The organism is Acetatifactor muris (assembly GCF_024623325.1).
GTDB classification, from domain to species: domain Bacteria; phylum Bacillota; class Clostridia; order Lachnospirales; family Lachnospiraceae; genus Acetatifactor; species Acetatifactor muris.
This window is the reverse complement of record NZ_JANJZD010000029.1, coordinates 1-56,924: the sequence shown is the minus strand read 5'-3', so window position 1 is coordinate 56,924 and position 56,924 is coordinate 1. Positions and strand designations below refer to the sequence as shown.

The 56,924-nt window shown below is 47.6% G+C and carries 60 protein-coding genes, 1 tRNA gene, 1 rRNA gene and 2 pseudogenes (1 of these 64 running past the window's edge); 49 read left to right on the top strand and 15 right to left on the bottom strand.

Translation table 11 applies throughout. The features are described from left to right. The 4 genes and pseudogenes from NSB25_RS22045 to NSB25_RS22030 all read right to left on the bottom strand — a co-directional run. Positions 1–118, bottom strand: a pseudogene (locus NSB25_RS22045) (VirD4-like conjugal transfer protein, CD1115 family); its annotated part reaches 179 nt to the left of the window's first position; the annotation flags it as partial. After that, positions 115–591, bottom strand: a complete 477-nt coding sequence (locus NSB25_RS22040) for a PcfB family protein (RefSeq protein WP_103241349.1) — start codon at positions 589–591, stop codon at positions 115–117. The pseudogene NSB25_RS22045 and the gene NSB25_RS22040, both read right to left, overlap by 4 nt. Positions 592–632: 41 nt before the next feature. Next, complete coding sequence (locus NSB25_RS22035) at positions 633–860, bottom strand: DUF5348 domain-containing protein (protein WP_103241348.1); 228 nt, start codon at positions 858–860, stop codon at positions 633–635. Positions 861–890: 30 nt separating this feature from the next. After that, positions 891–1,892 carry a DUF6017 domain-containing protein gene (locus NSB25_RS22030; RefSeq protein ID WP_103241347.1) on the bottom strand — a complete coding sequence of 334 codons (1,002 nt, stop codon included), beginning with the start codon at positions 1,890–1,892 and terminating at the stop codon, positions 891–893. A 469-nt stretch (positions 1,893–2,361) separates the two neighbouring features. Here NSB25_RS22030 and NSB25_RS22025 point away from each other — a divergent pair, with 469 nt between their 5' ends. Together NSB25_RS22025 and NSB25_RS22020 are read left to right on the top strand one after the other, a co-directional pair. Beyond that, the gene (locus tag NSB25_RS22025; RefSeq protein WP_103241346.1) at positions 2,362–3,084 is read left to right on the top strand and encodes an ABC transporter ATP-binding protein; all 723 of its coding nucleotides are present in this window, start codon (positions 2,362–2,364) and stop codon (positions 3,082–3,084) included. Beyond that, on the top strand, positions 3,068–4,639 hold the full coding sequence (locus NSB25_RS22020) for a hypothetical protein (protein ID WP_103241345.1): 1,572 nt from the start codon (positions 3,068–3,070) through the stop codon (positions 4,637–4,639). Before NSB25_RS22025 ends, NSB25_RS22020 begins: the two co-directional genes overlap by 17 nt. Before the next feature lie 175 nt (positions 4,640–4,814). On the opposite strand, the gene NSB25_RS22015 is transcribed toward NSB25_RS22020, so the two are convergent. Next, entirely contained in the window at positions 4,815–5,543 is a 729-nt protein-coding gene (locus NSB25_RS22015; RefSeq protein WP_103241375.1) for an NAD-dependent protein deacylase, read from the bottom strand. A gap of 606 nt (positions 5,544–6,149) precedes the next feature. Here NSB25_RS22015 and NSB25_RS22010 point away from each other — a divergent pair. Together NSB25_RS22010 and NSB25_RS22005 are read left to right on the top strand one after the other, a co-directional pair. After that, positions 6,150–6,989: a YdcF family protein gene (locus NSB25_RS22010; RefSeq protein WP_103241343.1), complete on the top strand. Its 840-nt coding sequence runs from the start codon at positions 6,150–6,152 to the stop codon at positions 6,987–6,989. Between the two features lie 146 nt (positions 6,990–7,135). Further along, entirely contained in the window at positions 7,136–7,309 is a 174-nt protein-coding gene (locus tag NSB25_RS22005) for a DUF951 domain-containing protein (RefSeq protein ID WP_103241342.1), read from the top strand. Here the strand turns inward: NSB25_RS22005 and NSB25_RS22000 are convergent. Together NSB25_RS22000 and NSB25_RS21995 are read right to left on the bottom strand one after the other, a co-directional pair. Next, the gene (locus NSB25_RS22000) at positions 7,293–8,159 is read right to left on the bottom strand and encodes a 4Fe-4S binding protein (protein WP_103241374.1); all 867 of its coding nucleotides are present in this window, start codon (positions 8,157–8,159) and stop codon (positions 7,293–7,295) included. The genes NSB25_RS22005 and NSB25_RS22000 overlap by 17 nt on opposite strands. After that, positions 8,152–8,304: a CD1871A family CXXC motif-containing protein gene (locus NSB25_RS21995; protein WP_172455224.1), complete on the bottom strand. Its 153-nt coding sequence runs from the start codon at positions 8,302–8,304 to the stop codon at positions 8,152–8,154. The genes NSB25_RS22000 and NSB25_RS21995 overlap by 8 nt, the downstream gene beginning before the upstream one ends. A 277-nt stretch (positions 8,305–8,581) precedes the next feature. Between NSB25_RS21995 and rpsF the strand changes: the two genes are divergently transcribed. From rpsF to NSB25_RS21960, 7 genes are all read left to right on the top strand, one after another. Further along, positions 8,582–8,872: a 30S ribosomal protein S6 gene (gene rpsF, locus NSB25_RS21990; RefSeq protein WP_103241340.1), complete on the top strand. Its 291-nt coding sequence runs from the start codon at positions 8,582–8,584 to the stop codon at positions 8,870–8,872. 21 nt (positions 8,873–8,893) lie between these two features. After that, positions 8,894–9,370 carry a single-stranded DNA-binding protein gene (locus NSB25_RS21985; protein ID WP_103241339.1) on the top strand — a complete coding sequence of 159 codons (477 nt, stop codon included), beginning with the start codon at positions 8,894–8,896 and terminating at the stop codon, positions 9,368–9,370. A 30-nt stretch (positions 9,371–9,400) separates the two neighbouring features. Further along, positions 9,401–9,664, top strand: a complete 264-nt coding sequence (gene rpsR / locus NSB25_RS21980) for a 30S ribosomal protein S18 (protein ID WP_103241338.1) — start codon at positions 9,401–9,403, stop codon at positions 9,662–9,664. A 155-nt stretch (positions 9,665–9,819) separates the two neighbouring features. Further along, complete coding sequence (locus NSB25_RS21975) at positions 9,820–11,877, top strand: DHH family phosphoesterase (RefSeq protein ID WP_103241337.1); 2,058 nt, start codon at positions 9,820–9,822, stop codon at positions 11,875–11,877. Positions 11,878–12,017: 140 nt separating this feature from the next. Further along, entirely contained in the window at positions 12,018–12,464 is a 447-nt protein-coding gene (gene rplI / locus NSB25_RS21970; RefSeq protein ID WP_103241336.1) for a 50S ribosomal protein L9, read from the top strand. Between the two features lie 43 nt (positions 12,465–12,507). After that, entirely contained in the window at positions 12,508–13,854 is a 1,347-nt protein-coding gene (gene dnaB / locus NSB25_RS21965; protein ID WP_103241335.1) for a replicative DNA helicase, read from the top strand. A 104-nt stretch (positions 13,855–13,958) separates the two neighbouring features. Next, on the top strand, positions 13,959–14,669 hold the full coding sequence (locus NSB25_RS21960; protein WP_103241334.1) for a helix-turn-helix domain-containing protein: 711 nt from the start codon (positions 13,959–13,961) through the stop codon (positions 14,667–14,669). A 52-nt stretch (positions 14,670–14,721) separates the two neighbouring features. On the opposite strand, the gene NSB25_RS21955 is transcribed toward NSB25_RS21960, so the two are convergent. From NSB25_RS21955 to pflB, 5 genes are all read right to left on the bottom strand, one after another. Further along, the gene (locus tag NSB25_RS21955; RefSeq protein ID WP_103241333.1) at positions 14,722–14,895 is read right to left on the bottom strand and encodes a DUF362 domain-containing protein; all 174 of its coding nucleotides are present in this window, start codon (positions 14,893–14,895) and stop codon (positions 14,722–14,724) included. A 39-nt stretch (positions 14,896–14,934) separates the two neighbouring features. Continuing rightward, on the bottom strand, positions 14,935–15,696 hold the full coding sequence (gene pflA / locus NSB25_RS21950) for a pyruvate formate-lyase-activating protein (RefSeq protein WP_103241332.1): 762 nt from the start codon (positions 15,694–15,696) through the stop codon (positions 14,935–14,937). 108 nt (positions 15,697–15,804) lie between these two features. Then, entirely contained in the window at positions 15,805–16,128 is a 324-nt protein-coding gene (gene grcA3 / locus NSB25_RS21945; RefSeq protein WP_257479312.1) for an autonomous glycyl radical cofactor GrcA3, read from the bottom strand. Positions 16,129–16,151: 23 nt separating this feature from the next. Then, the gene (locus NSB25_RS21940) at positions 16,152–16,355 is read right to left on the bottom strand and encodes a hypothetical protein (protein ID WP_103241331.1); all 204 of its coding nucleotides are present in this window, start codon (positions 16,353–16,355) and stop codon (positions 16,152–16,154) included. Positions 16,356–16,436: 81 nt separating this feature from the next. Then, positions 16,437–18,473, bottom strand: coding sequence for a formate C-acetyltransferase (pflB, locus tag NSB25_RS21935; RefSeq protein WP_103241330.1), 2,037 nt, complete (start codon positions 18,471–18,473; stop codon positions 16,437–16,439). A gap of 265 nt (positions 18,474–18,738) precedes the next feature. On the opposite strand from pflB, the gene NSB25_RS21930 reads away from it, so the two are divergent. Continuing rightward, positions 18,739–18,930 carry a DUF1858 domain-containing protein gene (locus NSB25_RS21930; protein WP_172455223.1) on the top strand — a complete coding sequence of 64 codons (192 nt, stop codon included), beginning with the start codon at positions 18,739–18,741 and terminating at the stop codon, positions 18,928–18,930. 76 nt (positions 18,931–19,006) lie between these two features. On the opposite strand, the gene NSB25_RS21925 is transcribed toward NSB25_RS21930, so the two are convergent. Further along, on the bottom strand, positions 19,007–19,756 hold the full coding sequence (locus tag NSB25_RS21925) for an adaptor protein MecA (protein WP_103241328.1): 750 nt from the start codon (positions 19,754–19,756) through the stop codon (positions 19,007–19,009). A gap of 560 nt (positions 19,757–20,316) precedes the next feature. Here NSB25_RS21925 and NSB25_RS21920 point away from each other — a divergent pair. Together NSB25_RS21920 and NSB25_RS21915 are read left to right on the top strand one after the other, a co-directional pair. Next, positions 20,317–20,553 carry a hypothetical protein gene (locus tag NSB25_RS21920; RefSeq protein ID WP_103241327.1) on the top strand — a complete coding sequence of 79 codons (237 nt, stop codon included), beginning with the start codon at positions 20,317–20,319 and terminating at the stop codon, positions 20,551–20,553. Positions 20,554–20,854: 301 nt separating this feature from the next. Next, the gene (locus NSB25_RS21915) at positions 20,855–22,561 is read left to right on the top strand and encodes a glycosyl hydrolase family 18 protein (RefSeq protein ID WP_103241326.1); all 1,707 of its coding nucleotides are present in this window, start codon (positions 20,855–20,857) and stop codon (positions 22,559–22,561) included. Between the two features lie 66 nt (positions 22,562–22,627). Here the strand turns inward: NSB25_RS21915 and NSB25_RS21910 are convergent, their stop codons facing one another. Both NSB25_RS21910 and NSB25_RS21905 read right to left on the bottom strand, forming a co-directional pair. Further along, positions 22,628–23,503: a hypothetical protein gene (locus NSB25_RS21910; RefSeq protein ID WP_146040135.1), complete on the bottom strand. Its 876-nt coding sequence runs from the start codon at positions 23,501–23,503 to the stop codon at positions 22,628–22,630. 31 nt (positions 23,504–23,534) lie between these two features. Then, the gene (locus NSB25_RS21905; RefSeq protein ID WP_103241324.1) at positions 23,535–24,437 is read right to left on the bottom strand and encodes a class B sortase; all 903 of its coding nucleotides are present in this window, start codon (positions 24,435–24,437) and stop codon (positions 23,535–23,537) included. Between the two features lie 133 nt (positions 24,438–24,570). On the opposite strand from NSB25_RS21905, the gene NSB25_RS21900 reads away from it, so the two are divergent. The 35 genes and pseudogenes from NSB25_RS21900 to NSB25_RS21730 all read left to right on the top strand — a co-directional run. Next, positions 24,571–25,269, top strand: a complete 699-nt coding sequence (locus NSB25_RS21900; RefSeq protein WP_416385576.1) for an N-acetylmuramoyl-L-alanine amidase — start codon at positions 24,571–24,573, stop codon at positions 25,267–25,269. A gap of 279 nt (positions 25,270–25,548) precedes the next feature. Beyond that, on the top strand, positions 25,549–28,122 hold the full coding sequence (locus tag NSB25_RS21895) for an ATP-binding response regulator (protein ID WP_103241323.1): 2,574 nt from the start codon (positions 25,549–25,551) through the stop codon (positions 28,120–28,122). A gap of 18 nt (positions 28,123–28,140) precedes the next feature. Further along, the gene (locus NSB25_RS21890) at positions 28,141–29,463 is read left to right on the top strand and encodes an ABC transporter substrate-binding protein (protein ID WP_103241322.1); all 1,323 of its coding nucleotides are present in this window, start codon (positions 28,141–28,143) and stop codon (positions 29,461–29,463) included. A gap of 135 nt (positions 29,464–29,598) precedes the next feature. Further along, on the top strand, positions 29,599–30,930 hold the full coding sequence (gene glnA / locus NSB25_RS21885) for a type I glutamate--ammonia ligase (RefSeq protein WP_103241321.1): 1,332 nt from the start codon (positions 29,599–29,601) through the stop codon (positions 30,928–30,930). 42 nt (positions 30,931–30,972) lie between these two features. Then, on the top strand, positions 30,973–31,521 hold the full coding sequence (locus NSB25_RS21880; protein ID WP_103241320.1) for an ANTAR domain-containing response regulator: 549 nt from the start codon (positions 30,973–30,975) through the stop codon (positions 31,519–31,521). Positions 31,522–31,540: 19 nt separating this feature from the next. Continuing rightward, entirely contained in the window at positions 31,541–32,428 is an 888-nt protein-coding gene (dapF, locus tag NSB25_RS21875) for a diaminopimelate epimerase (RefSeq protein WP_103241319.1), read from the top strand. After that, entirely contained in the window at positions 32,421–33,647 is a 1,227-nt protein-coding gene (locus tag NSB25_RS21870; RefSeq protein WP_257479311.1) for an LL-diaminopimelate aminotransferase, read from the top strand. Before dapF ends, NSB25_RS21870 begins: the two co-directional genes overlap by 8 nt. Positions 33,648–33,679: 32 nt before the next feature. Next, positions 33,680–34,909, top strand: a complete 1,230-nt coding sequence (locus NSB25_RS21865; RefSeq protein WP_146040134.1) for a DUF6056 family protein — start codon at positions 33,680–33,682, stop codon at positions 34,907–34,909. Between the two features lie 144 nt (positions 34,910–35,053). Then, positions 35,054–35,932 (top strand): YicC/YloC family endoribonuclease, encoded by an 879-nt coding sequence (locus NSB25_RS21860; protein ID WP_103241317.1) that lies wholly within the window; start codon positions 35,054–35,056, stop codon positions 35,930–35,932. Positions 35,933–35,938: 6 nt separating this feature from the next. Continuing rightward, complete coding sequence (locus NSB25_RS21855; RefSeq protein ID WP_103241315.1) at positions 35,939–36,199, top strand: DUF370 domain-containing protein; 261 nt, start codon at positions 35,939–35,941, stop codon at positions 36,197–36,199. Next, positions 36,200–36,838 (top strand): guanylate kinase, encoded by a 639-nt coding sequence (gene gmk, locus NSB25_RS21850; RefSeq protein ID WP_103241314.1) that lies wholly within the window; start codon positions 36,200–36,202, stop codon positions 36,836–36,838. Then, positions 36,838–37,068: a DNA-directed RNA polymerase subunit omega gene (rpoZ, locus tag NSB25_RS21845; RefSeq protein ID WP_103241313.1), complete on the top strand. Its 231-nt coding sequence runs from the start codon at positions 36,838–36,840 to the stop codon at positions 37,066–37,068. Before gmk ends, rpoZ begins: the two co-directional genes overlap by 1 nt. Positions 37,069–37,092: 24 nt before the next feature. Beyond that, positions 37,093–38,436 (top strand): 30S ribosomal protein S12 methylthiotransferase RimO, encoded by a 1,344-nt coding sequence (gene rimO / locus NSB25_RS21840; RefSeq protein WP_103241312.1) that lies wholly within the window; start codon positions 37,093–37,095, stop codon positions 38,434–38,436. A 5-nt stretch (positions 38,437–38,441) separates the two neighbouring features. Then, positions 38,442–39,014, top strand: coding sequence for a CDP-diacylglycerol--glycerol-3-phosphate 3-phosphatidyltransferase (gene pgsA, locus NSB25_RS21835; protein WP_103241371.1), 573 nt, complete (start codon positions 38,442–38,444; stop codon positions 39,012–39,014). A 165-nt stretch (positions 39,015–39,179) separates the two neighbouring features. Beyond that, the gene (locus tag NSB25_RS21830; RefSeq protein WP_103241370.1) at positions 39,180–40,451 is read left to right on the top strand and encodes a competence/damage-inducible protein A; all 1,272 of its coding nucleotides are present in this window, start codon (positions 39,180–39,182) and stop codon (positions 40,449–40,451) included. 590 nt (positions 40,452–41,041) lie between these two features. After that, complete coding sequence (locus NSB25_RS21825; RefSeq protein WP_172455221.1) at positions 41,042–41,236, top strand: pro-sigmaK processing inhibitor BofA family protein; 195 nt, start codon at positions 41,042–41,044, stop codon at positions 41,234–41,236. A gap of 180 nt (positions 41,237–41,416) precedes the next feature. Beyond that, entirely contained in the window at positions 41,417–41,917 is a 501-nt protein-coding gene (locus NSB25_RS21820; protein WP_172455220.1) for an A24 family peptidase, read from the top strand. Further along, positions 41,914–42,939, top strand: a complete 1,026-nt coding sequence (locus NSB25_RS21815) for a P-loop NTPase family protein (RefSeq protein ID WP_103241308.1) — start codon at positions 41,914–41,916, stop codon at positions 42,937–42,939. The genes NSB25_RS21820 and NSB25_RS21815 overlap by 4 nt, the downstream gene beginning before the upstream one ends. Further along, a complete protein-coding gene (locus NSB25_RS21810; RefSeq protein ID WP_330406178.1) occupies positions 42,936–44,177 on the top strand; it encodes a CpaF family protein in 1,242 nt (413 codons plus the stop codon). Before NSB25_RS21815 ends, NSB25_RS21810 begins: the two co-directional genes overlap by 4 nt. Then, complete coding sequence (locus NSB25_RS21805) at positions 44,143–44,913, top strand: type II secretion system F family protein (protein WP_103241307.1); 771 nt, start codon at positions 44,143–44,145, stop codon at positions 44,911–44,913. Before NSB25_RS21810 ends, NSB25_RS21805 begins: the two co-directional genes overlap by 35 nt. A 13-nt stretch (positions 44,914–44,926) precedes the next feature. Then, entirely contained in the window at positions 44,927–46,366 is a 1,440-nt protein-coding gene (locus NSB25_RS21800; RefSeq protein WP_146040133.1) for a type II secretion system F family protein, read from the top strand. Between the two features lie 187 nt (positions 46,367–46,553). Beyond that, positions 46,554–46,730 (top strand): Flp1 family type IVb pilin, encoded by a 177-nt coding sequence (locus NSB25_RS21795; protein WP_172455219.1) that lies wholly within the window; start codon positions 46,554–46,556, stop codon positions 46,728–46,730. A 37-nt stretch (positions 46,731–46,767) separates the two neighbouring features. Then, positions 46,768–48,216: a DUF5702 domain-containing protein gene (locus tag NSB25_RS21790; protein ID WP_103241305.1), complete on the top strand. Its 1,449-nt coding sequence runs from the start codon at positions 46,768–46,770 to the stop codon at positions 48,214–48,216. A gap of 305 nt (positions 48,217–48,521) precedes the next feature. Then, entirely contained in the window at positions 48,522–49,241 is a 720-nt protein-coding gene (locus NSB25_RS21785) for a hypothetical protein (protein WP_146040132.1), read from the top strand. Between the two features lie 130 nt (positions 49,242–49,371). Beyond that, positions 49,372–49,803, top strand: a complete 432-nt coding sequence (locus tag NSB25_RS21780; RefSeq protein ID WP_103241303.1) for a prepilin peptidase — start codon at positions 49,372–49,374, stop codon at positions 49,801–49,803. 65 nt (positions 49,804–49,868) lie between these two features. After that, a complete protein-coding gene (locus NSB25_RS21775) occupies positions 49,869–50,327 on the top strand; it encodes a TadE family protein (RefSeq protein WP_103241302.1) in 459 nt (152 codons plus the stop codon). Beyond that, positions 50,320–51,486 (top strand): DUF6382 domain-containing protein, encoded by a 1,167-nt coding sequence (locus NSB25_RS21770; protein ID WP_172455217.1) that lies wholly within the window; start codon positions 50,320–50,322, stop codon positions 51,484–51,486. The genes NSB25_RS21775 and NSB25_RS21770 overlap by 8 nt, the downstream gene beginning before the upstream one ends. Positions 51,487–51,626: 140 nt before the next feature. Further along, the gene (locus NSB25_RS21765) at positions 51,627–52,220 is read left to right on the top strand and encodes a rhomboid family intramembrane serine protease (protein WP_172455216.1); all 594 of its coding nucleotides are present in this window, start codon (positions 51,627–51,629) and stop codon (positions 52,218–52,220) included. A gap of 58 nt (positions 52,221–52,278) precedes the next feature. Then, positions 52,279–53,280, top strand: a complete 1,002-nt coding sequence (locus tag NSB25_RS21760; protein WP_103241299.1) for an SCP2 sterol-binding domain-containing protein — start codon at positions 52,279–52,281, stop codon at positions 53,278–53,280. A gap of 18 nt (positions 53,281–53,298) precedes the next feature. Beyond that, positions 53,299–53,710 (top strand): annotated as a pseudogene (locus tag NSB25_RS21755) (HIT family protein). 15 nt (positions 53,711–53,725) lie between these two features. Beyond that, positions 53,726–54,568 (top strand): fumarate hydratase, encoded by an 843-nt coding sequence (locus NSB25_RS21750; protein ID WP_103241298.1) that lies wholly within the window; start codon positions 53,726–53,728, stop codon positions 54,566–54,568. A gap of 91 nt (positions 54,569–54,659) precedes the next feature. Further along, positions 54,660–55,217, top strand: a complete 558-nt coding sequence (locus NSB25_RS21745; RefSeq protein ID WP_103241297.1) for a Fe-S-containing hydro-lyase — start codon at positions 54,660–54,662, stop codon at positions 55,215–55,217. A 32-nt stretch (positions 55,218–55,249) separates the two neighbouring features. Further along, positions 55,250–55,798 carry a phosphatase PAP2 family protein gene (locus tag NSB25_RS21740; protein ID WP_103241296.1) on the top strand — a complete coding sequence of 183 codons (549 nt, stop codon included), beginning with the start codon at positions 55,250–55,252 and terminating at the stop codon, positions 55,796–55,798. Between the two features lie 131 nt (positions 55,799–55,929). Beyond that, positions 55,930–56,017 (top strand) — tRNA-Ser (locus NSB25_RS21735). A gap of 565 nt (positions 56,018–56,582) precedes the next feature. Beyond that, positions 56,583–56,924: ribosomal RNA gene (locus tag NSB25_RS21730) — 16S ribosomal RNA — on the top strand; the annotation flags it as partial.

The following is a 56,924-nucleotide window of genomic DNA, read 5'->3' as shown; positions in this document are numbered from 1 at the left end:
TTGCGCCCATGTCTGCGCCGGGGGACAGCCGGACAGCCGCGCCTGCCTTGTCAATCAGGTACACAAAGAGCAGATAAGGGGCGTTTAGGATAAGCAGCTTCTTGATCTCCGGCTTCATAGCGATACCTCCCTGTCCTTGTGTTTGGTCTGCTGGCGGCTGGCGTTCAGCTCCTTTGCCTTTTCCCGGAAAGCAGCTAAAGCCTTTCGGATAGAGGGCTTTTTGTCCTGCGTCAGCTTCTTTGCGGAAAACTCCTTGAAAGCGGCGGTCAGCGCGTCCGCGTCCCTGCCCTTGAAGAATACAAGGTAGCGGGGCGGGGTTTCTGTCGCGTCCTTTTTCAGCGCAAAGTCGATACCGTACTTTTTCGCGGTACTCTGAAACGCCTTGATATTGTCCTTTGTGATCTCAATGTTGGAAACGCCTGTGTTCTGCTTCATAAGCTGCTTTAAGGTCTGTTTCCCGTGGGGCTGTTTGCCGATCTGCTTCTTTGTCTGCGCAAGTACGGATTTCATAGCCTTTTGCAGCACTTCGGCGGTCAGCTTCCCGGTCTTGATATACAGGGCAACGGTTTTTTCGTTGATCTCGTCCTGCATGGTGTCGCGTCCTCCTTTCGCGTCAGTCTATGGGGCGGCGGTCAGATACGCACCCGCAGCCCGTTAAGGTCGTCGGCTCTGATACCGACTAAATACCATTCCTGTTTCATGTTCATTTCAATGCGGGTGGGCTTCCACTTGCCGCGTGTGAACACGTCGAAACACTCCCCGCAATGCAGCCCGCCGTAGTAGCTGGCAAGGTCAAAACGAATGTCGTAGCGGTCTGTGCGCTCGTCAAATACCAATGCTCCCGTCATTTTCTGTGCCATAATAAAATCCTCCTTTTGTGGTTGTGGCAGTTAAAGGCTTTCGCCCTCGCTGCATGAATAATAGTCCGGGTCGCCGTACTGTGGCTTCTTCGGTGACAGTGCGCCGCTTGCCATGTCGTGCGCCACAAGGGACGTGTAATAGTTCCCAATCGTGGACGGGGCATTGAAAAGGGCTGCTTTCAGATATTGCTTGATGTTGCGGATTTTGGTGGTGTTCTCCCGCATACAGTCCAGCACAAAGCGGATATGCTCACCGTCCAGCTTCATAAACTTTGCTTTCACCAGCTCTGCCGGGTAGTCGTCCCCGGCAACGCGGATTGTCTTTCTCCGGGTGCATACGGTTTCAAGCATGAGGTCAACAATCTCATTAAGCCTGTCCCCGTCAAACTTCATATCCTGCATGAGAATGTCATAGTCGATATTGTCCTTGATGATCTCCCGGTAAATCTCAAAAGCTGTCTGCGGTTCCGTTTCCTTTCGTTTCCGTTCCGGCGGCGTAGCCGCTTCCCCGTCAGAGGGAGAGGGGTTAGGGGAAAGGATAGGAATGGAATGGGTACTTTGTTCATCAGTAATTATTTTTTCTTTTTTTGGTAAGTCAGTCTTTTGTATATCTTTATTTAATTGCATTGGATTTTCCGTCGTCGGTTTACCCGGTGTCGGATTTTCCAATATCGGGTTGCCCGGTGTTGGATTTTCCAATATCGGTTTATCCAATCCCGGCGGGTTGTCGTCCGGCGGCTGGGGCTGCTCGTAAATGGTGTATTCAATGGCGGTCATTTTGCCTTTCTCGTCGCGTCCTTGCTGCCGTTTGATATATCCGGCTTTTTCAAGCTCCCATACGGCGGTGCGGATAGCGTCGATACTTTCCCGGTTGATCTGTGACAGCCCCGCAAGGGTGTAGTCCCAATCTTCGGGAAGTGACAGCATTTGTGATAACAGCCCCTTTGCCTTTAGTGTCAGCTCCTTGTTGCGTAAGTGGTGGTTGCTCATAACTGTATAGCCCTTGTTGCGCTCCACTCGGAAAACTGCCATAGCTTCATCACTCCTTTGGTTGTGGATTTGTTACGCGATAGAACGGCATTTTGCCGGGGTTAGGTATAAATCCCTGTCCCAGCTTAAAACGCGCCCGCAAAGCCGCTTGTAGCAAGGCTCTTTCTGCCCCTAATGCGTAACATGAGGGCATAAAAAAAGCGGCGTTCCTGTTCTCCCTGTTATGGGATAGAGAAACGCCGCGTCTGCGTCGTATTCAGTTTTCATTTATTCTTTCTCAATGCTGTGTGCTGGTGTTTGGGCTTGCAGGGTTCCGGGCGGCATATCAAGGCTCTTTCCCTCAAAAGTAGTAAATTGGTAGTAAATTCAGCTTGAAATCCTGCGTGTATGCCCGTAAATCAAGGCTTTTTTGAGATAATCAACCATTTTATCGTAAAATATCTTGCAAAATATGAATTAAAATGATATCATAATAATATCAATAAGATTTAATGGCAGAGGAGGAGAAGACATGCTGGAGGTAAAGCATCTGACGAAAACCTATAAGGGCGGTAAGACTGCGGTGGCAGATCTGTCGCTTCGCGTGCATCCGGGGGATATCTATGGGTTCATCGGCCATAACGGAGCGGGGAAGACTACTACCATTAAAAGTATCGTGGGAATCCATGATTTTGACAGCGGAGAAATTCTGATAGACGGGAAGAGTGTGCGGACGCAGTCCCTGGCCTGTAAAAAGGTGACGGCCTATATCCCGGACAATCCGGATATCTATGAATATCTGACCGGGATTCAGTATCTGAATTTTCTGGCGGACATCTGGCAGGTATCCGCTGCGGAGCGGGAGGAGCGCATCCGCGCAGAGGCCGAAGATTTCGGAATCTATTCGGTTCTGGGAGATCTGGTCTCCACTTATTCCCATGGAATGCGGCAGAAGCTGGCCATCATCGGGGCGCTGATTCATGAGCCGAAGCTGCTGGTTCTGGATGAGCCTTTCGTGGGGCTTGACCCGGAGGCTTCTCTGCTGCTGAAGGGGAAAATGCGTGCTTTATGTGAAAAGGGAAGCGCCATTTTCTTCTCCACTCATGTGCTGGAGGTGGCGGAGAAGCTCTGCAACCGCATTGCTGTGATTTCAGACGGCAGGCTGATTGTGGAGGGAGATACCGGAGAGCTGACCAGGGATAAGTCTCTGGAGGATGTGTTTATGGAGGTGACTCATCATGACGAGACAAATTAGGCTGTTGACGAAGCTTTCCCTGTATGGGATGTTCGGACTCAATGAATTTCGTCATACCAAAGATGCCCGGAAGAAGAGAAGATACTATCTGTTCGGAATTTTGTGGGTGTTCCTGATTGTCATGCTGGCGGGCTATGTATGCGCTCTGAGCTATGGACTCATTACCATGGGGCTGGGAAAGCTTGTGCCGGCGGTGCTGTCGGTGAGTGTCTCCCTGCTGATATTTTTCTTTACCCTATTCAAGGCGGGGCCGGTACTTTTTGACAGGAAGGCCTATGAAAAGCAGATCGCTGTGCCGGTTACAGTCAGAGCGATTATTGTCAGCCGGTTTCTGTCCATGTACATCACAAGTATGCTGCTGGGTTTTCTGGTGCTTCTGCCGGGAATGGCAGTGTGCGGATTGATGGAGAATCCGGGGGTGATATTCTGGATCTATGGCATTGCGGCGGGCATTTTTCTGCCTCTTCTGCCGCTGACTCTGGCTTCCATAATGGGTGCCCTGATTGCAGGGATCAGCAGCAGATGGAAGCGGAAGAATCTGATTTCCATTGTGCTGACAATTGGTTTTGTGTGCGTGATTATGATTGGAAGTATGCGTATGAGCGCCATGGAAGAGAGTGAACTGATGGGTATGATGGAGCAGATGGCAGGACAGATGGAAGGGCAGATTCGCAGCATGTATCCGCCGGCTATATGGATTGCAGATGCCATGGGAAAGGGAGAGGCGGTAAAGCTTTTGCTGTTCCTGGCAGTGTCGCTGGGGAGCTTTCTCCTGTTCCTGGAAATCCTCCGACACTTTTACGTGAATATCTGTATGCTGTTGGGGGCCAGGGAGACGAAAGGCAATTACCGGATGCGGGTACTTCAGAGAAAGTCAGTGCTTCGGACTATGGTGGAACGGGAGCTTCGACATTATTTTTCTTCCACCATTTATGCGACGAATACGCTGATGGGGGAGATTCTGATGCTGATCCTGGCCATAGCCGTGTTGGCGACTGGTCCGGAAACCGTGGAAGCCATGCTGGGACTTCCCGGGGTGGTAAGCAGAATATTGCCGCTTCTCGTGGGATTCCTTCCGGCAATGATACCGCTGACAGCCTGCTCCATTTCCATGGAGGGAAAGCAGTGGTGGATGCTGCAGACGCTGCCTGTGACGGAAAAAGATGTGATTCGAAGCAAGGTGGTGACGAAGCTCCTGGTGTCCCTTCCCTTTTACCTGGTTTCGGAAGCGCTGCTTTTCATAGCACTTCGACCGGCAGATGTGGACGCCCTATGCCTGCTGGCAGTTCCGGCGGTTTACATTGTCTTCGGCGCAAGGGCAGGCCTGGCGGTCAACAGCAGATTTCCTGTCTTTGACTGGGAAAATGAAGTGCGGGTGGTCAAGCAGAGCGCATCCACAATGCTGACCATGCTGGTGTGCCTGGTGTCGGTACTGGTTCCCGCCGCGGTACTGCTTGTCTGTCCGGATATTCCGGCGGCTGCGGTGTATGCGGTGACAGCAGTCCTGCTGGCCGCCGCCGTATGGGGGATGGACCGGAAGGCGGCGCTGCCATGACAGGTGTTGTCAGTACCGTATAGCCGCCTGCAGTACTATGTGGGACCTGAAATCTGCATAATATCGTCCGAAGGTGCCCGGCAGGAGGCAATGGAGGAGTACCCTTCCGGCTGCTGAAATCTTCATGATGTCAACCGGAAGGTGTCGGTAACAGGAATAATGATACGCAGAACGCCTACAGCTGCGCGAAAACCTCTCCGATGGGCGCCTGAATCAGAAGGTCTGCGTGGGTGTCCCGGGGAGTGGGGGCTTTATTGATCACTGCCAGCTTAGCGCCGCTGAAATAGTCGATGAGACCGGCGGCGGGATATACTGCCAGAGAAGTGCCGCCAATGAGGAGTACTTCCGCATCATGAATAAAGTGCACCGCATCGTTTATGGTTTTCTGATTCAGCCCTTCTTCATAGAGAACCACATCCGGCTTTACGGAGCCCCCGCATTTCTCACATACAGGAACGCCTGTGCTGTTCCGGATAAAGTCCAGACCATAAAACCGGCCGCACTTTTCACAGTAATTGCGCAGGACGGAGCCGTGCAGCTCCAGGACGGTGCGGCTGCCGGCCGCCTGATGGAGACCGTCGATATTCTGGGTAATGACAGCCCGCAGCTTCCCGGCCTTTTCCAGTTCCGCCAGCTTCAGGTGAGCGGCGTTGGGCCTGGCGTCCGGGAAAAGCATTTTATTGCGGTAAAAGCGGTAAAATTCCTCCGGATTGCGGCGATAGAAGGTGTGGCTCAGAATCGTCTCCGGCGGATAATCATACTGCTGATGATACAGCCCGTCCACACTGCGGAAGTCCGGAATCCCGCTTTCCGTGGACACGCCCGCACCACCGAAAAATACAATGTTGTCGTATTTCTGAATGATTTCCTTTAATGCTTCAATGGCTTCCTGTGTTTTTTCCATAGCATGTTCCCTGCCTTTCCGGTAATTTTGTAACAATTCTTTTCTGTGGTACTGTCTATAGGTCTCTGCCGGTTTCCGAAAGTATATGTGCCGTGATAATGGTGTAGCTGTGGTATAATCATTCATTTAAAACACCTCTTGTGTTCAGAAAAACGTTCCTGTACATTCGTCTGACAGTCCTTCCGGCTTTCTGCCTGTATATCTGATTATAAAATATTTGCCTGTCACCTGCAATGATATTTCCGGGTTTATTTTTCTGATTCAGAAAATCTGAAGATTTTTTTAGATTTGGATGAATTGCAGACGCAGGGAAGGATATGGTATAATGATTCTGCATTCGCAGAATACAAGTCAGCATAAGCTGACTTGCCATCACTGTGTGATGCATTATACCTGGAAGTCCATGGCTTGAAAATCAAATGTCTCCTTCGGAGCCGCTTGATTTTCTGCGCACATGGTATAATGTGACCATATTCTTGGCAGGAAACGGCCGAATGGCCATCCATACCATGATTGGACTATAATCATGGTATAATATCTTATATTTTCGGGAAACAAGTGGTTATGGACAGAAACAGTGATTGACTCACAGATGGATAAAAGAGAATGAGAAGAGGTAAATTTCAACAACTGATTCCCCGGGAGCGGAGCAGGAGAATTATCCGCCTGGAGAAAAGGGGAAGGGGACAGAGAAAAAGATTTCCGGGCGCAGTAGTATTCTGTGTTCTGGGTATCAGCTGCCTTGCATATTGTGCGGGAATTGCCATTATGGGTTTCGGCACCTGGTTCTTCCTGATCTGGGGATGTCTGGGGCTTATGTGCCTGGCGCTCGCCGCAATTCTGCGCAGTGAACGGCTGATGGAGGCGATCCCCGGATGGATAAAGGGAATCTGCTGTGGTATCTTTCTGGTAGGGCTGCTTTTATTCTGTACAGTGGAAGGAATGATTCTTTCGCAGTATAACGCGCAGGCGAAGCCGGGTGCCGATTACTGTATCGTATTGGGGGCCCAGTGGAAGACAACGGGCCCCAGCGAGGTGCTGCGAAGGAGGCTGGACAAGGCTGCGGCTTACCTGACGGAGAACCCGGACACAAAGGTGATTGTCTCCGGTGGCCAGGGGAGTAATGAAATCATGTCGGAGGCCGCCGGGATGCGGGATTACCTGGTGGAAGCCGGGATTGCACAGGACCGGATTCTGTTGGAAGACAAGTCTTCCAACACCTATGAGAATCTGGTGTTCAGCGGAGCATTGCTGGATCCGGAGAATGCAGAAGTGGTCATTGTGACCAATAATTTTCATGTGTTCCGTGCGCTGGGCATCGCCAGAAAGCAGGGATATGCCAATGTGGAGGGACTGGCAGCCAGCTCGGTGCTGGGAATGGGGCCCAACAATCTGCTCAGAGAATTTCTGGGGGTGGTGAAGGATTTTCTGGTGGGAAATTTGTGAGGCGAAAATGTGCGGACTTCCTGTAGATGCGGCCCAAAGCGGGGGGGGGTAAAATGCTCTCTGGGAGCAGGCTTAGCCGGCGGCAGAGAAAAGGATTTATGATATAGATTTGCAGATCGAGTATTGTATTGCTGGAGGATAGAGAGATGGACATCAATGTTGGAGACATGGTGAGATTGAAAAAGCAGCATCCCTGCGGAAGCAAAGAGTGGGAGGTGCTGCGTTCCGGAGCGGATTTCCGCCTGAAATGTAAGGGCTGCGGGCATCAGATTATGATAGCCCGCAGACTTCTGGAGAAAAGTATTAAGGAGATTCTGTGATTTTTCCACAGGCTTTTTCCTTCTTTTTCAGGGTCCCGGATATGGCCCCTGTGGGACAGGCCCTGACACATGCACCGCAGCGGATACACTCCGGTGAATTGGGCTTTTTGCAGACATCTATGTCCATTTTGCAGTTTCCGGAGCATTTGCCGCATTTGATGCATTTTGATGAATCAATCTGATAGCGATACAGACTGACCGAATTGAAGAAAGAATAAAATGCACCCAGAGGGCAGAGATAACGGCAAAACGGCCGAAAGATTACAATGGAGGCAGCGATGACAAGAATCAGAATCAGCAGCTTCCATGAGAACAGAAAGCCCACGGCCGTGCGTAGGGATTTGTTCAGCAAAAGAAGAGGAAGACCGCCCTCCAGAGTACCTGCCGGGCAGATATACTTACAAAAATAAGGGGTGGAAAGTCCGAAACTGTCCACTGTCAAAATCGGCAGAAGTATTACAAATATAAGTAAAATAAAATACTTTACCCATTTCAGAATGGAGTTTATTTTTTTGGGTACCCGGATTTTCCTGAGGGGAATTTTATGAAGCAGTTCCTGGACAAGGCCGAAGGGACAGAGCCAGCCGCATACAAATCTCCCGGCAAGCAAGCCTGCGAAGACGAGAAAGCCCAGAACATACATGGAAATTCCGTATTTTGTGCTGCCCTCCACCGCCTGCATTGCGCCAATGGGGCAGGCGCCCAGCGCACCGGGGCAGGAATAGCAGTTCAATCCCGGCACACAGACATTTTTCAGCTTTCCCCTGTAAATCTTACCTTTCAGAAAGCCCTGCACATGGGCATTGGTGGTAAAAGCGAATAATGCCTGTACTGTTTTTCTCTTATCCAATTCCAATACACTCCAGACAGATGTTTACGGCCTTTCCCATAACGGTTTGTGCCTCGCCGTTAATCAGCCCGATGAGCATCAGCACAATGGCTGCTGTCATCAGAAAAATCTGAAGGAAAAATCTTTTATGTGCGGTTAATTTCATTGTTCCAGTTGTTCCAGCCTTTCTATTATATAATCCACAATGAGCCAGTTTTTCTGCGTCATTTTCTTTCGTATAGTATACGTTATATTTGAGGGAATGACAAGTATGTTTTAACAGTGGTGATATCTGTATGTGTCTGAACGGTTACGAAATATCACAAAAAGCGGAAAAAATACTTGTAATATCAGGAAATATATGTTATCATATTTACTCGTGATGAATTAAATTCCTTGCTCGCATGGAGTGCGGGCCAGAGACCAAAAGGAGGTAACAGAGCATGAACAAGTATGAGTTAGCCGTAGTCGTATCTGCTAAGATTGAAGATGAAGAGAGAGCTGCTGTCATTGACAAATGCAAAGCTCTTGTGGAAAGATTCGGCGGCGTCATCACGGAGGTGGACGAGTGGGGCAAGAAGAGACTTGCTTACGAAATCCAGAAGATGAAGGAAGCTTTCTATTATTTCATCAGATTTGACGCTGAAAGTACTGCTCCCATCGAGATTGAGAGCCGTATCCGCATTATGGACAACGTTGTCAGATATCTGATTGTCAGACAGGATGAGGCTTAATAAGAAAGCGAGAAACCAAATATGAATAAAGTAATTCTTATGGGACGTTTAACGAGAGACCCGGAGGTTAGATATTCTCAGGGAGCAAGTCAGACCGCAGTGGCGCGTTTTTCTGTGGCGGTGGACAGGCGTTTTAAGCGTGAAGGAGAACCGGACGCAGATTTTTTCAACTGTACCGCATTCGGTAAGCAGGCTGAATTTGTGGAGAGATATCTGCATAAGGGGATTAAAATCCTCCTCTCCGGCAGGGTTCAGAATGATAATTACACCAATAAGGACGGACAGATGGTGTACAGTGTCCGGGTGATGGTGGATGAGATTGAGTTTGCCGAGAGCAAGAATGCATCAGGTGGAAATGCCGGCGGTTTTGGGGGTGGCGGAAGCTATAATAACGGCGGCTTCTCCGGCGGTGGAAACAGTGCTCCGGCACCTGCCGGCGCGGGAGACGGATTTATGAATATCCCTGACGGCATTGACGAGGAATTACCGTTTAATTAAGTTTGACTATGTGTGATAGGAGGCATTGACATGGCTTATAATAAGGCAGAGAAACCCGACGGCCCGGTGAGAAAGAGGGGCGGAGTCCGCAGGAAGAGGAAAGTCTGTGTATTCTGCGGCAAGGATAATGTGATTGATTACAAGGATACCAACAAGCTGAAAAGGTATGTGTCCGAGAGAGGGAAGATTCTTCCCCGCCGCATTACCGGCAACTGTGCAAAGCATCAGAGAGCTCTGACGGCAGCGATTAAGAGAGCACGTCATGTGGCCCTTATGCCCTATGTGCAGGATTAAGAATGAAAGCGGCAAACCAACTGTTCGAAAGGACGGTTGGTTTTTTCTTTTCTACAAAACATTTCCTTATTAGACAAATTAAATTGTGGCATAGCACTGAAGAATATGATATAATGAATTTATTGTTCAATCTTAAAAGAAAATAAGGTACTCATATGAAGAAAAGGATAAAATTAAAGGGACATATTAAGACATATATACAATTCAGTATATATCTTGGCATACTGCTGTGTATTGTGGAGGTTGCCATGCTGATGATTGATACCCGCGCAGGACTTCTTCTGGCGGGATATATCATATTTTATTTCGCAATTACCCTGTCCCTGTACTTTTATAATAAACCGGTCATTATGAATGAACTTATAAGCTTTGCCACAGAGTACGGACAGATTCAGCGTGTGCTTCTGCGGGAACTGGACCTGCCGTATGCACTGCTGGATGACGGAGGAAGAGTGATATGGACCAATACAGCATTTGAGACAGTGATTCACCAGCCAAAGGGCTACAGGAAATCCATCACATCCCTTTTTCCCACCATTACCAGAGATCGCCTGCCGGATGCGGAAGAGGATGGTGTGGACGAAGCGCAATACGAGCTGGAGTATGAGGGAAATGAATATGTCGCGAAGTTCAGAAAGATTTCTCTGAGAGAAATGGCGGAACACAGCGATATCATCGACGCTGAAGGGTATAATGGTTACCTGATTGCGGTATATCTTTATGATGAGACTGCATTGCACATTGCCTTGCAGGAAGTAGATGATCAGAGTCTGGCTGTGGGTATGATTTATCTGGATAACTACGATGAGGCTCTGCAGGGAGTGGAAGAGGTTCGCCGTTCTCTGCTGATTGCGCTGATTGACAGAAAGGTAAATAAATATATATCGGCGTTTGACGGTATCTGTAAGAAGCTGGAGAAGGACAAGTATCTGGTGATTATGCGTAAGCGCGCCATTGCGCAGCTGCAGGAAGCCCGTTTTGATTTGCTGGAAGATGTGAAGACGGTAAATATCGGAAACGAGATGGCGGTGACAATCAGTATCGGTGTGGGGCTGGATGGACTGACCTACGCCCAGAACTATGAATTTTCCCGCAATGCCATAGATCTGGCGCTGGGGCGGGGCGGGGATCAGGCGGTAATCAAGACGCCGGAAAGCATTACATACTATGGAGGAAAGAGCCAGCAGGTGGAAAAAAATACCCGCGTGAAGGCTCGTGTGAAAGCACATGCCCTTCGGGAAATTATCACCGGCAAGGATCAGGTGCTGGTCATGGGACACAGAATGCCGGATGCGGACAGCTTCGGTGCCACAGTGGGAATTTATCGGATTGCGCAGACACTGGGACGCAAGGCCCATATCGTGCTGAATGAAGTGACCCCGGGAATACAGCCGATGGTTGAGCTTTTTCAGAACAGTCCGGGATATGAGGACGATATGATTATCGGGAACCAGCAGGCAATTGAGGCTGCGGGAAGCAACACCGTTCTGGTGGTGGTGGATGTGAATAAGCCTTCCATTACAGAGTGTCCGGAATTGCTGCGGTTCTGTAAATCTGTAGTGGTACTGGACCATCACAGACAGGGGACGGAGACTATCGAGAACGCCACGCTTTCCTATGTGGAACCTTATGCATCCTCATCCTGTGAGATGGTATCGGAGATACTGCAGTACACTTATGATAATATCAAAATCCGTTCGGAAGAAGCGGATTGTATGTATTCCGGCATCATGATTGATACCAACAATTTTATGACGAAGACAGGCGTGCGTACCTTTGAGGCGGCTGCATTTCTGCGGCGCAACGGAGCAGATGTGACACGTGTCCGGAAGCTGTTCCGGGAGGAGGCTGCCGAATATAAAGCCAAGGCGGATGCAGTCAGTCAGGCGGAGATTTACAGACAGTTTTTTGCCATTTCCATCTGTACGGCGGACGAGCTTCCCAGTCCTACCATTATCGGTGCACAGGCGGCCAACGAGCTGCTGAATATCAAGGGAATCAAGGCAAGCTTTGTATTGACTAATTACCAGGGGAAAATTTATATCAGTGCCCGTTCTATTGACGAGGTGAATGTGCAGATTATCATGGAGCGCATGGGCGGCGGCGGACATCTGAATATTGCGGCCTGCCAGATGGAGGGTGTGGGCATTATCGAAGCGATTGGCGTGTTGAAACGAACCGTTGACAGTATGCTGGAAAATCATGAAATATAGGAATGGGGCAGGAACCTGTCTGAACTTTTAAAGCAGCAGTTGCGTGGAAAACAGAAAAAGGTAAGTGCCGTTAAACAGAGGCACATAAGAGTGAGACCTGCGGAGAAGGAACCGGCGCGGGCAGGAAAGGATTCGGTAAGATGAAAATTATACTATTACAGGATGAAAAAAAACTGGGGAAAAAAGGGGATGTAATTGAAGTAAGTGAGGGCTATGCGAGAAATTATATCCTTCCGAAGAAGATAGGAACGGAAGCTACTGCGAAGAACATGAATGACCTCAAGCTGAAAAAGGCCAACGAGGACAAAGTTGCGCAGAAGCTGTTGGAGGAGGCCAGAGAGCTTGCCGCCAGGCTGGAGGAAAAAGCGGTTGTGGTAAAGATTAAGGCCGGGGAGGGTGGAAGAGCCTTTGGCTCGGTGTCCACAAAAGAAATTGCGGCGGCATACAAAGAGCAGCATAATCTGGAGATTGACAAGAAAAAAATTCAGTTATCTGAAAATCTGAAAAGCTTCGGCTCTTTTGAGGTGGTTGCCAAGCTTCATCCCCAGGTGGCTGCAAAGCTGACGGTGAAAGTGGCAGAGAGTTGAGAGGTCTGATGCGAAGAAAATCATCTCCGAAAGTGTGGGTGTCATGGAAGAAAACGTACTGAAGAGAATATTGCCGAACAGTCTGGAGGCCGAGCAGTCTGTAATCGGTTCCATGATTATGGACCGGGAAGCTATAGTAGTTGCCTCTGAGATTATCAGCGGAGATGATTTCTACAATAAACAGTATGGTGTATTGTTTGAGACCATGCGGGAACTGAACGATGCGGGAAGTCCGGTAGATCTGATTACCCTGCAGGATCGCCTGCGGACAAAGGATGTGCCGCCGGAGGTCAGCAGTCTGGAGTTTATCAGAGAGCTGCTGAGTACACCGCTGACTTCGGCAAATATCAAGTACTATGCCGGAATTGTAGCCGAGAAATCCACACTTCGCAGGTTGATTCGGCTCAATGAAGAGATTGCCAATACCTGTTATGCCGGTAAGGAATCTCTGGAATATATTCTGGAGGACACGGAAAAACGCGTTTTTCAGCTGGTACAGAGGCGTACCAGCGACGATTATGTTCCCATTCGCCAGGTTGTAATGAATGCGATGGATAAAATTGAAGCAGCGGCGAAGAACAAGGGAAATGTCACTGGAATTCCAACGGGTTTTCTGGACCTGGATTATCGCACGGCAGGACTGCAGCCTTCGGATCTGATTCTGATCGCTGCCAGGCCTTCCATGGGCAAGACTGCACTTGAGCTGAATATCGCCCGCCATGCAGCATTCCGGAAGAATCTGACAGTGGCGATTTTTAGTCTGGAAATGAGCAAGGAGCAGCTGGTAAACCGTATGCTTTCCATGGAATCATATGTGGATTCTCAAAAGCTCCGGACAGGGCAGATGAATGATCAGGAGTGGGAGAAGCTGATTGAAAGTGCAGGGGTGATTGGAAAATCCTCATTGATTATTGACGATACCCCGGGAATCAGCATTGCGGAGCTCCGGTCCAAATGCCGCAAATATAAGCTGGAACATAATCTGTCCATGATAATGATTGATTATCTGCAGCTGATGACAGGAAATGGTAAGAATGAGTCCAGACAGCAGGAAATTTCAGATATTTCGCGGGCGCTGAAAGCAGTGGCCAGAGAACTGTCAGTACCTGTGGTTGCATTTTCCCAGCTTTCCCGGGCTGTGGAGCAGAGACCGGACCACAGACCGATTCTTTCAGACTTGAGAGAATCAGGTGCTATTGAGCAGGATGCGGATGTGGTTATGTTTATTTACCGGGATGAGTACTATAATCATGATACGGATAAAAAGGGGATTGCGGAGCTTATCATTGCCAAGCAGAGGAACGGTCCCATCGGAACTGTAGAGCTGGCCTGGCTGCCGGAATATCAGCGTTTCGTCAATCTGGAGCACGGACAGACAAACAGAGAATAATTAACAGCTGGAAATTACGAAAGAGAATGGGTGTGATTGCTCATTCTCTTTTTTTCTTCTTCAATTGTATGGAAGTTCGGTCAGTTATCCGGAAAGGAGCAAAAATGGGCAATTATTTATTTATTTCTGATGCGGCAAAAGAGGTAAAGGTAGAAAGCCATGTACTGCGCTATTGGGAGGATGAACTGCATCTGCCCATTAAGCGCAATGAGCTGGGACATCGCTATTACACAGAAGAGGACGTGGAGCGGTTTAAGCAGATTAAAGGATTGAAGGAAAGGGGATTGCAATTGAAGGCGATTAAGATGATTTTAAAGGATGGTAAGCTGGATGTACTTCCAACCGAGCAGAGAGAGATAGTTCGAAGCGATGAGGCGGCGGAAAGTGAATTGTCCGGAGAAAGTCCGGAAATGGCTATTGATATTGTTCCGGGCAAGAAGGCGCAGGAGACTGTTCAGGAGTCCAGAGAGGACAAGTCCAGACGGCTTCAATGGCTGCTTCAACAGCTGATACGCCAGACTTTGCAGGAGAATAACGGACAGCTCTGCCGTGAAATCCGGGAAAGTGTGGTAAAGGAGCTGGATTATCAGTTCCGGATGCAGGAAGAGCGAGAAGAAGCCAGGGACAGGATGCTGGCAGAACGGGATGAAGAGCATTATAAGAGGATGGACGAGCTGCTGCGGAAGAAGAGTCGCCTGATGAGAAGGACCAAAGCAGAGAAGAATCAGGAGAAGACAGCAGGGAAGGAGGGTCAGGGGATACCGGAGACGGTACAGCCTGCGCTGAATGGTAAAAAGAAAAGACGCTTCATTTAATGAAGCGTCTTTCCTATGTGAAACAGGATTCAAATATACTGTCTTACTCGTATTATTTTTCTTCTTCAATTGCTCCGGTGGGGCACTGACCTGCACAGCTGCCGCAGGAAATGCACTTATCGGGGTCAATCTCGAATTTACCGTCTCCCATGCTGATTGCACCTACAGGGCAAGCTCCTGCACAGGCACCGCATGCTACGCACGCATCTCCGATTACATATGCCATTGTATTGTCCTCCTTTATATTGTGATATATTGCTCTGATTCAGTGTAGATCCTCTTCAGACCTTCTTTTTTTAATGCCGTCGATAATTGCTTTCTTTTTGTCCAGCAGCTTATCCTTGTCCATGGGAGGAATACCTTTCAGGCGATATTCCATGCCCATACTCTGATATTTTTTCTCACCCATGGTATGATAGGGCAGCACATCAAGTGCTTTCAGATTGCTGAACTGTCCGATAAAATATCCCAGTTGAAACAGATACTTTTCATCATCGGTGATTCCGGGAACAACCACATGCCGTATCCACATGTCCACATGCTTTTCGTTGAGATAGGCAGCGAACTTCAGGATATTTTCATTTGGCTGCAGAGTAAGCTCTCTGTGCTTTTCCGGATCGATATGTTTGATATCCAACATGACCAGATTGGTCAGAGCCATCAGCTGATCAAGCTTAGCCATCAACGGAGCATTATCCGGTTGGAATGAAATTCCGGAACTGTCTATACAGGTGTGAATGTCTTTTTCCCTGGCAAGAGTAAACAGTTCAATGAGAAAATCCAGCTGCATCAAAGGCTCGCCGCCAGTTACCGTCAGACCGCCTCCGTTTGCATAAAAGGCCTTGTTCTTCTCGTATTGCTCTATAATATAGGAAGGCTCCATGAGGGTGCCGCCATTCATTTCCCAGGTGTCGGGATTATGACAATAGGCGCAGCGCATGGGACAGCCCTGTACGAATACGACAAAACGGGTACCGGGACCGTCAACGGTTCCAAAACTTTCCAGAGAATGAATTCTGCCCTGCATAAGATCACCACACTTTCTGAGATTTATGACTTTGCAAATAATACATTTATAATTTCCATCAGCGGAAATCCCCGGGAAGAATTACTCCCCGGGGTTCTGTCCAGTCAGTTAGATTGACTCATGGAAAGTACGGGAGATAACATCTGCCTGCTGCTCGGGAGTCAGCTTAATGAAGTTAACAGCATAACCGGATACACGAATGGTCAGCTGAGGATAGTTCTCGGGATGCTTCTGAGCATCCAGCAGCATATCTCTGTTCAGAACGTTTACGTTCAGATGATGACCGCCCTTTGTTGCATAGCCGTCAAGTAAGTTAACAAGGTTGTCAACCTGTGCAGTATTTGTTGCCATAATGATTTCCTCCTTATATTTAAATATTATATGATTATGTCTGGGAAGAATACCGGATTTCAGTATTCTTCCCGGCTGCATGCATTGCGTGGGAACGCGGACGGTCAGTGATAATCATCCAGTCCCTGCTCAAGTGTGGGTACACTGCAGGCCAACGGTGTCCTGGAACAATCCGTACAGCCCATTGTCTGAACGTTTTTTGACTGTCCGGCCTGTTCGTCAAAGTCTACATTAACATGGCCGACACCTTCGGTCATACCGGAATCCAGCATTTTCACAAGGTCATCGATCATTTTTTTCTCGTCCATGATACCCTCCTTTTACTTTACATGAAAAACGTCTTACTCAAAGCCGGTTTGATGTCAGTGACATCATGGAACTGACATGTCTTATTTTAAATCCAGTTCGATATCACCGGAGAACACTTTGTCTTCCTTGCCCAGAGCGCCGGGAATGATGGTGAAGGTATTGGAGATACCGTCCTGTGCATCATTGAAAGGAAGCTTGGATACAGAAGCAAGGGAAGCTACTGCACCATGTGTGTCACGTCCGTGCATGGGATTTGCTCCGGGTGCGAAAGGCTGGCCCTTCTTACGTCCGTCAGGTGTATTACCGGTAGCCTTACCATAGGTAACGTTAGAGGTAATGGTCAGGATGGAAGTGGTAGGGATGCCGTTTCTATAAGTATGATGTCTCCTGATGGCAGTCATGAACTTATGCACAACTTCCTGAGCGATACTGTCCACACGGTCATCGTCATTACCATATTTCGGGAAGTCACCGGTAGTCTTGAAGTCAACAATCACGCCGTCTTCGTCGCGGATGGGCTCAACCTTTGCATACTTGATTGCGGAAAGGGAATCAGCCACGATGGACAGACCGGCAACACCGGTTGCGAAATAGCGCTTCACATCTCTGTCATGCAGAGCCATTTCAGCTCTCTCATAGCAGTATTTGTCATGCATATAGTGAATGATATTCAGAGTATTCACATATACATCAGCCTGCCACTCAAGCATGTCGACAAATTTGCTCATGACATCATCATAATCAAGCACATCGCCGGTTACAGGACGATACTTGGGACCTACCTGCTTCTTGGTTACTTCGTCCACACCGCCGTTCAGAGCGTAAAGCAGACATTTTGCAACATTTGCACGAGCGCCGAAGAACTGCATTTCCTTACCGATTACCATGGAAGATACGCAGCATGCAATACCGTAATCGTCGCCGTGATCAATTCTCATCAGATCGTCGTTCTCATACTGGATGGAAGAAGTCTGGATGGACATCTTCGCACAGTATCTCTTCCAGTTAGCCGGCAGCCTGGTAGACCAGAGTACGGTCAGGTTGGGCTCGGGAGAAGGTCCAAGGTTGGTCAGTGTATTCAGGTAACGGAAGCTCATTCTGGTAACCATGTGTCTGCCGTCAACACCAACGCCGCCCAGGGATTCGGTTACCCATACGGGATCGCCTGCGAAAATCTGGTTGTACTCGGGAGTACGCGCAAATTTGATCAGACGCAGCTTCATAATGAAATGGTCAACAAATTCCTGAATCTGCTCTTCGGTAAACGTACCGTTCTTCAGATCTCTCTCCGCATAGCAGTCAAGGAAGGTGGATGTACGTCCAAGGGACATAGCGGCACCGTTCTGCTCCTTCACAGCGCACAGATATCCGAAATATACTGCCTGAATGGCTTCCTGTACGTTGGAAGCGGGCTTGGAGATATCGCAGCCGTAGGAAGCAGCCATCTCCTTCATCATCTTCAGGGCAACCATCTGCTCGGAAATCTCTTCACGCAGACGAATGATATCGTCGGTCATCACGCGTCCGGTGGAATCCTTCTGCTCCTGCTTGTCCTCGATCAGCCTGTCGATACCATACAGAGCAACACGTCTGTAGTCGCCGATAATACGTCCGCGGCCGTAAGCATCGGGCAGACCGGTAATGATATGAGAAGAACGGCAGGCTCTCATCTCCTGATTGTAAGCGTCAAAGCAGCCTGCATTGTGGGTCTTTCTGTGAGTGGAGAAGAATTCGGAAATCTCCGGATCAACTTCGTAACCATTGTCGGAACATGCTTTCTCTGCCATACGGATACCGCCATAGGGCTGAAGAGATCTCTTGAAAGGCTTATCGGTCTGGAAGCCTACGATGGTCTCCTTGCTCTTGTCAAGGTAGCCGGGGCCGTGGGAGGTAATGGTGGAAACAACTTTGGTATCCATATCAAGAACACCGCCTGCTTCTCTCTCCTGCTTCTGCAGGTCAAGTACCTGTGCCCACAAATCTTTTGTGTTCTGTGTAGGACCTGCCAGGAATGCTTCATCGCCTTCATAGGGATGATAGTTCCGCTGGATGAAATCACGAACGTTGATTTCTTTGTCCCACTTGCCTGCTACAAAATCTGTCCATTCTGGTCTCATTTTGAAATAACCTCCTGTAAAATTTTAAGTTATTAAAAGTGAAATACTACTTCTAACTGTCATGCCTTTATTATATGAAAAACGAAGAGGAGAGTCAAGGCGTGAATGTGTACTTTTTTGGGTACATACGCCGTAAAATACGAAATTTTAGAAGAATTTTATAAACAAAACGGCTTATCCATTTTTTGGCCTGAATAGCTTGTCAGATTTTATGAAATGATTTATACTGAGTCCATATCAAATATATTACAGAGAGGAGAAAATCATGGCTGACATAACGAAAGAAATGACAATCGGCGAGATTCTGCGCACCAATCCGGATGTGGCTCCGGTTCTGATGGAGGCGGGAATGCACTGTCTGGGATGTCCTTCCGCACAGGGAGAATCCCTGGAGGAAGCGGCGATGGTCCACGGAATTGATATTGACGCTTTGATGAAAGCCATTGAAGCGCTGTAACAATGACTCCCCCGGTCCTGTCTTGCAGGATTCCGGGGGCTTATTCACTCCATATGGAAGTACTGTCGAAGCCTGCTCAGGAAGCTGCTTTTCCCAGAGCGTGCACAGCGTTGCCGTGAATCAGAGATTCATAATGTTCGGCCAGAAAGGCGCTGCTTCCCGGTACGGTTCGCTGGGGAATTCCATACTCCGAGACAATATTACAGGTTCTGTCGAAGACACTGTTCTCTTCCTCTCCCTGTGTCAGCAGCAGCAGGTATTTTCCTGCATTTCCTTCAGAACGGCCATTTTTGTACAGAGAACTTAATCCGTGAAAGCTTTCGGCGATAATGGCAGATACCTCTATCACCTGCTGCAGAGAATGCATCAGGAAAAGCCGGGTATGCTCCTTTGGAGCGCCGTCGGAGTTTTCCGGCGTGCTGCCGGACTCACCGTCGTTCCTGTCCGCCTGCATCTGCCGGAACAGATCCAGTATTTCGGTGGAGGCATCCTCCCCGTAAGCGGAGATTACACCGTCTCCCCCCTCATCCTCAGTGACAGAGGGAGAAAACCTGGAAAAACGAGTATCCAGTTCTTCCGGGTCCTCTACCTTGGTAATAATCAGGACGATACATTCGGCGTTTAACGGAATGGCTTCTATCATAAGCGGAATATCTTCGGCTTCAAAACCAAATTCAAAGTTTGCCTGTCTCATCATATCGCGGAACAGTGTTTTGGCTTTTTCCGTTCCGTAAGCCAGTTCACTGATTTTCAGTTCGCGGCTTGCCAAATCTTCTCTGGTCAGAGTGCAGCGAATCTGGTTCTCATTTACTTTTTCGATTTTCATGTGACAACCCTTTCCTTTCTGCATAGCTGAACTGTAATGTAAATGCTTTGTTAGTCATAATATACTTTCAGCTTCTTTTAGTCAATAGCAGATATTGGAGTTTAACAATTTTTAATAATTCGTGCGTTTTTACTTGCCAAATCAATATGGCTGTGGTATAGTAACTTTGTAGATGCCTTTGGTACTCTGTACGGGGAAGGAGGCGGCAGTCTTGTTTTCAGGTTGATTTCACTGATTTTTGGAACAACTCGTTCCACTTCATCCTTTATTATTCTAAGTGTGTATGGCACATTATATGACAGAATAAATAATCTGCCATAAGTCTAAGGATGTCTTACAAGCATTGTGCTGGAAGTAACAGCCTGCTTGATCATAGGTATGTCAACTAATTTTCACAATTATAATTCAATTTAAACTTAACCGACGATGGAAATTTTTACCATTGCGCGTACTGCCGAAGGTATTTACTTTATTTTAAGGGTTTTCCCGAAAAATAATTCATCACGATATCCGAATCCTTTTGGACTGGACGGGAAGCCCGAAAATGAGGAGGAACTGTTTTGCATGAAGAAAAAAGCAAGATAAAGAGTATGGAGGGGACTAAAAAGGATATGCTTCTGCAGTTGGAACAGATGCGCAGGAGCGGAGTGGAACTTTTTGTGGACGGCCGTGCCGTACTTCCGATTGAAGTGGTGGCCAAAGCGGTGCGGGAGAACAGTCCCTATATGGCCGATTATGTACTGGATCCTTCCGGAGCCATTTGTCAGGTGCGGTTTGACAAGGTGACCCGGTGCTGACGGTTTCGCCATGAAGTGTCGTATTATCGGCCCAGTGTAAATGCCTCTGGATTGTGTGAAACGTAAATGCCGTAAATGAATCAAAGAAAACCTGGAAAGTGAACAGAACAGGGAAACGGAATGCTGCCGTCTGCGGAAAACGGGATTGCCTCTCATGCTGACGGCGGTGGCATTCTGTATTCGGCAGGCAAAATGTTACTAAAATGTTACAAAATTAATAATGACGTAATGCTCAAACTGTGATATGATGAGTGTGTTCGTGTAGACAATTACATTCTGAAGAAAGGTTTGCTGACACATTATGAAAAAAAAGATAATTCCCATAGTCGTGGCTCTGGTACTGATTTTAATCGTGGCCCTGGTAGGATTTGGAGGAAAGATACTGGACAAGTATACTTACAGTAAAGAACTTGCTGATCTGGATGAATATTACGGCGTGATAGAAGGAGAACTGGCTATTATTCTTCAGGATGACTGGGTTGAAGAGAAGGCAGCTTTGAGGGAAGGCAGAGTATACTTTGATCTGGATACGGTCTTTGCCTATCTGAACGAGGGATTTTATGTGGATATGGCCGAGGGAAAGCTGCTTTATACGACGGCAAATGATACCGCAGAGGCCTTATTTGACGGGAGGGAATACAGCGACAGGAACGGAAGTCATCCCACAGAGTACATGATATGTTATGCCGAAGGGGAGGCGGTTTACGTGGCTGCAGATTATATAAAACTGTTCAGCAACTATTCCTGGTCTCTGTTCGACAGACATGTACAGGTCTATACTCAATGGGGGCAGAGACAGACCATGGAAGTTGCCAGGGACACGCAGATTCGTGTGCTGGGCGGGATTAAGAGTCCCATTCTGCGGGAAATGGAAAAGGGAGAGACTGTGGAAGTACTGGAGGAGATGGAGAGCTGGAGCAAGGTGAAGACCTCCGATTCCATTGTGGGATATATTGAAAATAAAAGGCTTGCCAATCCGGGAACTGAGACAGAGCTGGCAGTGACGGATTATGTGGCGGAGGAGTATACTTCTGTCAGAATGCCGGGCAAAGTGAGTCTGGCATGGCATGCCATAGGCGGGGAAGGCGGCAATGATACCCTGGCCGATATGCTGGCGGAAGGAAAGGGGCTGAATGTCATTGCGCCCACCTGGTTCAGCCTGAATGATAACGATGGTAATTTCCGCTCCTTTGCAAGTACAAAGTATATCCAGCAGGCCCATGATGCGGGACTGCAGGTATGGGGAGTGTGGGACAATTTTAACTATAAGAATGAGACCGGTGCGGATATCAGCAGTTATGAGGTGCTGTCTTCTACCACAAAGAGACGGACGCTGGTGCAGAGCATTGTGGATACGGCATCCGGACTGGGACTGGAGGGTGTCAATATTGACTTTGAAGGTCTGGATCAGAAATGCGGAGTCCATTATGTACAGTTTTTGAAGGAACTGTCCGTGCTGTGCAGAAGCAGCGGACTGATACTGTCGATTGATAATTATGTCCCTTTTAATTTCAATAATTATTACAGGCTGGATGTTCAGGGACAGATTGCGGATTATGTGATTATCATGGGCTATGACGAGCACTGGCATGGCAGCGGTGATCCCGGAAGCGTGGCGAGTATTGAATATGTGTCAAACGGACTGGCCAGAACGCTGGAGGAAGAGCAGGTTCCGGCGGAAAAGGTGGTAAATGCACTGCCTTTCTACACCATTCTGTGGAAGACCGAGGGAGCTGAGGTAACAGATCAGTATATTACGCTGAACAATGTAGAGGATTATCTGCAGAGAATGAATATACAGCCGGAATGGGACGAAGCGGTCTGTCAGAACTATGCGGAATGGCAGAGCGGTTCTGCCACTTACCAGATCTGGGTGGAGGATGAAGAGTCCATTGCCGTGAAGCTGAATGTAATGAATGCGAAAAATATAGGCGGGGTGGCTGTGTGGAGACTGGGATATGGCACTTCCGAAGCGTGGGATTTGATTGCAGCCTTTGCGAATTCCTGAGTCTGCAGAGTGATGAGAGGGAATCATTAAGGGGACTGCCGCGGCAGTCCCCTGTTTCTTTATATTTTATTCTTTTGATTTTTTAAGCCGGATGGCCATGCTTCCGAACATGCACAGAACTCCACCGCATATGAGCCAGAAGGCAGAATTGCTCTCACCCGTTTTGGGTACGGCATCATATTCATCATCGCTGTCGGCAGGAGCAGCAGGTGTCGGCTGAGCTGCGGGCTGCTGCGTTTCCGGCTGTTGGACTTCCGGTTGAGGCGTCGGCTGTTCGACAGGCTGGGAAGACGGCTCTCTGCTGTACTGCCAGTCAGGTGTATTCAGATCTCCATCCTGGTCGATGATGAGGCTGCCGGCCTGGAAATCATACAAATCATAAAACGTCCGGGGCAGAGTGTCGGAGGGGGCATATAAATGTCCTACGGTGCCGCCGCAGCCCACAGAAGAAGTAATTTTGTCGTTGCAGTGAATTCTCAGTTCCTGGATATTGTTGCCGAAATTCACAAGTGAATTATCATATACATGGGCATTGGTAATATTGCCGTTGACGGAGCAGGAGGAATTGCTGAGAATATAACAGTCCTGAACGCCTCCTGTGTTGATAACCGTAAAGGCTGACGTGGAAACGGTGAGATTGGTAAAGCGTGTGCTTCCCAGATCCAGTGTGACATCAGCAGTCGTATCATTGTAAACTACAACGGTGTCCCCGGCTTTCAGCACTTCCCGCAGCTGATAAACCTGCCAGGAAGTCACGGTATCGTCAAATACGGATCTGTTTTCCTGATAGCACCATTCCTTCTGATCGGCCAGGTACTTTACCACATAAGTGACGGGCTCTTCCGCGGCCACCTTCAGACAGTTTCCCTCGGACAGAAGAAACAGCATAACAGCAGTGGCCATCATGGCGATAATGTTTCTGAAACTCTTTCCTTTTTTCATTGTGTGAACCTCCTTTACTTGTGTGAACTTTTTATTCATGTTCCGCTTTTTCTTCTTCATCAACTGGCAGGTACAGGTCGCCGGGCTCCGTTTCCTTTGCCACAACCACAAATCTGCCCCGATCCACATGGTAAACGCAGGTGGACAGTGTCAGAAAATGATCTCCGAACTCGGCTGTGACACCGGTGTCATAAAGAGAAAGATCTTTGATATTCTGATAAAAATCGTCAAATTCCTCCGGGGTATCTGCCTGAAAGAATTTATAGAACTTAAATACCTGATCTGTCTTTTTATAAACCTGGGAACGGAAAACGGCAATCACTTCATAATTGCGCTGCAGCTCTTTTGTATATAGGATGATGCTTTTGTGCTTTTCACAGAAGTCGGCGTCTTCATATTCCGTAAGACTGCCGAACATGGCGCCGGATTTCATGTTATGTCCGTGAATAATCAGATTGGTGGTCAGCGGGTTCAGACAGCTGTCAGTATCCAGAATCAGGCAGCCATTATTGTCTGATTTCCCGTCGAAGCCGCGGAGAAGGTAATATTCTTCGTCCTCCGGAGTCCACATGACAGGATAATCTACGGGAGTACCAGGAATCTGAATCCATGCGGCCATATCCTCATTTGCCAGAAAACTGTCACGGTAAGGATTCTCCACGGGAACGGGAGCAGGTTCCGGGACTGCGGTGGGCTCCGGCGAAGGTTCGGGTGTTTCCTGTGCTGATTCGAGATCAGATGCTGAACTTTCTGCGGAAGGCCCGGAGGATTCGGCATTCTTCAGGGCTTCTGCGGAAGCGCGGAGCTCATCCAGCGTTTCCTGAGAACGGCTGTCGTTTTGCTTCTGCCGGAAAAGTATGACACCGGCGGCAATGAGACACCCGACAGCAGCACAGGCCAGCAAAACAGACAAAATGGTTTTGAGATGTTTCATGGTATTTCCTTTCTACTAAATCCATATTAGAGGAAAAATAAATACAATGCAACCTGTTTTAAAAGTTTTAAAGAAAAATTAATAAGAATATAAATGGTAAAAAGACTTGTTCAGAGAGGGAAAAATGAACAGATTGCAATACAGAATATTGTCTGTGGCCATGGGCGTCATGCTGGTGGTATCCATGTTGATTGTGGGAAGAGAGGCAGCCAGGTATGCAGCGGGGGAGAACGTAAAGATAAAAGAGGACAAAATATGTGTGGTTATAGATGCCGGTCACGGAGGGGATGATCCGGGAAAGGTGGGTATTAACGGTATCTATGAGAAAGATGTGAATCTGCAGATTGCAGAATTGCTGAAGTATTTTCTGGAAGCCAATGATATAACAGTTGTGATGACAAGGGAATCGGATGAGGGACTGTATGATGCAGATGCCCCCAACAAGAAGGTGCAGGACATGAAAAGGAGAATTGACCTGATTGACAGGGCGGCGCCTGTGCTGACCGTCAGCATTCACCAGAACAGTTTTCCGGAAGAATATGTTCACGGTGCCCAGGTTTTTTTCTATACGGGAAGCACACAGGGGCAGCTGCTGGCGGAATACATTCAGAATCAGCTGGTGGAGAAGGCAGATCCTGAGAACAGACGTCAGGTCAAAGCCAACGACAGTTATTACCTGCTGAAAAAAACGGGAAGCCCCATTGTGATTGTGGAGTGCGGCTTTCTGTCCAACAGTGCTGAAGCGGAAAAACTTCGCACGCCGGAATACCAGGAGAGAATAGCCTGGGCCATACATATGGGGATTCTGCAGTATCTGAATAATGACGACTGAAGAACTTACGGCTCTGTGACCTGCCTGAACTGTTACGCATATATTATTGTAGATAACATGTCGGTCAGGTCACAGAGCTGTTGTTATTGTATTCCACAGGAATTCAGGTTCCGGTTAGACCGCAATAACCGTTCAGGGATCTGTCCGAACGGTTATCTGTCTTTCTTACAACTGGCTTATGAGATATGGATTTTATCAAAGAACTGTGCTATAATTTATATTTAACAACTTTAATGCTGCAAGATGAATTCATCTTTCCGAATGGAATGGAGATTTGAAATGAGAAAAAATCCAAGCGGAACCCCAAAAAATAAAGGAATTACCCTGCTGTGGTCCATTATACTTGTCTTTTGTATTCTGGGAGCCGTCGTATTTTCGGTAGCGCAGAAGATATCCCATGAAATGTCTGCATCAGCGATTCAGAATCTGAGTGAAAATCTGAATCTGATCAAAGCAACGATAGAGGCGATTTTAAATAATGAAGCGGAGTTCCAGAAACTGATTGCTCATAAAATAGCCTTATCCGACGACCCGGAGGCCTATATACGCTCATATGAGACAAATAAGTCCATGACCAGAATATCTCTGATTATGACCGGCGAAAAGGAGGGCATTTCCAGCACAGGGGAGAGTTTTTCCGAAAAGGACCTGGATTTCTCAGCAGGAGGAACGGTAGCCGGGCTGCCAATTTCTCAATCGTACCTGAACCATATGGGGACATGGGCGTATACCATAAAATGTCCTGTTGTGAAAGGGGACAGAGAGATTGCGGAACTATATATCGAATATGTCTATGACTCGCTGGACAGATCTCTTCCGGATGGATTTTACAATAAGCAGGCGGCTCTGTATATTATGGATACGAAAAGCAGACGGTTTGTGCTGAAACCTGAAGGAATGGGAATGCGGAGCGCAGGCCATCTGAACCTGGAAGATTTTTACCGGGCAAACAGTATAAAAGATACCGAACTGCAGACAGAGGTGGGGGATTGCCTGGAAAATGGTAAAAACATTTTGTTTTACCATGATATCAGGCAGGTGAATTCTCTGAATTATATGTGGTCTGTAAATAAAGGAACCATTTATCTCGTGGGCTATGTGGCGTTTGAGGCTATTCAGCAGGAAGGGCAGACGGTTAACCAGAATATTCTGCTTGTGGTTATTGTAATGCTGGTGGCATTCCTGTTATGCTGCATTTTGTATTATTTCAATCAGCGTCAGCAGGCAAAGAGCTGGAGAGAAAGGGAAGCAGAAAGAGAAATCCACAATAAGCAGCTAATGGAGGCGCTGCAGACAGCACAGATAGCCAATAACTCCAAGACCATGTTTCTATCCAATATGTCACATGATATCCGGACACCCATGAATGCAGTACTGGGTTTTACGACGCTTCTGGCCAAAGAGGCGGAAAATCCGGCTAAGGTGCGGGAATACACCAGGAAGATTACCGCATCAGGACAGCATCTGCTCAGTCTGATTAATGATATTCTGGATGTCTCTAAAATTGAAAGTGGTAAAATAGTGCTGACATATGAGGCGTTTTCATTAAATGATGTGGTGTCTTCCACGGATACCATCATCCGGCCCATGGCCAGGGCAAAAAGACAGAATTTTCATGTAGAGGTAAGGGGAATCAAGCATGAATATCTGATGGGAGATGAGACAAGAATCAACCAGATTCTGATTAATCTCCTTTCCAATGCTGTCAAATACACGCCGGAAGGCGGGAATATCTGGTTCCGGATTACAGGGCTTAAGCAGCGCTCCAGCCAGTATGAGCATATTCGAATCGAGGTGGAAGATGACGGGTACGGCATGACTCCGGAATATCTGAAGACCATTTTTGATGCCTTTACAAGAGCGGAGAACAGTACAACGAACAAAGTTCAGGGGACTGGACTGGGTATGGCGATTACCAAAAATATTGTGGAACTTATGGGCGGCACAATAGATGTTTCCAGTGAGATGGGAAAAGGGAGCCTGTTCCGGGTTGAACTTGAGTGCCGTATCCCGGAGGAACAGGCAGACAGGCAGTTCTGGAGACAATGCGGTATCGAACGAATCCTGGTCATTGACAATGATGAAGAGTTCTGTGAAAATATTTCTGCGATGATGAAAGATGTGGATGTCCAGGTTTCTGCGGTTCAGCGAGTGGAAGAAGCAAGAGCGCTCCTTCAGAATACGGACAGGAACGGGAAGCCATATCAGTTGATTTTAATTGACCGCAGTGTACCGGATATGGGTGATACCCATACGGTTCAGGCCCTGCGGGAAGTGGTGTCCGATACGATACCGATACTGTTACTGGCGGAGCATTGTATTGAGGATCCGGAAAACGTTTTTTATCCCGAAAATACTGACATTCTTGCAAAGCCATTTTTCATGTCTGCAGTGAAAGCAAAAATTATGGAGATGCAAAGCAGCTCAGCAATGGAGGACAAAACAGAAACAGAAAATAAGAACTCCCTGGAGGGGCTTCACTTCCTGGCCGCAGAGGACAATGAAATCAATGCCGAGATTCTTGCCGAGATTCTTCAGATGGAAGGGGCTGTGTGTGAAATTGTCGAGAACGGTCAGCTGGCAGTGGAGCGCTTTACACATGCCGCAGAAGGCGAGTTTGATGCGATTCTGATGGATGTACAGATGCCGGTGATGAACGGCTATGAAGCGACTGTGGCAATCCGGGCACTGGATCGCAGTGATGCCGGACAGATCCCCATTATTGCCATGACTGCAAATGCATTCGCGGAGGATGAGAAAGCTGCTCTGGATGCCGGAATGAACGCTCATGTGGCAAAGCCTCTGGATATGGAGCAGTTTAAAAAAGTGATCAGAGAATATGTAAAGCTTTAAAGTGAAAGGAACTGCGTAATGATAAGAAGAAAGAAAATGATTCGGGACATTGCGTTAATATGCCTTGCGGCAATGAGTGTACTTGGGCTGACATCCTGTGCAGGGCGTCCGGATCCGAATCAGAATGTGATTATCACAGAAGAAAAAGAAGTGCGGCTGGTGAATCTGTTCAGTCCTATGGAAAAGACGGATCCCGATGCTGAAAATGTGGCCAGAAGCGCAGCGGATACCACCATTGCAATTGCGGAAGAAAAACTTGGCGTGACAGTGGCATACAGGACTTATACTGCTGAAGACTATCAGGACAAAACCTATGATGATGTATCTCTGGACCGTGCCCGCAGCAATATGGATGACCTTTATCTGTTAAACCCGGATACAATTCGGAAGCTCGGGTCAGAAGGTGTATTGATGGATTTGTCAGGGCTGGACTGTGTCAAGAATCTGCGGGATGTGGTAAAGACGGCAAATACCGTGGACGGAAAGCTGGTGGCAATTCCGCAGGAAGTGGTTGTATATGGGCTTTTCATTAATATGGATATATTTAACGAATATAATCTGGAACTGCCGGAAACCCCGGAAGAGTTCCTGGAATGCTGTCGGGTACTGAAAGAAAACGGGATAGAGACACCTGTGGGGGCAAACCGCTGGTGGCTGGAGACATTTGTTTTCGCACAGGCCTATGCCGATTTATATAATGGAGGGAACACAGAGGAGGAGATTGCGGCTCTCAACAGCGGTGCGGCCAGGTATAGTGACTATATGCGTCCCGGATTCGAGTTTCTTCAGGAGATGATTGACTGTGGTTACATTGATGCCGAAAAAGCATATATCAGCGAAGCGATTGAAGGGGAAGGGACGGATTTCCTGACAGGGAAAATCCCTGTCGTAATGGCGTACTGGGGGGCGGCAAACACGGAGACCGCTTACGGGAACACGGATTTTGAATTACAGGTCATCGGCTTTCCCAGCAGCCGCGGACAGATGCCGGTTATGTCTATGACGGGATTTGCCGTTGGGGCGGAAGCGGAGCATGCGGAAGATGCCATGATGACGCTGGATGCCATACTTTCCGATGAAGCGTTACAGGCTTATACGGAAATCAACAAAGTTATTTCTCCCTCCCGAAATGTTGAGGTGGAATGCGTTCCGGCTCTGAAACCCCTGAATGACAGAGTCGGGGAGGGCGTCTTTGTTCTTGGCTGTAATGCCGGTATGAAGGTGGAGCAGTGGGGGAATACCTGCCTGATTGTACGTGAACTGTTAAACGGTGCCACAGTGGATGACTGTATGGCGGCTTTTGACAGGCTGCAGGAGGAAGCGCTGGATAGTTATAAGTGAGCTTTGGATATAAAAAAATATTGACAGACGGGCACTGTGGTTGTTATGATGGTGAGCAGAACAAGGGCGTTCACAAAAGGGTGGAACAGCCCTTGTTGTGCATTTGAAAGTAAATATCGGAAACGGAGGGTATTGATGAAGAATTACACGAGGGAAGATATCGTGAAGCTGGTGGAAGAGGAGGATGTGGAATTCATCCGTCTGCAGTTTACGGATATGTTGGGAAATCTGAAAAATATTGCGGTTACGGCCAATCAGCTGAACAAGGCGCTGGAAAACAGGTGTGTGTTCGACGGCTCCTCTATCGACGGTTTTGCGGGGATTGAAGAATCTGACATGTATCTGCATCCGGATCTTTCCACACTGGAAATTTTTCCCTGGAGACCTCAGCAGGGCAAGGTGGCGAGAATGATATGCGACATTTATCGTCCGGATGGGACACCCTTTGAAGGGGACCCCAGGCTGGTGCTGCGGCGGGCGCTCAGAGAGGCTCAGGACATGGGATATACTTTTGAAGTGGGACCGGAATGTGAATTTTTCCTTTTCGATACGGATGAAAATGCCATGCCCACCACACAGACTCATGAGCAGGCCGGTTATTTTGATTTGGGACCGCTGGACGGAGGGGAGAACGCCAGGCGGGAGATTGTCATGACGCTGGAAGATATGGGACTGATTATGGAAGCTTCCCACCATGAAGAGGCGCCGGCACAGCATGAGATTGATTTTCGCTATGACGAGGCGCTGACCGCGGCGGACAATATCATGACATTCAAGCTGGCGGTGCGGACCATTGCAAAGCGGCATGGACTCCATGCAACTTTTATGCCGAAGCCCAAATACGGTGTGAATGGTTCCGGTATGCACATTAATATGTCTCTCCACAGGAATGGGAGAAATATATTTGAAGATCAGAAAGATGCCAACGGACTGAGCCGGGAAGCATATTATTTTATCGGCGGAATTATGAAGCATATAAAGGGAATGGCGGCTGTCACCAATCAGCTGGTGAATTCCTACAAAAGGCTGGTGCCGGGATACGCAGCTCCGGTGTACATTGCGTGGAGTACCACCAACAGAAGTCCCCTGATCAGAATTCCGGCGGACAGGGGCGGGAACACCAGGATTGAACTGAGGAGTCCGGACTCTGCGGCAAATCCCTATCTGACGCTGGCAGTGTGCCTGAAGGCCGGACTGGACGGGATTGTGAACCGCATTGAGCCGCCTGAGAGTGTGGACTGTAATATTTATACCATGTCGGATGCGGAGAGAAAGGCGCGTAAAATCGAGAGTCTGCCGGGAACGCTGATAGAGGCCGTGGAGGAACTCAAAAAAGACTCCTTTATACTTGACGTGCTGGGAAAACATGTGGCGGAACGATATATTGCGGCAAAAGAGAAGGAATGGCAGCGGTATCGGGCTCAGGTGTCGGAGTGGGAGATTCAGGAGTATCTGTACCGCTATTAGCAGGAATTCCTGGCCGGAACATGGGGTGCCGGAGGTGAACAGTTGACGAATATCATTGTGGCGTTGCCTGAGCTGGGGGATGCAAAGGGCATAAAAAATGTACTGGTGCGGAACGGATTCCGGGTAACCGGCGTCTGCACTGCCGGGGCGCAGGTAATCGGGCAGGCTGACGGATTAAATGACGGTATTGTCATATGCAGCTACAAGCTGACGGACATGGTCTATTCGACATTGCGGGAATGCCTGCCCCCGGGATTTGAACTGCTGTTGATAGCTTCCGATCATCTGCTGAGCCATTGCGGCGGGGAGGGAATTGTACGATTGTCCATGCCCTTGAAAGTGAATGATCTGGTAAGCACCGTGGGAATGATGACGGCAGAGCAGGAGCGGCGCAGACGCCGGGCCCGACTGAAGCCGAAGGTGAGAAGTGCGGAAGAGGAAAAAGTCCTCAGGGAAGCGAAGGAAGTGCTGATGGTCAGAAACCATCTGACGGAGGAAGAGGCACACAGATATCTGCAGAAGTGCAGCATGGACAGCGGAACAAATCTGACGGAGACAGCCCTTATGGTGCTGTCCATGATGAAAGGATAAGACAGGAGTGGATTTTAAGATGAAATTTACAAAAATGCATGGCTGCGGCAACGACTACATTTATGTGAACGGGTTTCGGGAACAGGTTGCCGCATCGGAGAAACCGGAGCTGGCGAGGCGGCTCAGCGACAGACATTTTGGAATCGGCAGCGACGGGCTGATTTTCATCAATCCTTCGTCGGAGGCCGACTTTGAAATGGAAATGTACAATGCAGACGGCTCGAGAGGGGAAATGTGCGGAAACGGCATCCGCTGTGTGGCAAAGTATGTGTATGACAAGGGACTGACAGATTCGGAACATATCAGTGTGGTCAGTGCAGGTAAAGTAAAATATCTGGACCTGACGGTGGAGAAGGATCCGGAGCATCCAAAAGAGCGGGGAACGGTGACAAAAGTCCGGGTAAACATGGGGAGCCCGATACTGGATCCAAAGCTGGTGCCGGTGAAGGCAGAAGGGGAGCAGGCGGTGAATGAGCCGATTACGGTGGATGGAAGGGAATACCACATGACCTGTGTATCCATGGGAAATCCGCACGCGGTTATCTTTACGAAGGGCGTGGCTGAACTGAACCTGGAACAGATGGGACCGCTTTTTGAACATCATGACAGATTTCCCGCCCGGACCAACACGGAGTTCGTGGAGATTCTGGACAGGAAGACCTGCTTTATGCGGGTCTGGGAGCGCGGAAGCGGAGAGACGCTGGCCTGCGGAACGGGGTGTTGCGCCGTGGCGGTGGCATGTGTACTGAATCATCTGACAGGAAATGTGGTAACAGTTAAACTGCCGGGCGGAGAACTGCTGATTGAGTGGGACAGAGAGGAAAATGTCGTGTATATGACAGGGCCGGCCGTTACGGTGTTTGAGGGAGAAGTGCCGGAAGGAACTCGAGGAGGAGAAAATGTATAAAATCAACGAAAATTATTTAAAGCTTCCCGGGAGTTATCTTTTTTCCACCATTGGCAAAAAAGTAAATGCATACAGCGCAGCCCATCCGGAGAAAAAAATCATCCGGCTCGGCATCGGAGATGTGACGCAGCCGCTGGCGCCGGCCATTGTGAAAGCACTGCACGGAGCGGTGGAGGAGATGGGAAGAGAGGAGACTTTTCAGGGATATGCGCCGGATTTGGGGTACGCATTTCTGAGAGAGACTATTGCAGAGTGTGACTATCGGAGCCGGGGCTGTGACATTGAAGCCGATGAGATTTTCATTTCCGACGGTGCAAAGTGTGACTGCGGCAATATTCAGGAGATTTTCAGCATGGACAATCGCATTGCGGTGTGTGATCCGGTATATCCTGTATATGTGGATTCCAATGTGATGGCAGGGCGGACAGGCACTTACGACAGGAGGCGTGAGACCTGGAGTGACGTCATCTATATGCCCTGCACGGCGGAGAACGATTTTGTGCCGGAACTGCCGGAGAAGGGGAAGGAGCCGGATCTGATTTATTTATGCTTTCCCAACAATCCCACCGGTTCCGCCATCACGAAAGCAGAACTGCAGAGATGGGTGGATTATGCGAATCAGGTGGGGGCAGTGATTCTGTATGACGCCGCATATGAGGCATATATAACGGAGGATAACATTCCGCACAGTATTTTTGAATGTCAGGGAGCTGGAAGCTGTGCCATTGAATTTCGTTCCTTTTCCAAAAACGCCGGATTTACGGGACTGCGACTGGGATTTACTGTAATTCCGAAGGAACTGAAATGCGGGGAAGTGTCGCTGCATGCCCTGTGGGCCAGGAGACACGGCACCAAATACAACGGGGCGCCTTACATTGTACAGAGAGCCGGTCAGGCGGTATATTCTCAGGAGGGCAGAGCCCAGCTGAAGGAGCAGATCGGGTATTATCAGAGAAATGCGGCATATATTTTTGAAGGACTGAAAAGTATGGGATATACGGTGTCCGGCGCCGTCAACTCTCCTTATATCTGGCTGAAAACGCCGGAGGGAATGAACAGCTGGGAATTTTTTGATTATCTCCTGGAAAGCGTCAACGTGGTAGGCACGCCCGGTTCCGGATTCGGCCCCGGCGGAGAAGGCTATTTCAGGCTGACTGCTTTCGGCAGCTATGAGAACACTGTGGAGGCGGTGGAACGGATTAAGACTCTGGCGTTATAAGGGAAAGCTTGAGGAAAGGTGTGAACGGGGGTATGAAGGAAAAATCGCGCAAAGTAATGTGGATATTAACAGGGATATTGACACTGATATTTATTCTTGTGGTATATATGACCAACAGTGAGATTCCTTTTATGATGGATGACAATTGGTATTCCACCATGCTGGCTGAGGACAGGCCCATCGAAAATTTTGCTGATATTGTAAAAAGCCAGGTATGGCATTATTACAACTGGGGCGGCAGAAGTATGACACATGGGATTCTGCAGCTGACACTGCTGGCGGGAACACGAACGGCGGATATTCTGAATGTCTTATTTACACTGCTTTTGGGAGGGATGGTCTGCCTGGCGGCAGATCATCGCAGATTGCCCGCATTTCTGGCAGGTATTTCCCTGGTGCTGGGCCTGAATGCAAACTGGAAGATGAGCATGTTCTGGCAGGCAGGAGCCGCCAATTATCTGTATATTACAGTGTTTATTCTGGCATATCTCTATTGCTACCTGCGGGAACTGCCGGATGAGGGCAGCCTGCTTTCATGCTTTTTCCGGAGAGAACGGAAAAAAGAAAATACCGGGGCAGATAAAGCAGAGCCGGCATATGCGGAATCAGCGGAACGTGTGCGGGAGCCGAAAACGCTGCCCGGAATTTTTCTCTGGATTATTCCCCTGGGAATTCTGGCGGGCTGGAGCAATGAGAACATGGGACCTGCGGTGTGGATTGTCAGTCTTGCGGTGATACTGCTTGTCCTGAAGGAAAAGGGCAGGATCAGAATCTGGATGATAGCGGGGAATCTGGCCTGCCTGGCAGGCAGCGTCCTGTGCATTATTGCGCCGGGCAACACTGTCAGGACGGGACAGATCAAAGAGGAAGAATACGGGATTTTGTGGAGAATCTTCCTGAGAGGATATGGGGAGAGCAGGGGCATAATGGAATACCTGTTTCCCGTCCTGCTGGTGCTGGGATTTGTGTGGATCCTCAACAGTTGTGTGTTAAAGCAGCTTCCAGGCCGGCGGACGGAATTAGTACTCCTTTGTGCGATGCTGTCCTGGGGAGCTTTTGTACTATCTCCGCACTATCCGGACAGAGCCTCCTTCGGCACCCTGGTCCTGTGCGTCTGCGCCATTTTATCCGTCACGGCAAAAATTCTGAAGCAGCGTGCCGACCTGGCATGGCCTATGTGGTTTGCCATGTTGTTCTGCTGGCTGAGAGGAATGTATTTCTGCGGTGAATATCTGGCACTGGCCTGGGGATGGATCAGGTAAGTTTAAATGCAAAGTTTAATTCCGGAATGTCCTTGACGCTTGCTGAAACTTACTTTATAATGAAGCTGTACGCCTGTATTCCAGGCGTTGGTGGCCGTGAAAACAGGGATAAGTGTCAGGGCTCGGAGCCCGGATAGGAGAGCCATGATCAGGAGCATGACTGGTTTCGGCAGGTGTGAGATTGTCGAAAACAACAGGAAATTTGCAGTGGAGATAAAGTCGGTAAATCATCGCTATCTGGATATCAATATCAGGATACCCAAAGCACTCAGCCCGTTTGAGGCCGCTGTCCGCAATGAGCTGAAAGCCTACATTACAAGAGGCAAGGTTGATGTATTTATTTCATATGAAGACCTTTCCGAGAAAACTTCCGTTCTTCATTACAACAGAGAGGTGGCGGAAGAATATCTGAAATATCTGCGTCAGATGGCGGAAGAGTTTCGGCTTGATGACGACATTCGTGTGTCTACGCTTTCCAGATTTCCGGAGATATTTACAATGAAAGAGGCGGATGTGGACGAGGAAGCGCTCTGGAAGGAGCTGCAGAAAGTCGTAAGCGGTGCTGCAAGGATGTTTGTGGATACCCGCGTAGCGGAAGGAGAGCATCTGAAAGCCGATCTGCTTGCTAAAATGGAGGGAATGCAGCGGCTGACTGATTTTATTTCCGAGCGTTTTCCCAGGGTTATGGAGGAGTACAGACGAAAGCTGGAAGACAAGGTGAGAGAGCTTCTGGCGGGTACTGCCGTGGACGAAGGTCGGCTGCTCACGGAAGTTACTATTTTTGCGGATAAAATATGTGTGGATGAGGAAATTGTGCGCCTTCGCAGCCATATTGAGACTGCCAGGACCAGTTTGCAGGAAGGCGGCCCCGTGGGCAGAAAGCTTGATTTCATTGCGCAGGAGATGAACAGAGAGGCCAATACCATTTTGTCAAAGGCAAATGATCTGGATACTTCCAACTGTTGTCTGGATTTGAAGACAGAAATCGAGAAGGTTCGGGAACAGATTCAGAATATAGAATAGAGGTCAATTGCAATGCTTATTCACATTGGTTTCGGCAATATCGTGAATACCGCGAAAATCATCGCCATTGTCAGTCCTGATTCCGCGCCCATCAAGCGCCTGGTGCAGAATTCGAAAGAAAAAGGACTGGCCATTGACGCCACACAGGGGCGCAAGACCAAATCTGTGCTTGTTATGGAGAACAGCCAGGTGGTGCTTTCGGCGCTTCTGCCGGAGACCATCGTGGGACGAATGCAGGAGGGCACAGACGTTTCGGAGGAGAAATAAATGGAACAAAAAGGAATTCTTATCGTTATTTCCGGTTTTTCTGGGGCGGGAAAGGGTACACTGGTAAGAGCGCTTTTGAAGAAATATGACGAGTATGTTCTGTCTATATCCATGACCACCAGGACGCCGAGACAGGGAGAGCAGGAGGGCGTGGAATATTTTTTCACAGACAGAGAGCATTTTGAAGAGACTATAGAGAGAGACGGACTGGTGGAATATGCGCAGTATTGTGGGAATTACTACGGCACGCCGAAGGCATATGTGGAAGAGCAGCTTGCGGCGGGGAGAAATGTGATTCTGGAGATAGAGATACAGGGCGCGCTGAAAGTAAAGAAAAAGTATCCGGAATGTCTGCTGATCTTCGTGACGCCTCCCAATGTGGAAGAGCTGGAACGCAGGCTGGTAGGAAGAGGCACAGAGAGCAGGGAAATCATTAAGAAGCGTATGTCCCGGGCAGTGGAGGAATCAGAAGGTGTGGAAGCCTATGATTATATTGTAGTAAACGACAGACTGGAGGAATGTGTGGAGGAGATTCACTATCTTGTGAATGCCGCCAGAAGGGCTCCGGTGAGAAGGAAGGAATTTATTCAGGGAATCAGAAAAGAATTGCTCAGTTTAGCGAAAGGAGTGCAGGAATAATGTTACATCCGTCTTATTCAGATTTGATGAAAGTGGTAAACAGGGAGGTAGAGCAGGGTGAGGCACCGGTGGTAAGCAGCCGTTATTCCATCGTCATGGCTACATCCAGAAGGGCAAGGCAGATCATCGCAGGGGAGGATGCCCTGGTGGACAGTAAGGATAAAAAGCCGCTGTCTGTTGCAGTGGAAGAGCTGAATCAGGGTAAGATCAAGATATTGGGCGGCGAATGAGAAGGAAGGGTATGTTTCGGTATCATGAACATTTTATTTGTGTCTCTGGGCTGTGACAAAAATCTGGCTGATACGGAAATGATGCTCGGACTTCTGCGGAAGAAAGGGTATACTTTTACGGATGATGAAGAGCAGGCTGACATTGTAATCGTCAATACCTGCTGTTTTATTGGTGATGCAAAAGAAGAAAGCATTCAGACACTGCTGGAAATGGCTGAACTGCGGAAGGCGGGCAGGCTGAAGGCTCTGATTGCAGCGGGATGCCTGTCTCAGCGATACCAGGAGGAAATACGGAAAGAAATTCCGGAGGTGGACGCTCTTGTGGGAACTATGGCACTGGAGGACATTGCAGCGGCTGTGGAAGCGGCCCTGGAAGGCAGAGGCGGGAGCTACTACCGGGATTTAAATGCACCGCCTGCAGTCTGCAGAGAAAGGATAGTGACCACAGGAGGGCACTATGCTTTTCTGAAGATTGCCGAAGGCTGTGATAAACACTGCACCTATTGTATTATTCCCAAAGTGCGGGGAAGTTACAGAAGCATTCCAATGGAGGTGCTGGAGGCGCAGGCCGAAAAACTTGCGGAGGATGGCGTCAGAGAGCTGATTCTGGTGGCCCAGGAGACAACGCTGTACGGTGCGGATTTATACGGGAAAAAGTGCCTGCCTGAGCTTTTGCACAGGCTTGCACGGATTCAGAGTCTGAAGTGGATTCGGATACTGTACTGTTATCCGGAGGAGATTACGGAAGAGCTGATTGAAACCATTGCCGGAGAGCCGAAGGTATGTCATTATCTGGACATACCTGTTCAGCACGCGTCAGACCGGGTGCTGAAGCGCATGGGCAGACGTACCACCCAGGAGGAGCTGAGGAAGCAGATAGGGAGACTGCGGGAGAGAATACCGGATATCTGTCTGCGGACAACCCTGATCAGCGGCTTTCCCGGAGAGACACAGGAAGATTTTGAGGAGCTTTATCGTTTTGTCAATGAAATGGAATTTGACCGTCTGGGCGTATTTCCCTATTCCCGGGAAGAGGATACGGCGGCGGACTTGCTGCCGGACCACATTGCGCAGGAGATAAAGGAAAGCAGACGGGATGAACTGATGGAACTTCAGCAGGCGGTGGTCTGTGATAAGGCGGAGGAGATGATCGGGCGCGAACTTACCGCCATGATAGAGGGAAAGATTGCGGACGAAGAGGTGTACGTGGCCAGGACTTACAGGGATGCCCCCAATGTGGACGGCTATCTGTTCGTAAATACCGGACGGAATCTGGAGACGGGGAATTTCGTGAAGGTGCTTGTGACGGGGTCCCGTGAATACGATTTGATTGGCGAGCTTGCAGAGAACAGGGAGGATAATTCGTGAAAAAAATGAATTTGCCGAATAAGCTGACCATATTTCGCATTATTTTGATTGTGCCGTTTATTTTGATACTTCTGGGGGAAGGAAGTGAGTGGGGATGGTATAAAGCCATCTTCGGAGGTATTCAGGAGTATGTGGATTACATTGCGCTGGCAATTTTCATTGCGGCCAGTCTCACGGATCTGATTGATGGAAAAATTGCCAGGAAGTATAATCTGGTGACAAATTTCGGCAAGTTTATGGATCCGCTGGCCGATAAGCTCCTGGTCAGCGCAGCGCTGGTGGCGCTGGTGGACCTGGGACGCATCTCAGCCTGGGTGGTGATTATCATTATCAGCCGGGAATTCATTATCAGCGGATTTCGACTGGTAGCGGCGGACAACCGTGTGGTAATAGCAGCCAGTTATTGGGGAAAATTCAAGACAGTTTTTCAGATGGTGATGGTGTGTATGATGATTGCAAATATACCGCAGCTGCAGCTTGTGACAGATATTGTCATGTGGATTGCATTGATACTGACCGTGGTATCTCTGATTGATTACCTGATCAAAAATAAAGATGTCATGAAGGAACAGAAGTAGCTGTAAACAGGTGGCATTTGCCGGTATCATGTGTGGCAGGACAGCCAGGTGTACGGGTTGTATACTGTAAAATTCAGATGTTTTCGGCTGAGGAGTGAGCAGGTAATGAAGCCGGGCAGAATCAGATATGGGATGACGGCGGAATGCAGAGAAACGAGGGAGATTATGAAAGTTGAACTGATTTGTGTGGGAACAGAGCTTTTGCTGGGAAGCATTGTAAATACCAATGCTGCATACCTGTCGGAAAAGTGTGCGGGACTGGGATTTTCCTGTTATTTTCAGACTGTGGTGGGAGACAATGAAGAGCGGCTGACCCAGGTGCTGGAGATGGCACTGGGGCGAGCGGATATTGTCATTCTTTCCGGCGGGCTGGGGCCTACGGAGGATGACCTGACCAAGGAGACGGCGGCGAAAGTCTGTGGGAAGCCATTACAGCTGCACGAGCCCAGCAGGGAAGCCATCAGGAAATATTTTGCCGACAGAGGTATGGAGCCTACCGACAATAACTGGAAGCAGGCCATGCTGCCGGAGGGATGTATTGTGTTGGAAAATCATAATGGTACGGCGCCCGGGGTGATTATGGAGACAGAGCGGGGAAGCGTGATACTGCTTCCGGGACCTCCCAACGAACTGCGGCCCATGTTTGAGGAGAGCGTGGCACCTTATCTGGCGGGACTCACATCCCAGGTGATCTGTTCCAGAACCGTGAAAATCTGCGGTGTGGGTGAAAGCAGGGCGGAGACCATGGTAAAGGACCTGATTGATGTACAGGACAATCCAACCATTGCCACCTACGCGAAGACAGGCGAGGTACATATTCGTGTCACCGCCAATGCCGAGGATAAAAAGGCGGCACAGAAGCTGATTAAGCCGGTGGTAAAGGAGCTGAAGAATCGATTTGGCAGCCACATTTACAGCACAGAGGAAGAGACAACGCTGGAAAAAGCAGTGGCTGATCTGGCCATAGCAAACGGCCTGACCATTACCTGTGCGGAATCCTGCACCGGAGGACTGCTTTCCGCCAGGCTGATCAATGTTCCCGGCATTTCCGAGGTGTATAAATCAGGTGTGATTACATATTCAAATAAGGCAAAAAGGAAGCTGCTGGGCGTAAAGAAAAGTACGCTGCAGAAGCATGGCGCCGTGAGCGAGCGGACGGCGGAAGAGATGGCGAAAGGTGCTGCTTCCATAAGCAAGGCAGACGTGGCGGTGGCGATTACCGGTATCGCCGGACCAGACGGGGGTACGGAAGACAAGCCGGTAGGCCTGGTCTATATTGCATGCTGCGTAAAGGGTCGGACGACAGTGAAAAAGCATCTGTTTTCCGGAAGCAGAGACAAGGTCCGGGATTCGGCGGTATCTGCCGCGCTGGGACTGATGCGCAGCTGCATTCTGGAATATTACAGTAAGGTTACTTTCGGGAAAGAGGAGTCGTGACTCCTCTTTCTTTTTTATATCATAGGAAAGTCCTCCGAACTTCCCTATGATACAAAAATGCTCTGCAGGGATGCACACGCAAACGCAGAGGAAATTGTCGCTTGAAAGCGACGCGTTTGCGGCGCAGAATCCTGCAAAGCAGGATTCTTATTCGGTGGGAAGGATGCACTTTGCGTTTAATTCACAAGGGCGGGGTGCTGCAGGGACGAACGAGGGACCTTACACTGAAGCAAAGGGATGTCAGAGAAGGGGTTCGTGGAGTGATAGCACAGATCGGCTTATGCCGAAGAGGACTGGAACTTTGCAAAATACGCGAGAACAGAAAGCTTAGTCTGTACCTGCTCCATGCCAGTATAATCTGCCGTCCCCCTGCTTTCACCCCGCCCCTTGCAGGAGTCCTGGATATTAGCGTCAGGCCCCTGTAAGTCCTTGCAGGAGTCCCGGGCTTTGTGAATTAAGCAGGAATTTAACATACAGAATAATGCACTCTGAACGGTAAAATTTTTAGTATATTTGGAAATCTCGGACATAGAATGATAGGGAAGAGAACAACTACCAAAATGGAAATACAGGACAGCAGGAGAACAGGGATGGAAAAGCTTATTAACATATGTATGCGGAGTATTCTGGGGATAATTGCCATGTATTTTATCAATTCAGCACTGGAGAAAGCAGGAATTTCTCTGGGAGTAGGGATTAATATGTTTACTGTTTTGACATCCGGAATCCTGGGTTTTCCAGGGCTTCTGGCACTTTATGGCATCGGGGTTTACAGGTTTTTGTAGAAATTTTACAAAAAATAGTTTTTTGGCTGTACCCTCTTGAAATGAGGCAGATCATTCGCTATAATGCATTTACAACATCACAAATCAACTGATTCAGATTGATTCAATGATTCATTTTATCTTTTGGGCAGTTTCGCCCGGAGTTCACGTATTGTAAAAAAGAATAAAGGAGATGATTTTTTGACGTCTTTGTGTGTATTTTTGCTCATAGCCTGCGTCTGCGACTATCGGGAGCACAGAATTCCGAACAGCCTGACAGCACTGATGGCTGTTCAGGGATTGATAGGCCGTATGTGGGACGAGGGAGCAGTGGGAATTATCCTCTGGCTGGGAGGGGCAGTGATGGCTGTGGCATTGCTGTATCTGCTCTTCAAAATCGGATGCCTGGGCGCGGGTGATGTGAAATTATTTGGGGTAACGGCGGGATATCTGCCATTCAAAAAAATTCTGTTATTTCTGTTTTTTTCTTTGCTCATTGCGGCAATCATTTCTCTGGTTAAAATGTGGAAAGAGAATAGTTTTGGCCGGCGGATAAGGTATCTGTCAGGATATTTCAGAGAGCTGTTGAAGAACGGCCAGTGGCGACTTTATTCCCAAAAGGAGAATGACCGAACATCCGGTATATGTCTGGCGGGACCTGTATTCATCAGTATATTGTTATATCTGGGAGGTGTTTATTGAAAAAGAAAACAGATAAGACAATGGTGTTTTGCGACACGGAAGCAGAGTATGCGCAGGCCATGATGGAATTTCTGAAGAAGTGCAGGAACCTTCCCTGGGAACTGCATACATATACCAACGTGCAGGACCTGATCCGGGAGGAAAAAACCGAGATAGAAATGCTGGTAATAGCGGAATCGGTGTATAACGGGGAGATACAGACACTTCATCCGAAACAGCTGGTAATCTTAAGCGAAAGCGGGATTATGCAATGGGAGAATGTGATTTATGTGGACAAATACCAGGCTGCTGAAGAGGTATTGAAACAGCTGCTGGGTGTGTATATGGAAGTGGCGGAAGTACAGATGCCCAGGCTATGCACGAATCGAAAGACCATATTTATCGGAAATTATTCTCCGGTTCGAAGGTGTATGCAGACTTCCTTTGCAATTACAATGAGCCAGATTCTGGCGGAAGAGCATTCTACACTTTATCTGAATTTTGAACATTATGCTGGGATTGCGGAACTTGTGCCCGATATGCAGACTTTCGATATGGCGGATTTGCTTTATTTTCTGAATGCAGATAAGGAAAAATTTCGCATGCGTATGCGTACTATGCTGCGACATAAGGGCGGGTTGGATTATATTCCGCCCATGAAGACAGGGCAGAATCTGCTGACTGTCACTTCAGAGGAATGGATAGATTTTCTGAGGAAAATTGAAGAACTGGAGGAGTATGAATATGTCATTCTGGATTTAAGTGAAAGTATGCAGGGACTTTTTGACATTCTGCGGATGTGCAGCAGAGTTTATACATTGACAAAGGAAGATAGAATAGCCAGGGCAAAGCTGCTTCAATATGAACAGGTGTTGGCTTTGCATGAGTATGAAGATATATTGGATAAAACAAAGCGGCTGACTCTGCCTCGTATTCACAGGCTGCCGGAAGAACTGGAACTGCTGACAAAGGGAGAGCTGGCAGATCTGGTGAAAGATTTATTGAAAGAGCTGGATGCGGACAATAATGAAGCGGAATTATGAAAGAGAAATGGAGCACGAATATGGAGTATACAGAATTAAAGAAAGAGCTGCGCAGCAAGGTGCAGGAGAGAATGGACTTTGTCAAGGACTTTTCCGATGATGAAGTGGAAGATACTATAGATGAAGTACTGCTGGGCGAAAATAATATGACGGTTTTACCGGTGGAGACACGGAAACGGCTGAAAAAAGAACTCTTTGATTCATTGCGCAGGCTGGACATTCTGCAGATATTTGTGGAGGACAGTACTGTCACAGAGATTATGATTAACGGAAAAGACCATATATTTGTGGAGCAGAATGGGAAACTGCGGGAGCTTGATATCGGCTTTGAGTCTACTGAAAAGCTGCAGGATGTAATACAGCAGATTGTGGCAGGCTGCAACCGTGTGGTGAATGAAGCTTCTCCCATTGTGGATGCCAGACTTCCAAATGGATCCAGAGTCAATATTGTGATGAACCCTATTGCGCTTAATGGACCTATAGTAACCATCAGACGCTTCCCGGAAAAACCTATCACTATGGAACGGCTGATTCAGATGGAATCAATATCTGCAGAGGTGGCAGCTTTTTTAGAAAAACTGGTAAAGGCCAGATACAATATTTTTATCAGTGGTGGTACAGGAAGCGGGAAGACGACTTTCCTGAATGTATTATCTCACTATATTCCCTCTGAGGAAAGAGTGATTACCATTGAGGACAGCGCTGAACTGCAGCTGCAGGGGCTGCCGAATCTGGTGCGACTGGAGACACGCAACAGCAATGTGGAAGGCTGTAATGAGATAACTATTCGGGATCTGATCAGATCGTCTCTGAGAATGCGGCCGGACAGAATTGTAGTAGGTGAAGTGAGAGGTGCGGAAGCTATTGATATGCTGCAATGTCTGAATACCGGCCATGACGGCAGTATGTCCACAGGCCATGCCAACAGCGGCAGGGATATGCTGGCCAGGTTGGAGAATATGGTACTGATGGGGATGGATCTCCCTTTGGCAGCCATCAGACAGCAGATCGCCTCCGGCGTGGATCTTATTGTACATCTGGGAAGATTACGGGATAAATCCCGACGGGTTCTGGAGATTATGGAGGTAGTGGGATGTGAGAAGAGCGAAATTATGTTAAATCCCCTGTTTCTTTTTGAAGAGACGGGGGAGGATGACAAGGGAACTATTGTCGGAAAACTGAAGAGAAAGGGGGAATTGCAGCATGGAGACAAACTTAAAGCGGCGGGACTATCATAAGTATCTCTGGAAAAAAGGGGAGAAATTTCGGACAATTTTAATTTGTATCGGGATAACAGGAATCCTCGCATATTTTTTTTACCGCAGCCTTTGGGCAATGATTCCGCTTTCGGCAGTGGGCATTCTCGCATTTTACCAGTTTGGTAAGGAGAAGGCGGAGAGGGCAAGAGAAGAGCTGGCTATTCAGTTCAGGGAATGTATTCTGTCAGTGGCTGCCTCTCTGCAGGCAGGTTATTCCGTGGAAAATGCTTTTATAGAATGCAGACAGGACATGGTACTTATGTATGGAGAAACAGCGCTGATCTGCGATGAACTGGACTTTATCAGGAGAGGCCTGAAGATCAATATTTCATTGGAAGAACTTCTTATGGACATGGCGAACCGAAGTGATTGTGAAGACATTGCACAGTTTGCCCAGATATTTTCTCTGGCAAAGAGAAACGGCGGTAATATGTCAGAAATTATCAGGAGTTCTGCCGGTCAGATTGGAAAGCAGATTGAACTGCGGCAGGAGGTACAGATGCTCCTGGGCAGTAAGAAGATGGAGCTTACCATTATGAAGGTAATGCCGTTTGGAATTCTTTTTTATATTAATATGGGCAATCCGGGGTATTTTGATTCATTGTACCATAATCTTATGGGCATAGGCATTATGACAGGCTGTCTTATATTGTACCTGGGAGCATATCTGATGGGTGAATATATTATGAAAGGCATTATGGCTGAAATGGCGTGAGGGGGTGATCGGCTTGTATTGGATTATGATATTCATCCTGGCAGGGTTTCTTGTGCTGCTGCTTCTGGCAAGAAGACAGGAGGCGACTCCGGAAACTCCGTCACTTTTAAAGCCATTTTATAAAGTTTCCATGTACCTTTATAAGAAAATCAGTTCTCGGTTTACCGGGATATTTGCTTCAGTGCAAGTGGAAAAAGATCTGCTTAGACTTCATCCGGGTGAAGCAGGGGAATGTGTAAAGACGGAATATTATGTAAAAAAGACTGCTGTATTTCTGGCGATTATTTTTGTGGGAGCACTTTTTGGTGCAGCGGCCAGATTCAGTTCCCAGGGAGCAGTTATTCTGGATGCGAACGGGGAACTCATGCGGGGAAATTACAGAGAAGGCGCCAGAAAAATTGACTTGAAAGCAGAGTATGGACAGCAGCAGATGCACTTTCAGGTGGATGTAGAACCTATATTATTATCGGGTGCGGAGGTGGATGCACTTTTTGCAGATTTTCTGGACAAGCTGCCTGGCTGTATCCTGGGAGACAATGAAAGCCTGGATAAAGTTGTCTGTGATTTAAAGCTGACAAAAAATTATGAGAATTTTCCCATAGATGTTCAGTGGGAGAGCAGTAAACCGGGAACTTTGAGCAGTACGGGTCAACTGTATACGGTGGAAAAAAGAGAGGAAGTAATACTCGGCCTGCAGATGCGCTATGGCAAGTATAACCTGACGGAAGAGATAAAAGTGACTCTGCTGCCACCGGATATTTCGGAAGAGGAACAGCTTTATCAGGAGATGGAAGAGATGCTGCAGCGCTCGCAGGAGGAGAGCATGGAACAGGAAACGTGGAGACTGCCTGCAGAATGGCATGGGGAGGGGATTCGCTGGAGCCAGAGTGTGGAAGATAACAGTATATTGTTATGGGGTGTCTCCGTAGTGACAGCTTTTACAATATTTCTGCTTTCAGACAGGGATCTGCATCAACAGCTTGAAAAAAGGAAAAAAAGTCTGAAACGGGAATATCCCGCAATTGTACATAAACTGGCGCTATTTGTCGGTGCGGGGATGACAATCAGAGGTGCATTTCAAAAGTTGGCCGGAGATTATGAGGCAGATTGCCGGAAAGGCGGCAGTCAGATTTCTGCCTATGAAGAAGTGTTGTACACATGTCGAGAACTGCGTTCAGGTGTGTCTGAAGGGGCATCCTACGAACATTTCGGAAAGAGGACGGAATTACAGGAGTATATTCGTCTGAGCACATTACTTGCACAGAATCTGAAAAAAGGAAACAGTACATTGCTGGAAAGATTACGTGAGGAAGCGGATAAAGCTGCGGAGGAACGTCTGCAGCAGAGCAAAAAACTGGGGGAAGAGGCGGGAACGAAGCTTCTGGTGCCAATGGTTCTTATGCTGGCGGTAGTAATGGCAATGATTATGATTCCTGCACTTTCAAATATGTAAAGGCAATTGTAACATCTCAGGGAGCTGGATGAATGATCGCAGAAAAGTGATAACCCGGTGGTTTGCCTGAATTGTTACACAGGGAATGAATTTACTGCGGCAGATGAGAATAAATGTGATTCGTTTGTCTGCTGCAGTGAAAGGAATTTAGTTCAGGGCTGTTGAGAGCAGCAGAAAGAGAGGAAAAATGAAAGAATTAAAAGGTATGAGAGAATTTTTTACGGAGGAAGATGGGATGGGAACCGTGGAAGTCATTTTGATTATTGTAGTGCTGGTCGGATTGGTAATCATTTTCAAAGACCAGATTACAGAGATTGTAGAAAAATTATTTGAAAAGATTACAACACAGACAGAAACCGTGTAGGGCAAAAATACGAATTGAAGAGCGGTCGGGAGAAGAAATGAAAAAAGGGAAAAACAATGCGTATTTGACAGTGTGTATCACTTTATGTCTGGCCGTCATTATGTCTCTGTTTTTGGTGCTGCTCAATGGAGCACGCCAAAACGGGGCCAGACTGGAGGTGGAATGTGTTACAGATATTGGTCTGCAGAGCATTCTGGCAGAGTATCATCGTGAATTGATGAAACAATATAACTTATTTGCAATTGACGCATCCTATGGCACTGCTTTGTGCAGCAAGACCAACACAGAAGCACATTTGAGGAAATATCTGAAGAAAAATCTGGATTATGGAGATGTCTTCCTTTCCGGATACCTGTATGGAGACTTTCTTGCTTTAGGTCTGGAAGAGACAGAATTGACAAAGATATCCATATTGTCGGATTATGACGGCGGTATATTTCGCAGGTGTGCGATAGATGCCATAAAAGCGGATGTGGGACTGGAGCTGTTGGGAGAATTGCAGGATTGGATGGAGACGATGGAGGTAAACGGGCTTGAGGACGGGGATAATGAAGCGGAAAAACAGAGGCTGGATGCAGAAATCGCAGAATACGACGGTATGGAAATTGAGATTGAAGAAGATGAATGGGAGACACTGGAGGTTAAAAACCCGACAGACACTCTGGAAGCACAAAAGAGGCTGGGAATTCTGAAACTGGTGATAGAAGATGAAGGAACGGTGTCTTCAAATGCTATACATACTGACAATCTGATCATGAACCGGATGGAGAAGGGACAGATTAATCAAGGTAATATAAAAACGGAAGTGCAGACAGGCGTTGTTGAGAGATTTCTGTTCCAGGAATATCTGTTGCGGTATATGGGGCATTATGGGACTGAGTATGAGGAAGACGCTCTGCGTTACCAGATTGAGTATTTGATTGCAGGTAAGGAAAATGATGTGGATAATCTGAAAAGTATAGTTAACAGGCTGTGTATGATCAGAGAGGCGGCAAATGCCCTTTATCTCTGGTCCAATGAAGTAAAGCGGGCAGAGATAGCGGCTATAGCCGGTGCCGTCTGCACACTGATTACACTGCCGCAGCTGACAGCACTTCTGGAGGCGGCAATTCTTCTGGCCTGGGCTTATGCGGAGAGTATATATGATGTCAAGTCACTTCTGGCAGGAGGGAGAATTCCCCTTGTCAAAGATGACAAAAGCTGGCATTATAGTCTTTCTTCGGCGCTGGGAGGAAATCTGAAGGAAACATCCCGGGATGGGGAAGGGGTGAGCTATGCGGATTATCTGAGAATTTTTATGATGATGACCAATGTGGATACTCTCACTGCACGAGCCATGAACATGGTAGAAGCAGATATCAGAAATACGCCCGGCAATTCAGGGTTCAGACTGGATGGATGCTATGAATCTTTGGAGGCGCGCATTCGAATCGGCAGTGCCCACGGACATCAATATGAAATAACCAGAATGGCTGGTTATTATTGACGAGAGCGAGGTGAACAGAGATGTCCTCTTCATGGAACGGTAAAAAGAACTGGAAACTGTCAACTATAAATCAAAATCCTTCTCCGACCTGTCAAAGAAAGAATCATATGCGGGATTCTGCCCGGAATTCTGCGTCAGCTGTGGACGATAGCGGAAAACGTTCGTCCATTGTCAGCCGTTTTATGGAGAGGATATCCCTGTTTACCTCTCCTTCCGAAAAAACAAATGCAAGTATGACAGTAGAGGCTTCCATTTTGCTTCCGTTGTTTCTGTTTTTCTTCTTGAATCTGGGATGCGCATTAGAGATGATACGGTTGCATGGCAATTTACAGCTGGCTTTATGGGAGACTGGAAGCAAGCTGTCTGTGTATGGATATGCGGTGAGCAGCGGAGAAATGCCGGAAGATGACTCCGGAGAAGAAGACTGGTGGAAGGAGCTTGCGGGAGCGGCGTTTGCGTCTTCCTATGTGAAGGCGCAGATGATAAAATCTGCAGGAGAAGAATACCTGAATCATTCTCCTCTGACAAATGGAGCCGGAGGTTTACAGTTTTGGGAAAGCGAGATATTTGGCTCTGGAGATGAAATTGATATTGTTGTCACCTATTCGGTGTCTCCCTGGAGCAGGATAATTGGAATTTCACCTTTCAGAATGGCAAATAGATATTATGCCCATATCTGGAACGGATATGGACTGTCAGGAGAAGAGGAAAATACACAGATTGTATATATTACAGCCAGTGGTACCGTATATCATCTGACAAAAGGCTGTACACATTTACAGCTTTCAGTCAGCCAGATCTCTGCATCCGGAGTGGATGATGCCAGAAACCAATATGGAGGAAAATATCATCCCTGTGCCAGATGTGCAAAAGGGAATTCGCCATCGTTTTACTATATTACATCTGAAGGAAATCGATATCATTATGACAGAGAATGTTCCGGTTTGAAACGTACAATATATTCGATCAGCATTGAGGAGGCGGTGGAAGAAGGATATCGTGCCTGTAGCCGCTGTGGACATTGAATGACTTTTGGAATGCTGAATGGTTTTATATTGAACTGGACTTCAGACGTTAAAAAAACTTGATGCGGAGTGGAAAGAACTGAAATAATGATTTCAACAGACAAAGAATAAGACTGAATCGGGGGATTTTATGTGGGTGATTTTGCCGATAACGGCATGGCTTTTGACAGGAAGTGTGATGGATATACGAAAACGCAGGGTGCCGATATGGCTGCTTTTGGCAGGGGGTATTTTTTCGGCGGCAACTGTACTTTTACAATGCATGGCAGGTGGAAAGGAATTTGCGGATGTCCTGCAGGGGATGCTTCCGGGGACAGGGCTTTTGATTGTTGCTTTTGTGACTAAAAAAGCAGGATATGGAGATGGAATTGCCTTACTGTGTCTGGGAACGGTACTGGGAGGAGGAAGGAGTATACTGCTTTTTGGACTCAGTCTATTTCTGATTTCCATATTCTCGCTGACTGTACTGGTTACACGAAAAGCGGGACGCAATACCGGAATTCCGTATTTCCCTTTTCTGACAGGAGCATGGCTGATTGTTGCTGCATCCGTGAGTATATAAGCTGCTTTTGAGCTGTGTACAGAGAAGCGGTGAGCCAATAGACTGAATATGAGAAGGAGAGACAGATGAAAAAGGAGAATGCTTATCTTACAGTGGAAGCCGCATTGGTGTTTCCCATAGTAATCAGTGTAATTTTATTAATCGTTTATATGCTGATATTTCAATATGACAGATGTCTGTTGGAACAGGATTTGGGGGCAATGGCACTCTGGGGAAGCCGTGTGGAGACTTCTTCCGGAGTGTCCATGGAGGAGCTGACGCGACAGAGAATGGCGGCTATGTACAGAGATAAGTATGCAGCCTGGAAGATTACAGTGCTGGATGCTTCTCTGGAAAGAAATTGCTTTTCCGTGAAAGGCGCAGGACAATTGACATTTCCACTGCCGGGATGGAACTTCTGGAGCAGAAGAAATGTATGGGACACACACGCAGATTATAGCTATAATCGTATGTCGCCAGTGACTTTTGTCCGCCTGTGCCACAGGTTTCTGAAGGGAGAGGATGAAGGAGAAGGAGATGAATAAAATGCTGCATATGGAATATGTAAGAAATGTAAATTGTAATTACGAAAGAATTTTACTGGAGGAAAAACCGAATGGAAAACTATACCAGTACTGTATTTTGGGAAGAGGAGAAATCGGAGGATTACTTCCCTGCAGTCTGAGATATATTGATGGCTCTGCATACCTTTATTATGATATTACTTCCAGACAGAACATATCTCATTTGTATAGTAATCGCTGTATTACCAGAGAGTGGCTGACAGATTTCGTGTGGAGTCTGAAACGGATACAGCAGGAGCTGCAGCGTTTTCTCCTTGATATTCGTAATATTCTCTGGTATCCGGAGCAGATATTCCAGGATCTGGAGAGCAATATTTTTTCTTTTGTTTATGTGCCCTATTACAGAGGAGAACCCAGCTTTATAAAACTTGTGGAATTCTGGGTGGAACATATTGATTACAGCGACGAAGAGCTTGTGGAATGTGTCTATCGCATGTACGAGAAGATAGAGCGCAATGGTGAGGTATATCTGCAGGCCAGGATTTTTGAAGATGCAGAGTGTCTGGAGAACAGGAAAGAAGATGTGGGATTTACCGGTCTGACGGATTCTGTTACAGGAGGAATACAGACGGAAAGGGACGGAACTTCCGGGGAGATGGACACACATGATATTCAGACCGAAGATGTAATTCATAAAACAGTAACAGGAGAGAAAAAGGGAATATGGGGACTTTTGGGAGGAAAGAAGAAAAAAGACAAAAAGCTGAGAGAAGACTATCAAAGGTCAATGCAGCGGGCTATGACAGGCTATGCAGTGGCAGAGGAAACCCCATACACAGATGAGACATATGGACAGACAGTGTATGTCGAAGAAGATGTGGATGTGGTAGATCGAATTCACAGGCTGTGCACACCGGAAGGAAAGCTGCTTGGAAGTCTGGAGGTACCGATGTTGTCTGTAGGAAAGAAAAAAGGCGAGGTAGATCTGGCGCTGCAAGATTCTTCGGTCAGCAGAATTCATGCCCGTGTAACCAATGAGTGCGGAACTGTATATCTGGAAGATTTAAATTCCACCAACGGAACATTCAGAAATAGTATACGGCTTCACCCATACGAAAAGCAGAGGCTGGATGAGGGGGATGAGATAAGGTTCGGCAATGTTGTCTTGATTTTCAGATAAACAGGAACGATGATAAATTCCACTGCAGGACCGGGAATTATCCTGAGAAATAAAAGGGACCAGTATTGATTGAAAAGAATTAAAAACTGTGTTAAAATTGAATGCATGTTATAGAAATTCACCAGAGGAGGACGGCGTTTTTGAGACAGATAAAGTCCCAGCCTGTTGTCAGTACTGTATTGGTCGCTGTGAATGTGCTGGTTTTTCTTCTTTGTAATTTTTCCGGCGAAATATTATATAATATAGGTATATTGGACACGTACCATGTGGTGATTGAAAAAGAATATGGCAGAATTCTGTGGGCCATGTTTCTTCACAGCGGAATAAACCATCTTTTCAACAATATGCTCATTTTGTTTTTTCTTGGAGCAATGCTTGAAAAGGAGGTGGGGCATGTCAGATATGGGATATTATACTTTCTTTCCGGAATCGGTGGAAACATTTTATCTCTCTGGGTAAAAGCTGTAAACAATGACCCTTCAGGTTCTGTGGGTGCCAGCGGTGCAATATTCGGATTGGACGGAGTATTGCTTGCCATGGTATTCTTTTCGGGCAGACAAATGGAAAATGTAACGTTGCCCAGAGTGCTGTTGATGATTCTTTATTCTCTATATACGGGATTTACAGGACAGAATATTGACAATGCCGCACATGTGGGGGGTCTGCTCACAGGATTTGCGACAGCAGGTATTATGTGTTTTTTTCAGCGAAGAAGGAAGGGTGAATTCCGGTAAGCAGGTAAGCCTGGGGTACAGGTATGATTCAGCAAATAAATGATTGAGAGGTGTGGCTTTGAATATTAATATTTATTATGGCGGCAGAGGTATTATTGATGATCCAACATTATTTGTCATTGGTAAAATGCAGGAAATTTTAGAGGAGCTCAGAGTCAATGTCACTCGTTATACTTTATATGAATGTAAGAATACCATACCTACTCTTCCGCAGACATTGAAGGATGCCGATGGAATCATTCTTGCCACTACAGTAGAATGGTATGGAATCGGGGGATATATGCAGCAATTTCTGGACGCCTGCTGGCTGTTTGGAGATAAAGAGAAAATTGCGGAAATATATATGTGTCCCGTGGTTATGTCCACAACATATGGGGAGCGGGAAGCAAAGCTGAATTTATCAACAGCCTGGGAAATTCTCGGGGGGTTGCCCTGCAGCGGAATATGCGGATATATTGAAAATACGGTAATGCTGGAAATGAATGAACAATACATCCGGATTATTGAGAAAAAAGCGGAGGATATGTATCGTTCCATTAATCAGCATCTTGCCTGCTTTCCTGCCAGCAATCAGGCGGTAAAACAGAAAATTGCGGTGCCGAATGATAATAATCTGACTCCGCAGGAGACAGAACAGTTGTCTCAGTATGTCTCTGACGACAGTTATGTGCAGAGACAGAAACAGGATATTCAGGAGCTGACCAGTTTATTTCGCGATATGCTCAGTGAAGAAGACATGGATAATAATGTGGAAGAATATCTCACCTCTTTCAGAAAGGCGTTTAAGCCGCAGCCGGGATTTCGGGCAGAGTATTCCATCGGTATAGGAGAAAGAAAGCGTAGACTGATCCTTACAATTGATGGGACAAAGTTGGAGTGCACTTATGGAAGTGCCAGACAGCCGGATGTGGAAATGCAGCTGGAGAAGAACGCCATGGAAGACATTGTAAGCGGGAGAATGACATTTCAGAGGGCATTTATGTCGGGGATTATGAAAACCAAAGGGGACTTTAAGATTTTGAGAACCCTGGATCAGGTGTTTGTATTTGAAGAAAAATAACATTCGGAGGGAGCACTTATGAAGAAGGAGAACTGCATTTTCTGTAAAATTGCCAACGGGGAAGTTCCGTCTAAGACTTTATACGAAGACGAGAAGTTTCGTATCATACTGGACTTGGGACCAATTGACAGGGGGCATGCACTGATTCTGCCCAAGGAGCATGCGGATGATCTCTATGAACTTCCGGAAGAGTCAGCTTCGGCCATAATGATTCTGGCAAAAAAAAATGGCAGTCAAAATGGCAGAAAAGCTTCATTGTGCCGGCTTGAACCTTGTACAAAACAATGGTGCGGCGGCGGGACAGACAGTTTGTCATTTTCACCTGCATATGATTCCCAGGTATTCGAATGACGGACAGAAGATTAACTGGGTTCCGGGAAGTGCTGCAGAGGAAGAACTGGAAGCTGTTAGAAGGCAGATTGTAGAGTAGAGGAGCGGAAATGCAATGAGAACGCTGGATGTCAGTGAAATAACACATGCTGTAAGGGAAATGTGTATAGAAGCCAATCACTTTCTCTCTGAAGACATGAAGTGTGCCATGCAAAGGGCAACCGAGTGCGAGAAATCACCGCTTGGCAGGCAGATATTGGAACAACTTCAGGAGAATTTAAAAATAGCGGGTGAGGATATGATCCCTATATGTCAGGACACAGGAATGGCCGTTATTTTTCTGGATGTGGGACAGGATGTACATTTTCAAGGTGGTGTTTTGGAGACGGCTGTCAATGAGGGAGTGCGTCAGGGATATAGAGACGGATTTTTGCGTAAGTCTGTAGTCAGAGATCCGATTTTCAGAGAAAATACGAATGATAATACTCCGGCTGTCATACATTACACCATAGTGCCGGGGGAACAGGTGAAAATTACGATTGCGCCAAAAGGGTTTGGCAGTGAGAATATGAGCCGTGTATTTATGCTGAAACCTGCAGACGGGATAGAAGGAGTCAAAACAGCTGTGCTGACAGCAGTGAACGATGCCGGTCCCAACGCGTGTCCGCCTATGGTTGTGGGAGTGGGGATTGGAGGGACTTTCGAAAAGTGTGCGTTGATGGCTAAAGAAGCATTGGTTCGACCTGTGGATAAACGTTCAGACATTCTTTACGTGCGGGAACTGGAAGAAGAACTTTTGAGTAAAATTAACGATTCCGGAATCGGGCCGGGAGGCCTGGGGGGGAATGTTACAGCTTTGGCTGTGAATATTAACACTTATCCTACCCATATTGCAGGACTTCCGGTAGCAGTAAATATTTGCTGTCATGTGAATCGTCATATTGTTAAAATACTGTAAGCGCAAAGAGATGATTCAAAGAACATATTACAATCTGTATGAGCTGTAATATGCTGAAACAGTTGCGCGAAGGCGCACGGGAGGATAAAAAATGAATAAACATATTACTGTACCTCTGACGGAAGCGGCAGCAGCATCCCTGCATGCCGGAGATTACATATATCTGACAGGGACGATTTATACAGCCAGAGATGCGGCTCATAAAAGGATGTGTGAAGCTTTGGAGAGAAATGAAATGTTGCCGCTGGAAGTAAAGGGAAATGTGATTTATTATATGGGACCTTCTCCTGCCAGAGACGGAAGAGTGATTGGTTCGGCCGGACCGACGACAGCCAGTCGTATGGATAAATATACACCTGTTCTTTTGGATATGGGCTTAAGGGGAATGATTGGAAAAGGCAGACGAAATCAGGAAGTAAAAGATGCTGTTGTACGCAATGGAGCTGTCTACTTTGCCGCAGTGGGAGGAGCCGGAGCTTTATTATCGCGGGCGATTACCGCATCGGAAATTATCGCTTATGATGATCTGGGTACGGAAGCAATCAGAAAAATGGAAGTGAAGGATTTTCCTGTCATTGTAGTTATGGATGCACAGGGGAATGATTTGTATGAAACTGCTGTTCAGCAATATGCGGTGTCTCATTTCTGACAACAGCGGTGGATGAAGGGGTAAGCGATAAAATGCCAGAGTGGATTAGTAATATAGACACATATATTTTGCTTTTTCTTCAGGAAACAGTCAGAAGCCCATTTCTGACACCTGTCGTTGAGGCTGTTACAATGCTCGGAGACGGTGCAATATTTTGGATTGCCGTATCATTGATATTGTTGGCAATTCCAAAGACCAGGAAAGCTGGCAGTGCCGGGTTGCTTGCATTGGTGCTCTCCCTTTTAGTCAACAATATAATCCTTAAAAATCTAGTGGGTAGAATCCGACCATTTGATATGATAGAGGGCCTGATGCCTCTGATAAAAAGGCCGGGAGACTTTTCTTTTCCATCAGGGCATACAGGAAGTTCGTTTGCGGCAGCGTGGGTGTTATATAGAAGACTGCGCGGGTGGAAAGGAGTTCTGGCACTTGTACTTGCAGGACTGATTGGATTATCAAGGCTCTATCTCGGTGTACACTATCCTACAGATGTTCTGTTCGGGGTGGTGAGTGGAATTGGCTGCGGTTACGCTGCTGATCTTATCATAAAAAAGATATGCAAAGAGAAAGCAATTATGTGACAGGTTATACTATTCCCTCATAAAATGAAAAAAGCAGTTGACAAGTGCAGCTGATTTATGTATAATAACTTTTGCGTCAGAGATATTGCTGACACAAACAAAGTATATTGGCAGAGATGCATTCGGATTAAGGAGAAATACTCAAGAGGCCGAAGAGGCGCCCCTGCTAAGGGTGTAGGTCGGGTGACCGGCGCGAGGGTTCAAATCCCTCTTTCTCCGTTTCCTTTGCCAATGTCAAACAGTGCAGAAGCGTCGAGCAGATTGAATGCTTCTGTTTTTTTGCCCGAGGCAGAAAAGCTGTGAAGACATAAAGCAGCAGGACATGCTGGTTAAAAAGCAGAGGAAAAAAGTGTTGACAAGTATCAATGTCATATGGTATTATGAAATTCCCACTGCAAAAAAGTGGTGGAAAAAATTCTAAAAAAGTTGTTGACAAGTCGGAAAACATATGATATCCTATCAAAGTTGCCGATGACGACAACGGTGAGACAGGAAGGAGGAAAACTCCTGAATGTCAGAGATGAACCTTGACAAATAAACAGTAATGCGACCCTGAAAATTCCACGAAAAAGGCAGAGGAGACTCAGCCTGAAGCGACCAAAGCGGAGCGGGAATCAAAGCGGAACCAACCCGGGAAGTCCTGGGGAGAGGAGGCTTAGAGGAAAGCGAAGCAGAGGGAGAGGAATTTCAGAGAAGAACAAAGAACTCAACCAAAAAACAGTAAACCAGAAAACAAAACTGGAAGCCAGAAGGAACTGGCAGGAAGAACTTGAAGTGAGAGATAAAACATGAGAGTTTGATCCTGGCTCAGGATGAACGCTGGCGGCGTGCCTAACACATGCAAGTCGAACGGGCTTAACAGGAAACCTAGTGAATGTTAAGTTAGTGGCGGACGGGTGAGTAACGCGTGGGCAACCTGCCCCATACCGGGGGATACCAGCCGGAAACGGCTGCTAATACCGCATAAGCGCACGGTATCGCATGATACAGTGTGAAAAGCTCCGGTGGTATGGGATGGACCCGCGTCCGATTAGCCAGTTGGCGGGGTAGAGGCCCACCAAAGCGACGATCGGTAGCCGGCCTGAGAGGGCGGACGGCCACATTGGGACTGAGACACGGCCCAAAC

Excerpts from the sequence above, each read along its gene's own strand:
- NSB25_RS22040 (WP_103241349.1), bottom strand. The coding sequence starts at position 591 with ATGCAGGACGAGATCAACGAAAAAACCGTTGCCCTGTATATCAAGACC.
- NSB25_RS22035 (WP_103241348.1), bottom strand. The coding sequence starts at position 860 with ATGGCACAGAAAATGACGGGAGCATTGGTATTTGACGAGCGCACAGAC.
- NSB25_RS22030 (WP_103241347.1), bottom strand. The coding sequence starts at position 1,892 with ATGGCAGTTTTCCGAGTGGAGCGCAACAAGGGCTATACAGTTATGAGC.
- NSB25_RS22025 (WP_103241346.1), top strand. The coding sequence starts at position 2,362 with ATGCTGGAGGTAAAGCATCTGACGAAAACCTATAAGGGCGGTAAGACT.
- NSB25_RS22020 (WP_103241345.1), top strand. The coding sequence starts at position 3,068 with ATGACGAGACAAATTAGGCTGTTGACGAAGCTTTCCCTGTATGGGATG.
- NSB25_RS22015 (WP_103241375.1), bottom strand. The coding sequence starts at position 5,543 with ATGGAAAAAACACAGGAAGCCATTGAAGCATTAAAGGAAATCATTCAG.
- NSB25_RS22010 (WP_103241343.1), top strand. The coding sequence starts at position 6,150 with ATGAGAAGAGGTAAATTTCAACAACTGATTCCCCGGGAGCGGAGCAGG.
- NSB25_RS22005 (WP_103241342.1), top strand. The coding sequence starts at position 7,136 with ATGGACATCAATGTTGGAGACATGGTGAGATTGAAAAAGCAGCATCCC.
- NSB25_RS21995 (WP_172455224.1), bottom strand. The coding sequence starts at position 8,304 with ATGAAATTAACCGCACATAAAAGATTTTTCCTTCAGATTTTTCTGATG.
- rpsF (WP_103241340.1), top strand. The coding sequence starts at position 8,582 with ATGAACAAGTATGAGTTAGCCGTAGTCGTATCTGCTAAGATTGAAGAT.
- NSB25_RS21985 (WP_103241339.1), top strand. The coding sequence starts at position 8,894 with ATGAATAAAGTAATTCTTATGGGACGTTTAACGAGAGACCCGGAGGTT.
- rpsR (WP_103241338.1), top strand. The coding sequence starts at position 9,401 with ATGGCTTATAATAAGGCAGAGAAACCCGACGGCCCGGTGAGAAAGAGG.
- NSB25_RS21975 (WP_103241337.1), top strand. The coding sequence starts at position 9,820 with ATGAAGAAAAGGATAAAATTAAAGGGACATATTAAGACATATATACAA.
- rplI (WP_103241336.1), top strand. The coding sequence starts at position 12,018 with ATGAAAATTATACTATTACAGGATGAAAAAAAACTGGGGAAAAAAGGG.
- dnaB (WP_103241335.1), top strand. The coding sequence starts at position 12,508 with ATGGAAGAAAACGTACTGAAGAGAATATTGCCGAACAGTCTGGAGGCC.
- NSB25_RS21960 (WP_103241334.1), top strand. The coding sequence starts at position 13,959 with ATGGGCAATTATTTATTTATTTCTGATGCGGCAAAAGAGGTAAAGGTA.
- NSB25_RS21955 (WP_103241333.1), bottom strand. The coding sequence starts at position 14,895 with ATGGCATATGTAATCGGAGATGCGTGCGTAGCATGCGGTGCCTGTGCA.
- pflA (WP_103241332.1), bottom strand. The coding sequence starts at position 15,696 with ATGCAGGGCAGAATTCATTCTCTGGAAAGTTTTGGAACCGTTGACGGT.
- grcA3 (WP_257479312.1), bottom strand. The coding sequence starts at position 16,128 with ATGCAGCCGGGAAGAATACTGAAATCCGGTATTCTTCCCAGACATAAT.
- NSB25_RS21940 (WP_103241331.1), bottom strand. The coding sequence starts at position 16,355 with ATGGACGAGAAAAAAATGATCGATGACCTTGTGAAAATGCTGGATTCC.
- pflB (WP_103241330.1), bottom strand. The coding sequence starts at position 18,473 with ATGAGACCAGAATGGACAGATTTTGTAGCAGGCAAGTGGGACAAAGAA.
- NSB25_RS21930 (WP_172455223.1), top strand. The coding sequence starts at position 18,739 with ATGGCTGACATAACGAAAGAAATGACAATCGGCGAGATTCTGCGCACC.
- NSB25_RS21925 (WP_103241328.1), bottom strand. The coding sequence starts at position 19,756 with ATGAAAATCGAAAAAGTAAATGAGAACCAGATTCGCTGCACTCTGACC.
- NSB25_RS21915 (WP_103241326.1), top strand. The coding sequence starts at position 20,855 with ATGAAAAAAAAGATAATTCCCATAGTCGTGGCTCTGGTACTGATTTTA.
- NSB25_RS21910 (WP_146040135.1), bottom strand. The coding sequence starts at position 23,503 with ATGAAAAAAGGAAAGAGTTTCAGAAACATTATCGCCATGATGGCCACT.
- NSB25_RS21905 (WP_103241324.1), bottom strand. The coding sequence starts at position 24,437 with ATGAAACATCTCAAAACCATTTTGTCTGTTTTGCTGGCCTGTGCTGCT.
- NSB25_RS21895 (WP_103241323.1), top strand. The coding sequence starts at position 25,549 with ATGAGAAAAAATCCAAGCGGAACCCCAAAAAATAAAGGAATTACCCTG.
- NSB25_RS21890 (WP_103241322.1), top strand. The coding sequence starts at position 28,141 with ATGATAAGAAGAAAGAAAATGATTCGGGACATTGCGTTAATATGCCTT.
- glnA (WP_103241321.1), top strand. The coding sequence starts at position 29,599 with ATGAAGAATTACACGAGGGAAGATATCGTGAAGCTGGTGGAAGAGGAG.
- dapF (WP_103241319.1), top strand. The coding sequence starts at position 31,541 with ATGAAATTTACAAAAATGCATGGCTGCGGCAACGACTACATTTATGTG.
- NSB25_RS21870 (WP_257479311.1), top strand. The coding sequence starts at position 32,421 with ATGTATAAAATCAACGAAAATTATTTAAAGCTTCCCGGGAGTTATCTT.
- NSB25_RS21865 (WP_146040134.1), top strand. The coding sequence starts at position 33,680 with ATGAAGGAAAAATCGCGCAAAGTAATGTGGATATTAACAGGGATATTG.
- NSB25_RS21860 (WP_103241317.1), top strand. The coding sequence starts at position 35,054 with ATGATCAGGAGCATGACTGGTTTCGGCAGGTGTGAGATTGTCGAAAAC.
- gmk (WP_103241314.1), top strand. The coding sequence starts at position 36,200 with ATGGAACAAAAAGGAATTCTTATCGTTATTTCCGGTTTTTCTGGGGCG.
- rpoZ (WP_103241313.1), top strand. The coding sequence starts at position 36,838 with ATGTTACATCCGTCTTATTCAGATTTGATGAAAGTGGTAAACAGGGAG.
- rimO (WP_103241312.1), top strand. The coding sequence starts at position 37,093 with ATGAACATTTTATTTGTGTCTCTGGGCTGTGACAAAAATCTGGCTGAT.
- pgsA (WP_103241371.1), top strand. The coding sequence starts at position 38,442 with ATGAATTTGCCGAATAAGCTGACCATATTTCGCATTATTTTGATTGTG.
- NSB25_RS21830 (WP_103241370.1), top strand. The coding sequence starts at position 39,180 with ATGAAAGTTGAACTGATTTGTGTGGGAACAGAGCTTTTGCTGGGAAGC.
- NSB25_RS21825 (WP_172455221.1), top strand. The coding sequence starts at position 41,042 with ATGGAAAAGCTTATTAACATATGTATGCGGAGTATTCTGGGGATAATT.
- NSB25_RS21810 (WP_330406178.1), top strand. The coding sequence starts at position 42,936 with ATGAAAGAGAAATGGAGCACGAATATGGAGTATACAGAATTAAAGAAA.
- NSB25_RS21805 (WP_103241307.1), top strand. The coding sequence starts at position 44,143 with ATGGAGACAAACTTAAAGCGGCGGGACTATCATAAGTATCTCTGGAAA.
- NSB25_RS21795 (WP_172455219.1), top strand. The coding sequence starts at position 46,554 with ATGAAAGAATTAAAAGGTATGAGAGAATTTTTTACGGAGGAAGATGGG.
- NSB25_RS21790 (WP_103241305.1), top strand. The coding sequence starts at position 46,768 with ATGAAAAAAGGGAAAAACAATGCGTATTTGACAGTGTGTATCACTTTA.
- NSB25_RS21785 (WP_146040132.1), top strand. The coding sequence starts at position 48,522 with ATGATACGGTTGCATGGCAATTTACAGCTGGCTTTATGGGAGACTGGA.
- NSB25_RS21780 (WP_103241303.1), top strand. The coding sequence starts at position 49,372 with ATGTGGGTGATTTTGCCGATAACGGCATGGCTTTTGACAGGAAGTGTG.
- NSB25_RS21775 (WP_103241302.1), top strand. The coding sequence starts at position 49,869 with ATGAAAAAGGAGAATGCTTATCTTACAGTGGAAGCCGCATTGGTGTTT.
- NSB25_RS21770 (WP_172455217.1), top strand. The coding sequence starts at position 50,320 with ATGAATAAAATGCTGCATATGGAATATGTAAGAAATGTAAATTGTAAT.
- NSB25_RS21750 (WP_103241298.1), top strand. The coding sequence starts at position 53,726 with ATGAGAACGCTGGATGTCAGTGAAATAACACATGCTGTAAGGGAAATG.
- NSB25_RS21745 (WP_103241297.1), top strand. The coding sequence starts at position 54,660 with ATGAATAAACATATTACTGTACCTCTGACGGAAGCGGCAGCAGCATCC.
- NSB25_RS21740 (WP_103241296.1), top strand. The coding sequence starts at position 55,250 with ATGCCAGAGTGGATTAGTAATATAGACACATATATTTTGCTTTTTCTT.